Origin of the sequence: Salinivibrio sp. IB282, from assembly GCF_001995685.1 — a bacterium.
In the GTDB taxonomy this organism is placed as follows: Bacteria; Pseudomonadota; Gammaproteobacteria; order Enterobacterales; family Vibrionaceae; genus Salinivibrio; species Salinivibrio kushneri.
In genome coordinates this window covers 1-57,671 of the sequence record NZ_MUET01000006.1, presented here as the reverse complement: position 1 = coordinate 57,671, position 57,671 = coordinate 1, and the positions used below count along the sequence as shown (strand labels likewise).

The window sequence follows — 57,671 nt, the reverse complement described above, 5'->3', positions numbered from 1 at the left end:
GAATGCTGACTGCTACGCCAAGGCTCATCGGCAACATAAAGATCATGGTGGAAAAGTTGATCGCCACCTGATGAGCGGCCACGGTTATCGGCCCAAGTGGGGCGATTAAAATAGCAATCGCCGCAAACAAGGTCACCTCGAAGAACAGCGAGGCCGCCACGGGGAAGCCGAGTTTAAATAAGCGGATTTGCTCTTTGATAATCGGCGTGTAAAGGGTGGCGAATAGGTGCAGACCACTGAGCTTTTTGCTGATCATCACATACGCGGCCATCAGCGCTGCCATCAGCCAGTACACTAGCGCGGTGGCAACGCCACAGCCGACGCCACCAAGTTCCGGGGCTCCCAGCTTACCGTAGACGAACATCCAGTTAAGCGGCACGTTAGCGGCCAGGCCGATAAAGCCTATTACCATTGCTGGAACCGTGAGTGACATGCCTTCGCACAAGTTACGAATCGCTTGGAAAAGCAAAAAAGCCGGCACCGCCCAAATCACGGCATGCAAGTAACCAATGGTCTTAATCGTGAGCGCCGCTTCGACATCCATTACGCCATCAACAGGCCAATACCAAACAAAATAGCGGGCATCCACACACTGGATGCGACGGCGACGGCGGCCATATCGGTGGCGCTATAGCCACCTGCCATCACGGTATCGACAAACCCCATAGAGGTTTGCGCGATTTGCGCGATAAACACTGGAATACTGAGCCGAACAATGGCTCTTGCTTCATCATGGTATTGCTGCACGTTGGCCTCAACATGTTTAAGTGAAAAGGAGGGAGGAATCGATTGCGCGCAATTATACTTGCCCGAGGAAGAGAAAGGAAAGCGAAAGCACTATCAATTTCGCACCTGCGACGATGCAATGATTTTAAGGTAGCGAGTGGCGGTGGCCGCGAGCCTAACGACTAGAAAATTTGCTCATCGTCTGCATCAATAAACAGATTAATGGTTCGATGAGATTCATCAATCTGCATATCGTAATGAATGGCATTGCAACAGTTTGGGCAGTCTTCATAAAACTCCTGGTTGCCACCACTTAGATCCAATGTGATATCAAAGCGATGACCACAGTGCGGGCAATTTACGATCCGGTCAGTCATATCGTCCATGGTTACACACCTCTTTTCGGTTCTCTGTACTTAAGGTCAGTATAGATGAGGATGCTAAGGGGATAAACGTAGGGGATAATATGATCGATAAACTGGGCTATGCGTCGCGACAAATGGCATATCACCTGAATGCCGGTGAATGCCATTTATGCTGCTATCGTGATGTCGACAGCTAGAGCGATTCGAGATTATCTGCGCTAAATGCGCGAAGGCTCGCAAGCTTTTGGTCGGCAATCACGAAACGGGGATCTTCCCACTCGTGAGCGGCGGGCACAACAATGGTTTTCATTGAGGCCGCCTTGGCGGCAAGTAGGCCGGTAAATGAGTCTTCAAAGGCAACACAGTGCTCGGGATCCACATCCAAGGCGTTGGCGGCGTTAAGATAAACCTCTGGATGAGGCTTGCCGTGTTTAAGCGCGCCCGCCGACTCGACAATGGCAAATTGCTCACTGAGTCCTAACGCATCGAGGGTTGGATGAATAAGCGTAAGGGGCGATGACGAGGCTAAGCCCACTTTTAGTCCAGCTTGATGGCAAACCGCTAACGCTTCTTTAACGCCCGGCATCATCGGTTTTTCGTCTTTCACTAACGCCACCACACGGTCGACGATCCGCGCTTGTACGTCGGCATTGGAGGGGCCCTGCCAAGGCTGAGTGCGTGCGTAGTATTTGACTATCTCGTCAATTCGAACGCCTGTGGTATCACGTGTGTCTTGCAAACTGATGGAAACACCCAGCTCGCTCAATACGTCAATTTGTGCACGTTGCCAGAACGGCTCTGAGTCAACCAACAGGCCGTCCATATCAAATATTGCGGCAGATAACATTGCCAACCTCATTCTCAGTTTGTGTGCTCCGCATCCTACACCGTGAGTGTGAGTTTTGTCAGCAATTGTTCTGCTTGCGTGAGGTATGGGCCGCCGAATAAGTTGACGTGGTTAAGCACATGATAAAGGTTATAAATATCTTTTCGTTGTTGATAGCCCTCATCTAACGGCCACTCGGCTTGATAGCCGTTGTAAAAGCTTTGCGGGAAACCGCCAAAGAGCTCTGTCATGGCAATATCCGCCTCACGGTCGCCCCAATAACAAGCCGGGTCAAACACCACAGGGCCGTTGACCGACAGCCCCATGTTGCCCGACCAAAGATCCCCATGCAGTAACGAGGGCTTAGGCGTGTGGCCGACAAGTTGGGCTTTAACATTTTCGGTAATGGTATCGATGTCGCCAAAATGCAGCGAGCGCTCAGCCGCCAATTGCAATTGCCATCCAATACGATGTTCAGCAAAAAAACGACACCATTTGCGGTGCCAACAGTTTCTCTGCTCCGTGGTGCCAATGTAATTATCATCATCAAAGCCGTATTCTGCTTGCTCCCCCCACCGATGATGGCGTGCTAAGTGTTGTCCCAGCAAATACGCCTGCGTATCGTCTATCGGTTTGATGGGCAGATAGTTGAGCACCAAGACAGCGCTATCTTTCACGGGACCAACAAAATACACCTGAGGCACACGAATATGGCCGCTCATCGCGAGTTGACGTAACCCTTCTGCTTCGGCTTCAAAGGCGGGGAGTAGGGCACGCTCGTTCACCTTGACGAAAAAACGTTGATCGCCGCCATCGCTAACGCAATAGGCATCATGGATGTCGCCACCACTGAGAGCGTGTTTTTCGGTGATCTCAAAATCAATCCCGAGTTGATCGGATAGGTGTACAGACAGGGCATGCCACATAAGCGACTCCGTTACATCGAGGTAAAGGGGGAAGTAACAGTAACTGGTTATATAGTAGCCTAGGATGTCGCCTAATATCTGTGGCTATGGCGACAGTTTGAATAAAAAACGGCTCATGAGGAGCCGTTTAACTGTCAGGTTTGGTGCTTATTGCCGCGGTTAAGACACGGAAGATAAGCTCGGCAAGAGACCGTTTGGCATCAAACGGTTATAGGTGCCGGTTTTAAGCAGCGCATTGGCCTTTTCGATATCGGGAGCAAAGTAGCGGTCTTTGTCGTAAAACGGGACGACACCACGTAATTCCGCTTTGGCTTGCTCCAAGCGCTCAGCGCTTTTATGGGGGGCACGAAAGTCAATGCCTTGACTGGCTGAGAGCAGCTCAACGGCCAAAATACCGCGTGTGTTGCTGCTCATATCATGTAGGCGGCGAGCAGCAAAGGTCGCCATAGAGACATGATCCTCTTGGTTTGCTGAGGTAGGCAGGCTGTCAATCGATGCGGGGTGGGCCAGGGTTTTGTTTTCACTGGCCAATGCGGCAGCAGTGACCTGTGCGATCATAAATCCTGAGTTAACGCCACCGTTGTTCACCAAAAACGCAGGGAGTTTGCTGAGGTTAGTGTCGATGAGTAGTGCCATCCGACGTTCCGACAAGCTACCCATTTCTGCAATCGCTAATGCGAGGTTGTCTGCAGCCATGGCAACGGGCTCGGCGTGGAAGTTGCCCCCAGAAATGATGTCGCCATCTTCTGGGAACACCAGTGGGTTATCGGATACCGCATTAGCTTCCGTAATGAGCACGTCGGCGGCTTGGCGAATTTGCTGCAAGCAAGCGCCCATCACCTGTGGTTGGCAGCGCAGTGAGTAAGGGTCTTGAACCTTTTCGCAGTTTTGGTGGCTGTCGCCAATTTCACTGGACTCATTCAATAGGTGGCGATAGGCGGCAGCGGCATCCATTTGGGTTTGGTGGCCGCGTACGGCGTGAATGCGTGGATCGAAGGGGCGTCGGCTGCCGAGGGCTGCTTCCACTGATAATGCACCACAAACCGTGGCGGCGGCGTACAGATCTTCGGCCTCGAACAGACCTTCGAGGGCAAAGGCCGTAGACGCCTGAGTACCATTAAGTAGCGCCAGCCCTTCTTTTGGCCCCAGTGTAATAGGCGATAACCCGGCGATCTTTAACGCGGCTTCACCTGAAATCACTTCGCCTTTATAACGCGCTTGGCCTTCGCCGAGCAGTACTGTGCTCATATGCGCCAATGGTGCAAGATCGCCCGAGGCGCCGACTGAGCCTTTTTTGGGGATGCAGGGATACACCTCGCGGTTGACCAACTCTGCCAGTGCTTTGACGACCTCAAAGCGGATCCCGGAATAGCCACGCGCTAAGCTCGCAATTTTGAGCACCATCATCAGGCGCACGGTGGCATCGTCCATAAACTCACCAATGCCCGCTGCGTGAGACAGCACAATCGAGCGTTGGAGTGTTTCCAGATCGTCCAGCTCAATGCGGGTATTGGCCAATAAGCCAAAGCCCGTATTGATGCCGTAGACCACCCGTCCTTGCTCAAGGACGTTGGTGACAGTGTCGGTGCTGGTTTTCATAGTGGCTTCAATGCCGTCAGCAAACGCCAGTTGCACGGGCTCTCGGCTGACTTGTCGTAGTTGGTCTAGGGTGAGCTCACCAGGTTGTAGCGTTAATGTGTACATCTTGCTCTCCTTAGCGCAGCGGTTGGTTTGGTAAGTCCAACAGCGGCAGATCGAGTTGTTCTTCTTTGGCGCAATCAATGGCAATATCGTACCCGGCATCGGCGTGGCGCATGACGCCTGTCGCAGGATCGTTTCGCAACACCCGTGCCACACGTTGGTGTGCGTCGTCGGTGCCGTCACAGACAATCACCACGCCTGAGTGTTGTGAAAAGCCCATACCAACACCGCCACCATGGTGCAAAGATACCCAGGTGGCCCCTGATGCCGTGTTTAACATTGCGTTGAGCAATGGCCAATCAGACACCGCATCTGAGCCATCAAGCATACCTTCGGTTTCACGGTTCGGGCTCGCCACTGAGCCTGAGTCTAAGTGGTCACGGCCAATCACCACGGGCGCTTTGAGTTCGCCATTTTTCACCATTTCGTTAAAGGCAAGGGCGAGGCGGGCACGGTCTTTGACACCTACCCAACAAATACGTGCCGGTAAGCCTTGGAATTGAATGCGCTCTTTGGCCATATCAAGCCAGTTGTGCAGGTGTGGGTCGTCCGGGATCAGCTCTTTGACTTTTTGGTCGGTTTTATAGATATCTTCCGGATCGCCCGACAGGGCCGCCCAGCGGAACGGACCAATTCCTTGGCAGAATAACGGACGAATGTAGGCAGGGACAAATCCTGGGAAATCAAAGGCATTGTTAACCCCCACTTCGAGTGCCATTTGGCGAATGTTATTGCCGTAATCCAAGGTCGCCGCGCCGCGCGTTTGCAAATCAAGCATCGCTTTTACTTGTACGGCCATTGACGCTTTCGCCGCTTTCACGACCTCTGCTTCGCTTTCTTTGCGCTGAGCAGCGGCTTGTTCCATAGTCCAGCCCTGCGGTAGGTAACCGTTAAGGGGATCGTGGGCTGAGGTTTGGTCGGTGACCACATCGGGGGTGATATTGCGCTTCACCAGCTCTGGGAAAATATCAGCCGCATTGGCCAGTAACCCAATGGAAACGGGCTTACCAGCTTGATTAGCTTGCTCAATCATCTCCAGGGCTTCATCAAGCGAGGTGGCTTTACGATCGACATAGCCGGTGCGCAAGCGATAATCGATGCGGCTTTCATCACACTCAACCGCAATCATTGAAAAGCCAGCCATGGTGGCTGCTAGCGGCTGTGCGCCACCCATGCCACCCAGACCACCGGTCAAGATCCAACGCCCCTTGGCTTCACCATCGAAATGCTTCTTAGCGACGGCAACAAAGGTTTCGTAAGTGCCTTGAACAATGCCCTGTGAGCCGATATAAATCCAGCTCCCTGCGGTCATTTGGCCATACATCATTAACCCTTGCTTATCGAGCTCATTGAAATGTTCCCAGTTTGCCCAATGCGGCACCAAGTTTGAGTTGGCAAYAAGCACTCGGGGCGCATCTTTGTGGGTCGGGAATACGCCAACAGGCTTACCTGACTGAACCAGCAAGGTTTGATCGTCATCGAGACGTTTAAGTACGTCGACAATTTTATCGAAACATTGCCAGTTGCGTGCGGCCCGTCCAATTCCCCCGTAGACAACTAAGCCATTAGGGTGTTCGGCCACGTCTGGATGTAGGTTATTCATTAGCATGCGAAGGGGGGCTTCGGTTAGCCAGCTTTTTGTATTTAGCTCTGGTCCGGTTGGGGCTTTAACCGTGCGTGAATCAAAACGTGGATCCGTCATGGTTACTCTCCTTGTGAATCAATGTGGTGCGACGTCGCGTGTAGCATGGTCCAAGCCATGCGAGCCGCTAATCGACTGGTTTGCTGGTCGCGGTCGTAGTTGGGATTAACTTCAGTGATGTCGAACACGGGGACACGAGCACCTTGTCGGTCGGCTTCACCAAAAATAAACTGAATCAGTGGTTCAATGACCTGTACTGGCACGCCGATTGTCGCTGGCGCGCTCACACCCGGCGCGGCACTAGCGGGAAAAACATCCATATCGAGCGTGAGGTATAAGTAATCACATCCTTGGATGAATTCGCTTAATTTCGCTTTGAGTGCTGGTAGCGCAGCCACTTGCATGTCGGTATCTTCTTCTACCCAGCACCCAAGTTGTGTGGCTTTATCAAAGAGTGCCTGGGTGTTGCTGGTTCGGCTTACGCCTAGGCAGGCATAGTGAAATGGCCAGCCTTTTTGCTGACAAAGCTGGGCGATTTGGGCAAAGGGTGTCCCTGAGCTACCGGCTTCGCTGATCCCTTGTGGCGTACGCAAGTCAAAGTGTGCATCAAAATTAATGATGCCAATCTTGGGTGCCTGCTGGGATGAAACATGGCGTGACAAGTAGCCGGATAAACCTTGAAAGCTGGCCCACGCGGTTTCATGTCCGCCCCCCAACACCAGAACATTATGCTGTGATAGTGTTTGGTGGATGTGTTGACTTAGCCCTTGCTGTGCAAGAACGAGGTCGGTGTCATCACAGACGATATTGCCACCATCATAGAGGGCAGGGGCGTTATGCCAGGCAAAGTTCGCTAATGCCTGCCGAATCGTATCCGGTGCCAGTGCCGCACCCTGACGACCTTTGTTGCGAGCGACACCTTCATCGCAAGCAAAACCGTAGATCACTACGCCGCCTTGTTCACAAGAAGACGTGTACGAGGTCACCGTTTGGTGCAAGCGTCGTCCGCGCTCGCCGTCCTCTGAGTCAACACGCCCTTGCCACAGCGTCATATCAGCCGGTAAGTGTTTCATCAGCGGCTCCCCTGGTTGTCATACCATGTTCCGCCAACGATGCGCCCAGCCAGTGGCGCAGTGCCCACCATGTAACTAAGCTCAGCCGGGGATTGGCAATGCCAAACCGCAAAATCAGCATCAAATCCGACAGCGATTTGCCCTTTATTGTCTAGCCCCATGGCTTGTGCAGCATGGCGGGTGACACCGTAGAGGTTCTCTTTAGGCGTCAATTTAAAAAAGGTTGAGGCCATGTTCATCATCAGGGTTAACGAGGCAAAGGGTGACGTCCCTGGGTTAAAGTCCGTCGCGAGTGCCATGGGTACTTGGTTGTCACGCAATGCTTGAATCGGAGGATGTTGAGTTTCACGGAGAAAATAAAACGCACCAGGAAGCAAGGTCGCAACCGTGCCGCACTCTGCCAAAAGCTGAGCGTCGGCTTCTGATAAGTATTCAATATGATCCACCGACAAGGCGCCTGCTTTTGCGGCTGCCACACTGCCACCGAGATCGCTGAGCTGTTCGGTGTGCGCTTTAATCTTTAATCCATGTGCATTGGCTGCGGCATAGACTTTTTCTGCTTGGTCGACGCTAAAGGCTATTTTTTCACAAAAGACGTCTACCGCATCAGCGAGTTGCTGTTCTGCAGCGGCAGGGATTAGTGTATGACAAACAAAGTCAATGTAGTGATCGGCATCATGTTGATACTCAGGTGGCAGTGCATGCGCGGCTAATAAGGTGGTGGAGACATTAACCGGCACATGCTGCTCAATGGCGCGTGCGACGCGCAGCATTTTTAGCTCGTCCTCAAAAGTGAGGCCATACCCTGATTTTATTTCGAGGGTTGTTACACCGTCTCGCATGAGTGCTTCAGCACGTGGTAGTGCAAGCGCCAGTAACTCGTCCTCGCTGGCTGCGCGAGTGGCGTTAACCGTGGACAAGATCCCACCGCCTTGCTCAGCGATGGTTTGGTAAGGCACCCCGTTAAGGCGCTGCTCAAATTCACTGGCACGATTGCCGGCAAATACCAAGTGTGTGTGACTATCGATAAGCCCTGGTGTCACTAGGGCACCATTTAACGACTGCTTGGGCCAATCAAGCTGCTTGGCTTGCTCCCCTAGCGCAACGACTTTTCCATTCTCGACGGCGATCGCAGAGCCAGACTGGCATTGATAGCCTGACGCTTCACTCATCGTGCTCGCCATACTGATGACGTTTGCCTCGGTAAAGACCTTTTTCATGGTGAATACCTTGCTATTCCATAAATGTCTATACAAATGTATAGACAAATAAGAGAGCAAACACAAGAGAAAGTGTAAAGGTTTTGTGATCAACTCGATCGTTTTTCGGCGAGAAGCGAGAGGTTTAACGTAGAAGGGGAGGACGAGCCTTAATCATAAAGGCCCACTTTAAAGTCTGAACCCCGTTCATCATAGTGGCCGGATTGACGTAATTGTTGTAAACCTTGATTTAGCGCTGAGAGGTATTCATCCAACAAGCATCGCCTAACGAGAGCGCTAGGCTATCTGTCTGTGCGTGACGTGAGTTTATAACGTGAACCAGGGTGGTAGAGTAATGCGGCACTGACCAATGTTTGCTGGCTCCAGGTGCGGCGGTGAAGTAAAAGGCAGGGCTCATCAGACTTCATCGCCAATGCTTCTTTGACTACCGCTGATGGATTAATCGCTTCGACACTGTGTTCAATGGTGTTAACTGGGCACACTGAGGACAGGTACTCATTGGGGGTGGTCTGGTTGAAGTCTTGCTCGAGATAGGCAGGCGCAAGCGCCGGGTTCACCCAGCGCTGCTCGAGCTGCAGGGGGATACCGTCACCGTAATGGACAATTTCGCTGTAATAGACGTCGGTGCCCAACATCACACCCAAGCGCATTGCCACGTCAACAGGCGCAGAGAGGCGCTTCAAGGCATGAATGACGCTGTGATAGTGCTGACCGCGTGCGGTGACTTCATCGGCAATATTGCGAATGTCCATCAACGGGGATTCCGCTTTGGGTTCAGTGACAAAGGTGCCTAGCCGTGGCGTGCGTTCGAGTAACCCATCAGTCACCAAGTCACGAACCGCCTTATTGACCGTCATGCGGCTAACGTTGAATAGGTCGCACAGTTCGTACTCGGTGGGGATACGCGTACCAACCGGCCAAACCCGTGTCTCAATTTTTTCTTCAATATAGGCTTTGATTTGTTGATAACGGGGCGCATTGGCCATACGGTTTCCTTGTCAAAATTGTGTATACAAATCAGGGTTAATGAAGTTTCATGTAAAATCAAGTGAATGATAGAAAACTTGATTGTTTATCACGCTGATTCTCGCGTAGAAATTATTATTGGGATGACTTGCATCACAAATGCGGGATCTTCATAATCGTCATTCTACTCGCACTGTGCGGTTACTTACTAATCGCCAAAATACACTTCATGTGCCACTTGGTGTGTGGCACCACTGAGAAGGATTGTTATCAATGCCTCTAATTACTCTCCCTGACGGCAGTCAGCGTTCTTTTGACCACCCTGTTTCGACTTATGATGTTGCCAACGATATTGGCCCAGGTCTTGCCAAAGCCTGCATTGCCGGTCGTGTAAATGGTGAGCGTGTTGACGCGTGTGATCTTATCGAGCACGACGCGCAACTGGAAATCATTACCGCGAAAGATGAAGACGGGTTAGAAATCATTCGCCACTCTTGTGCGCACCTTTTAGGTCATGCGATTAAGCAGCTTTTCCCTGACACTAAGATGGCGATTGGTCCAACCATCGACAACGGTTTCTACTACGACATCGACATGGATCGCTCGCTCACCCAGGATGACCTGGACGCCATTGAAAAGCGTATGAAAGAGTTGGCGAAAACCAAATATCAGGTCGTGAAGAAAAACGTCAGCTGGCAAGAGGCGCGCGATACGTTTGAAGCGCGTGGTGAATCATACAAGATAGAAATCTTGGATGAGAATGTATCACGTGACGACTGTCCGGGCTTGTACCACCACGAAGAATACGTTGATATGTGTCGTGGCCCACACGTGCCAAACATGAGCTTTTGTCAGAACTTCAAAGTCCTGAATGTGGCTGGCGCTTACTGGCGTGGTAATAGTGACAACAAAATGCTGCAGCGTATTTACGGCACAGCATTTGCGGATAAAAAGCAACTTAAAGCGCATTTGGTACGCTTGGAAGAAGCTGCTAAACGTGACCATCGTAAACTAGGTAAGCAGCTTGATCTGTACCATATGCAGCAAGAAGCACCTGGGATGGTCTTCTGGCACCATAACGGTTGGACCATTTTCCGTGAACTTGAGCAGTTTATCCGCGACAAGCTGACTGAGTATGATTACCAGGAAGTCAAAGGGCCGCTGATCATGGATCGCGTGCTTTGGGAGCGCTCGGGCCACTGGGATAAGTATGCGGATTACATGTTCACGACGAATTCTGAGAACCGTGAATACGCCCTTAAGCCGATGAACTGTCCTGGTCATGTTCAGATCTTTAACCAAGGCCTGAAGTCTTACCGTGACCTACCGTTGCGTATGGCGGAATTTGGTAGCTGCCACCGTAATGAGCCCTCTGGTGCGCTGCATGGCTTGATGCGTGTTCGTGGCTTTACTCAAGACGATGCGCACATTTTCTGTACTCCAGAACAGGTACAAGAAGAAGTCAGCGCGTGTATCGAGATGGTCTATGAGACCTATCAGACTTTTGGCTTTAACAACATTGAAGTCAAGCTGTCGACACGTCCTGAAACACGTGTCGGCTCTGACGAAATGTGGGATAAAGCCGAGCAAGCCTTGAATGAAGCCCTAACAGCAATGGATATTCCATTTGAAATTCAAGAGGGTGAAGGTGCATTCTACGGACCTAAGATTGAGTTTACGCTACATGATTGTCTCGATCGCGCTTGGCAGTGTGGTACAGTACAACTTGATTTCGCGTTGCCCGAGCGCTTAAGCGCGACCTATGTAGGGGAAGACAACGAACGCCATACGCCGGTTATGATTCACCGCGCTATTCTGGGCTCGTTGGAACGTTTCATCGGGATTCTTATCGAAGAATACGCGGGACACTTCCCTGCGTGGTTATCACCACAACAAGCGGTTGTGATGAATATCACGGATAAACAAGCAGGTTACGCGCAAGAGATTGCGAAAAAACTGCAAAAAGCTGGATTTAGAGCCTCTGCGGACTTGAGAAACGAGAAGATTGGCTTTAAAATCCGCGAACACACTTTGAAGCGTGTTCCGTATATGTTGGTTTGTGGCGACCAGGAAATGGAAGCTGGCGAAGTCGCAATACGGACCCGTAAAGGTAAAGATTTGGGTAAAATTAAGATTGATGACTTCTTAGCGCAGTTGCAGCAAGAAGTGCAAGATCGAACACTCAATATTGTGGAGGAATAAGGTATTAAAGGCGCAAGAAAAGCCCCGGCAAAGAAAAACGCTCATCGTCTAAACAACGAAATTCGTGGTGTTAAGGAAGTCCGTCTGACTGACGCCGACGGTGAACAAGTGGGGATTGTCCCATTTGACGAAGCACTCGCCAAAGCAGAAGAGGCGACTCTTGACTTGGTAGAGATCAGTCCGAACGCTGAGCCGCCGGTTTGTCGTATCATGGATTACGGCAAATTCCTTTACGAGAAGAGTAAAGCTGCGAAAGAGCAGAAGAAAAAACAAAAGACTATTCAGGTTAAGGAAGTTAAATTCCGTCCTGGCACAGATGTAGGCGACTATCAGGTAAAACTACGCAWCCTGGTTCGCTTCATTGAAGAGGGCAACAAGGTCAAGGTCACTATCCGATTCCGCGGTCGCGAAATGGCGCACCAAAGCATCGGTGTTGACGTGCTGAACCGCTTGAAAGAAGACACTGCTGAAATTGCTTCAGTAGAAAGCTTCCCATCACGCATCGAAGGCCGTCAGATGATCATGGTTCTGGCCCCAAAGAAGAAGTAATTCTGGCTTCCAAGTAACAAGCGGCTGCGCCTGCTGGGTGCAGCCGCTTTGTTCGCCAAATTGCTATGTTATTAACACAATGCGGAGTTATTCATCATGTCTAAGATGAAATCCAACAAAGGTGCTGCTAAGCGTTTCAAAAAAACGGCTGGTGGCTTCAAGTACAAGCGTGCAACCAAGCGTCATATCTTGACTAAACGTACTACTAAGAACAAGCGTCAGCTTCGTCCAAATGCGGTTCTTCCTGCGTGTGAAAACGCGCAAGTTGCTCGCATGCTGCCATACGCATAAGTTTTTAGTTTTATTATTTAGTTTAGGAGAGAGACAATGGCTCGCGTAAAACGTGGTGTACAAGCTCGTGCACGTCACAAGAGTGTAATGAAGCAAGCGAAAGGTTACTATGGTGCGCGTTCACGCGTATACCGCGTAGCTTTTCAGGCGGTAACGAAAGCAGGTCAATATGCTTATCGTGACCGTCGCAACAAGAAACGCCAATTCCGTCAACTGTGGATCGCACGTATCAACGCTGCGGCTCGCCAAAACGGTATGTCATACAGCCGTCTGATTAACGGTCTTAAAAAGGCATCGATCGAAATCGATCGTAAGATCCTTGCCGATATCGCGGTATATGACAAAGCAGCATTCTCTGTGCTGGTAGAAAAAGCGAAAGCTTCACTGTAATTTTTACAGTAAAGAATTGCTGAGAAAGGAGAGCTTCGGCTCTCCTTTTTTGTTATTTGTTGGTGTCTAGATAATTGCACTTTGTGCATATAAAAGTGTGTTTTGGCACTTATTCTATAGTCCTATCATCATGATATAGTGCTCAAAAAGTGAAACAAAGGACACTCGATGAACCAATACGTCTTTTTTTGTCAGCCTAACAACTGTGACCAGTTTACTTACTTGATCAAGGAATCCCCCAACTACCTTGCCGAAAAAGAAGCATTGTTAGAGCAGGGGTTGATCATCGAAGGGGATGTGATTGTTGCTGATTGTGCGGAGACTGCGATTGAAAAATTCCGCCAGATTAATCTCAATGCAATCGAGGATTACATTCAGCACGATCCTACCGTTGGCTTTACGACTTTTATCGTGGAAATGTATCATTCGCTGCGTCGCCGGCTTGGAATGAAATCATGATTGTTGATATTTATCAGGTTGATGCCTTTAGCGCGTCATTGTTTCAAGGAAACCCGGCAGGGGTGTGTATCTCGACGTCCATGTTGGATGAAGCAATCATGTTATCCATCGCCGAGGAAATGGCTGTCTCTGAAACGTCATTTCTTGCCTTAGATACCATGTTCTTACGCTGGGCTACAAGGCCAAGTAGTGGCCGTATTCAGCGGAAAGCTGCTGGATTTTATCAAGATCTAGTAAAAATCAGTGCAACAAAAAAAGAGGCCAAACGGCCTCTTTTTCAGTGGTGAAGTGGCGTTACGCCACTTGTACTTGTTGTTGTTCGATGTCTTCACTGGGTGTGGCACCAGACTCAGCACCGTGCATCCAACGAATCAGCGTGCCGGATAGCGCGAGTAAGATCACACCGGAAATCGCAGCGGTTGCCGCGATACCACCGAAGATCGCCAAGGCGCCATAATCACCGACATGTGAGCCAATGATGCCCGCCACATAGTTGGCAATCGCGTTGAAACCGAACCAGGCGCCCATCATCAATGAGGCCAAGCGTAGCGGCGCGAGCTTAGTAACCAAGGATAAACCGATAGGCGAGAGGCAAAGTTCGCCTAACGTGTGGAAGAAGAACGCGCCCACTAGCCAAAACATCGACGTCTTCACTGCGGTATCACCGCCTTGCTCTAACACCGCGCCAATCATGCACACGAACCCAAGCGCCAACATAAATAAAGCCATCGCAAACTTCACAGGCGAACTGGGCTCTTTAGGGCCAAGGCGCACCCACAGCGAGGCTGCGATGGGTGCACAAATAATGATGAAAAAAGGATTAAGCGATTGGAACCACGCCGCCGGTATCTCAAACCCACCAACCATACGATCCGTATACTCTTGAGTATAAATATTCATCAAGCCACCAGCTTGTTCAAAGCCGGCCCAGAAAATAATCACGAATAAACCCATCAATAAGATGACTTTAAGGCGATCGATTTCTTGCTTAGTCAGTGGGGCATTGGTCTTGGAATGATTGGCGTCTCGCGCTTGCTGTGCGGCTGGGACTCGGCCTATTTCACCTAACCAAGAATTAGCCATGGTTAGCTGGATCAGCAAGCTGAACACCATACCAATACCGGCGGCAAAGAAGCCATATTGCCAGCCGTAAGCGCTGGTCACAGAGCCAGAGACGAAGCCTGCTAACAATGAGCCAATGTTGATGCCCATATAAAAGATGGTAAACGCACCATCACGACGATGATCGCCTTCATCATAAAGGTCACCGACCATCGTCGAAATGTTGGGTTTTAACAGGCCACAACCGGTGATGAGCAACGCGAGACCGGCGTATAGCGTATGAACAATGTCTAAACCGTATTGTTGAGCAGGGAAAGCTAAGGTGAATTGTCCAATTGCCATCAGTGCACCACCGACAACGACAGCGCGACGTTGGCCAATAAAGTTATCGGCAATCCAACCGCCGATGAGTGGTGTGATATAGACGAGGCCAGTGTAGTAGCCATAAAGTTCGAGTGCGTCTTTGGTTGACCAGCMTAAACCACCGTTAATGGTTTGATCGGTCAAGTAAAGGACGAGGATGGCACGCATGGCGTAGTAGGAGAATCGCTCCCAAAGCTCAGTGCCGAAAAGTAAGAACAGTCCCCGAGGGTGACCAAGTATTGTCTTTGGGTTTTCCATAACTGATTAATTATTCGTGAGTTTTGTTGGGTCTGCATTTATATCATCGGCGTGCAGTACATTGCCGAAACGTCTTTGGTAAAAAACCTCCCTATAATTTGTAACAAAATATGTAAAACTAGAGTAATGGTTTTTTAGCAAAATTAAAAACTATTATTCAAGCTAAAAATCCATCATTAATGATGAATTTTATCCATATGGTGAAATTTTGTTGCATTAGAAGAGCTGTCACCTATAGTGACGTGACAGCTGCTTGCGTCTTTGCGTGGGATCAAAGGAGAGGCGATTATGTGATAGAGGTCACTTTAGAGGTGTTCAGCGATCAGGCGATGGCTTGACGTAACCACAGGGCTATATCTTCGTACATAACTTGGTGACTTTGATCGGCATCAGCCCAGCTCATCACAAACTGGTAAAGTTTTTCTGGATGGTAGGCTTGTCCGATCAATTGATTGGCCAGTGTTTCTAGCGGTCCTGGCGTTAAACTGTCAGTGAATAACTGGCAATCGATGATTTCTCCATTTTTCACATCTAAATGCAGCTCAACCCCTCCCCATTCAAAACGCTCATCAAAGGTATGCATGAACTGCGGGCTGTTACCGAAATTCCATGCCCAACTGCACTGTTTTTCATAAATAGCGTCAAACCCTTCGACATCAGGCTTGGCGTCGGGGGAAATGTACTCAACCTCAGTGGTATGGCCGTAATGGCGGAAAAAGGCGGTTTTAATCGCGTCACACACGCGTTGGTGATCAACGTCTGGGACAAAGTCAGCGATATTGGCCACGCGCGCACGCACAGATGAAATCCCCTTAGCTTGGAGTTTTTTAGGATCAGGGTTGAGGTAATCACCCAGTCGCGACAAGTTGGCATTAATCAAGAGTGTACCGTGGTGAAAGCCGCGATCTTTGGCCTCTTTGTAGGCAGAGCCCGATACTTTTCTTGGGCCGTCGGGAGTGTCCATGGTGAGATCATTTCGGCCACTGGCTGAGGCTCTGATCCCGAGCGTTTTCAGCGCATTCAACACAATTTGTGTTGATACCGACTTGTCATAACCGGGCTTGCCGGCCATAAAGGTAAAATTGGTGTTGCCCAAATCATGAAACACCGCGCCCCCACCGCTTTGGCGTCTCGCCAACACCACAGCATCTTGTTCCATTTTGCGTGTATTACACTCGCGCCATGGGTTTTGACCGCGTCCAATAACCACCGTATTGTCATTACGCCATAGGAACAGGACGTTCTGCTGTGCCGACATGGTACGAAATATGGTGTCTTCCACGGCCAGATTGAACCAAGGGTGAGTGGACGTCGAAACAAACACACGTAAAGGGCGACTAGTGTCTTGCATACTGGCTCCAAGTATTCGGTAAACAAATTATTCGGGAAACGCGAGCGCGGACCAACTGGATTGTTGCCACGCAAGCTCGTTCGGCAATCAATATAGACGCTAGAATATCAAACAATACTTAGCGAGTTATTCAATCAGCGCTAACAGGCTCGATTTTTACCGCATTAACGCGCTGAATGACCAATCTGCCATCAAAATGACGCCACACGTGACCGGATGGCGAGGAAAAATAGCGTAAATGCTGTTTAGCGTTTGGCATTAGTCGTGGCATTAATTAGTATGTAAGGTCAATTTATTACCTGTTCTCTCAGTCAATTGGCATTGAGGCGTATTATTGAGACGACTCTGTCAGTTTGCTCAGACAATGGGTGAAACCATGATGTCAGCAGGTATTGTCACGCACCTACCTGATTTGGACTGCCCAACGGGTCGACGAGGAAACAATGCAACAATTAGAAGAAATTCTTGCGAATGCAACCAGTGCGGTGGCCGATGCCGCCTCTGTGGCTGCATTGGATGAAGTCCGGGTTAAATTCCTAGGAAAGAAAGGCGAGCTAACCGCACAATTACAGGCGTTGGGCAAACTGCCTCCGGAAGAGCGCCGCGAAGCGGGTCAAACGATTAACCAAGCCAAGCAAACCGTACAACAAGCGATTGCTGAGCGCAAAAATGCACTTGAGCGCGCCGAGTTGGAAGCGAAGCTTGCCGCAGAAACCATTGATGTAAGCTTGCCGGGCCGTCGTATTGAAAACGGTGGTATTCACCCCGTGACGCGCACCATTGAACGTATTGAGCAATTTTTCGGTGAGTTGGGTTTCTCTGTTGCGTCCGGGCCAGAGATTGAAGATGGTTTTCATAACTTTGATGCGCTGAATATCGCCCCAGATCATCCTGCGCGTACCGACCACGATACTTTCTTCTTTAACCCTGATTTGATGTTGCGTACGCACACCTCTGGCGTGCAGATCCGTACCATGGAAGCGGGTAAACCTCCATTCCGTATTATTGCCCCCGGTCGCGTTTATCGTAATGACTACGACCAAACGCATACCCCGATGTTCCACCAAGTGGAAGGGTTATTGGTCGATAAAGACATCACCTTTGCTGATCTCAAAGGGATCCTCAATGACTTCTTACGCAACTTTTTCGAGGAAGATCTAGAAGTGCGTTTCCGTCCCTCTTACTTCCCATTCACTGAGCCTTCTGCCGAAGTTGATGTGCGCCGCAAAGGCGGAAAATGGCTGGAGATCTTAGGCTGCGGCATGGTTCACCCGAATGTACTACGTGCGGTGAATATCGATCCAGAGGAATATCAAGGCTTTGCCTTTGGTATTGGCGTAGAGCGCCTGACTATGTTGCGTTATGGCGTGAATGATCTCCGTGCGTTCTTTGAGAACGATCTGCGCTTTTTGAAACAATTTAAGTAATCAGTGGGGCAAGGTAATAATGAAATTCAGTGAATCTTGGTTGAGAGAGTGGGTAAATCCAGCAAACGACACCGACGCGCTGGCCCATCAGATCACCATGGCCGGCCTTGAAGTCGATGAAATTGCACCCGTAGCTGGCGACTTTAGCGGCGTGGTTGTGGGTGAAGTGGTTGAGTGTGGCCAACACCCAGATGCAGACAAACTGCGTGTGACCAAAATCAATGTCGGCGACGATGAATTGCTTGATATCGTTTGTGGGGCACCTAACTGTCGTCAAGGCTTGAAAGTCGCGGTCGCGATGGTGGGCGCCGTATTACCCGGTGACTTCAAAATCAAAAAAGCGAAGCTGCGTGGTCAACCGTCCTTCGGTATGCTGTGCTCCTTTACCGAGCTGGGTATTGATGTGGAATCAGACGGCATTATCGAGCTGCCTACCGACGCGCCAATTGGTACCGACATTCGTGATTACCTCGCGCTAAACGATGTCACCATCGATGTTGATTTGACCCCGAACCGTGCTGATTGTTTAAGCCTGCGTGGTTTGGCACGTGAAGTCGGCGTATTGAACCGCGCTGATGTCACTGAACCGAGCATCACACCGGTTGAGGCCAGCATTGAAGACAAGGTATCGGTGCGCATTGATGCGCCGCAAGCGTGCCCACGTTATTTAGGGCGTGTGGTAAAAAACGTCGATCTTAATGCACAGACCCCGCTGTGGATGCAAGAGAAACTGCGCCGCAGTGGCATTCGCGCTATCGACCCTGTGGTGGATGTCACTAACTATGTGATGCTTGAGCAAGGTCAGCCGATGCACGCCTTTGATCTTAGCAAGCTTGAGGGTGGCATTGTGGTACGCATGGCAGAAGAGGGTGAAACCCTCACATTGCTGGATGGCAACGAAGCAACCCTTAACGCTCAGACATTGGTGATCGCGGATGAGAAAAAAGCCTTGGCGATGGCCGGGATTTTTGGCGGGCAAGACTCTGGCGTCACCACCGACACCCAAGATATCTTGCTCGAGTCGGCGTTTTTTGCCCCTGACGTGATCCGCGGCCGTGCGCGTAGCTATGGTTTGCACACCGATTCCTCCCACCGTTTTGAACGTGGCGTCGACCCAGCGTTACAAGCGGCGGCGATGGAACGGGCGACTGAACTGCTTTTAGCGATTTGTGGTGGTGAAGCGGGAGAGATTATAACCGCTGAGTCAGCAGAAACACTGCCAACTCGTGACACTGTCACCCTCCGTCGTGAGAAGTTAGATGGTCTGTTGGGTCATTCTATCGATAACAGTGATGTACAAGCTATTTTGTCCCGTCTAGGGTGTGCGGTAACAGAAACGGAGAAGGGCTGGCAAGCAACGGCACCTAGCTGGCGTTTTGATATTGCCATTGAGCAGGATTTGATTGAGGAAGTGGGTCGTATTTACGGCTACGACAACATTCCAACCCGTGCGCCTAAAGCGGCACTGGCTATGCGCGAATACAAAGAGGCCGCGATGCCACTGAAACGTGTCCGCGATTTATTGGTTGACCGTGGCTTCCACGAAGCGATTACCTACAGCTTTGTTGAACCTAAACAGCAAGCGCTGATTGTACCCGATGTTGAGCCACTGATCCTGCCAAGCCCAATCTCTGCGGACATGTCAGCCATGCGCCTGAGCTTGCTTCCTGGGCTTTTAAACACGGTGGCCTATAACCAAAAACGTCAGCAGCCTCGTGTGCGCTTGTTTGAATTTGGCTTACGCTTTACCCCGGAAGGTGACACCGGTGGGACCGTTCGTCAATCGAGCATTTGCCAAGAGAGCATGCTTGCGGGTGTGATTGCAGGCCCTGGCAGTGAAGAGCATTGGGATCTGGCAAGCGCAACCGTCGACTTTTTTGATTTGAAAGGCGACCTAGAAGCGGTACTGGAACTCACCGGTAAGTTGAAAGACTTCCGTTTCGTGTCAGCATCCCATCCTGCCATGCACCCAGGTCAAACTGCCGCGATCGAGTTTGACGGCAAAGTAGTGGGTCATATTGGTACCTTGCATCCTGAGCTTGAGCGTGAGTTTGGCTTAAATGGCCGAACGGTGGTGTTTGAGCTGGAGTGGCAAGCCATTGACGAACGCTTTATTCCCGAAGCGGCAGGGCTATCGAAATTCCCTGCCAACCGCCGTGATATTGCGGTGATTGCCGATCAATCGCTTGCGTCGGGCGATGTGGTGGACGCGTGTTTGCAAAGCGGCAACCCATTGCTTAAGGACGCACAGCTTTTCGACCTTTACACTGGCAAAGGTGTGGAAGAGGGCAAGAAGAGCTTGGCAATCGCACTGACCTTGCAATCTGATGCGCGCACGCTTGAGGAAGCCGATATCAATGATGCCGTGTCTGGTGTTGTTAGCCATTTATCAGAGAAATTAGGCGTTACCTTGCGTGATTAAGCTAACGTCATCCCAAAAAGCAGCGGAAACGCTGCTTTTTTTATGCCTAAATGGCCTAACATCTATCCATTTGAAAAACTAAATAAATTCACTATATTTGATGAGTAAGTGTTCAAATATTGATAAAAAAGCCTAATATTAAGCAGCTTAGTAGTCTATGACCTATGCTGGTTAAGAAAACGCTTGTAACACCTTGGTTTAAAAGGTCAATTTTTTGGACATTGCTCGTGATTTTTTAATGTAAAAAAGTTGGCGCAAATCAGCCAGTTGGCATACACTTGTTTTGAGCTGGCCTGCAAATATCCCTAAAATACAAGGGCTAAAGACGTATGGGTCAAGTGTAGAATGGTGGTGTCGATACTGCGGTATTGCATATGTGTTCAACAATTCTTGAGGGAAAAACCTATGGCGCTCACTAAGGCCGATTTGGCTGAGAACCTGTTTGAAAATATCGGGATTAGCAAACGGGACGCCAAGGAGACAGTCGAGGTGTTTTTCGAAGAAGTTCGGAAAGCGCTCGAAAGTGGCGAACAGGTCAAGTTATCAGGGTTTGGTAACTTCGACTTACGAGACAAGAATGAACGTCCCGGTCGAAATCCCAAAACAGGGGAAGATATTCCGATCACTGCGCGCCGCGTCGTGACATTTCGACCTGGCCAGAAACTCAAAGCGCGAGTTGAAAATGCAGACGTTGAACAATAACGCTGCGTGACCCCGACAGTGGTGACGATACCACACTAGAAAGCCGTGTGCAGATGTGCCACGGCTTTTTAATTTGTCTATACATGATCACATTGTGAGGGGAAAACACTGGGTTTATTGGTTATCTCGCTGTAACGTTTTGTTGTCTAGTTGTAATAAAAGGAAGCATTATGCTGACAGCACGCCCAGGTGCCTTTATTGATGCCGCACTCACCGCACCTCACGCTTTTACCCCAGACTCATGGCGAGTGGGCTCGCTCACCGTCAATCACAGTGCCCCCGGTATTATTTCGATACAGCCCGATGTCGCCAAGGTTTCGCGTTGCGTCGTATTGTCATCAGGCATTCATGGTGACGAAACCGCGCCCATCGAGCTTATTGACCAGCTACTCGCCGATATCTTGTCAGAGCAATTTATCCCCAATGTGCCGCTATTACTGATTATTGGTCATGCCGAAGCGATTAAAGCGCACACTCGCTTTATTGAAGATAACCTTAATCGTCTATTTGGTGGCTGGAATGAAGAAAAGAATGAAGAGCACTATCTTGCTAACCAATTGCAAACAGCCGTGAGCGACTTCTTTGCCGCCCAGCCAGACGACATGACTCGTTGGCACCTCGACTTACACAGTGCGATTCGCGAGTCCTATCATTATATGTTTGGTGTGATCCCCACCACGCCGACCGCGAGAGATGTACGTCCACTGGCCGCATTACTCAATGACGCCAAAATGGATGCCACTGTCCTTTCCCAATCGCCATCACCCACCTTTAGTTGGTATAGCGCCAACCACCACGGTGCGCTGGCTGCTACCTTAGAAATGGGCCGGGTCGCGCCATTGTTTGAAAATGATATGCGTGAGTACGATCCGCTTGATCGCACCTTACGAGGCTTACTCAAAGCCGCCACATTACCGACTGAATTAGCGCCGATGCGCTTTTACCGTGTGACGCGAACCTTGACCAAGCACACCGATCAGTTCGCGCTCACTTTTCCCTCATCGGCTAAAAACTTTACACCGTTCGAGCAGGGGGCATTATTGGCCACCGACAAGGGACAAGAAATCTATGCCGAGCATGAGGGAGAAGTGGTGATCTTTCCCAATGCCAATGTCCACGTTGGTCATCGGGCTGGGTTACTCGCCACCCCCTTTGAGCCCACTGTCAATCAACCGATCTATGTGCACGCACCACAAAAAGCCTCCGCGTAGCGCTTTTCAAGCGGGCAGTCAGTCGGTAAAGTGCGTCGCAGTATTGGTTTAATGGATGACGCATGCGAGTGTCAGAACTTACCGCCCGCCAACAGAGCCGTTGGCGGCGCGCGTTACTTACTTTCTCGGCTTTGCTTTTGTTGGTGTGTGGGCTTGCACTGAGTGTGGGCGAAATATGGATCAATCCTTTTGCGCCCGGCTCAACATTAGAGCAGCAATTACTCCTACAACTTCGCCTCCCTCGTGTGCTAGTCAGTGTGATGATAGGCGCCTCACTGGCGATGGCTGGGGCAAGTTTACAAGTGCTATTGGGTAACCCACTGGCGGAGCCAGGTGTCTTAGGCATTTCCGGCGGCGCAAGCATCGCCGTGGTCTTACTGTTGTTGCTCGCGCCGGCTTGGGCGTCGAGTGGCAGTATGGCCGTCGCTGCCATGTTGGGCGCGAGCTTGTTTACCTTTATATTAGTGATATTAGCCCGTCGCGCTCTAGCGACGGCTCGCATTTTATTGGTCGGTGTTGCGCTTAGCATTTTGGCGGGGGCAGGCGTCACCTTGGCGTTTTACTTCAGCACTGACTTTAATTTGCGCCAATTAATGGTTTGGTTAATGGGATCGCTGTCCGGCATGCGATTGGAGCATGTGGGTATACTGACAATGACCTTACCTTGTATTGCATTATTGTGGCGATACGGGCATAAGCTTGACCAGCTTATGCTCGGTGAGTCTCAGGCGCAGCAATTAGGGCTAGACACACATCAACTACGTTGGCAATTGATCGCCTTAATTAGCGTTTTAGTCGGGGTATCTGTGGCTGTGGCGGGTGTTATTGGCTTTATTGGCTTAATTGTTCCGCACTACTTACGTCTTTGGCTCGGTAGCCGTAATCGTACCTTATTACCCATGTCTGCGTTGGCAGGGGCGCTACTATTGGTCAGCGCCGATACCGTTGGCCGACTTATTCTTCCCTCAGCGGAACTGCCGGTGGGGGTAGTGACCAGTGTGCTTGGTGCGCCATTATTTATTTGGATGTTGGTGAGGGCGGGATGATCGTTGACGCTAAAGACTTAAGCTTAGCACCACGTCTGCTGCCGATATCTTTATCGGTTGAGGCCGGGCAAGTGGTACACCTTATCGGCCCCAACGGAAGTGGTAAAAGCACTTTACTGGAACTCTTGTCGGGCTTGGAAGTGCCGCAATCGGGGAGTGTCTGGCTGCAAGGGCAACCTGTATCAGGACAAACCCGATACGATTTGGCGCAAGTGCGGGGATACCTGATGCAACAACAGCGCCCCGCGTTTGTCATGGCGGTATTTGAATACCTCAACCTAGTGCTCGATAGTGTGCAATTGGCAACCGGTGAGATTCGCGACAAGGCCGTCGCTGACGTGGTGTCTCGCTTGGCCATCAGCGACAAGCTCCACCGAAGAATAGACAGCTTATCGGGCGGTGAGTGGCAGCGGGTGCGTTTGGCGGGCGTTTTATTGCAAGTCTCCAAAGCGTTAAATCCACATGCGTGTTTACTGTTGCTAGATGAGCCGTCAACTGGGCTCGATGTCGCGCAACAGGCGGTGATTTATCAAGAAATAACCGCCTTGGCGCGAGAGCAGGAGATTGCGATTATCATGGCCAATCACGACTTAAACCGTACCCTTGAGCACGCGGATACGGTGGTGGTGCTTCAACAAGGGCGTATTGTGTCGCTTGGCCCACCGAAGGCAGTGTTGACCGATCGGCTGCTTTCAGATGTTTTTGCCACGCCGCTAGAGCAAGTATCGACCGCCAATGGCCCGGTGATCATGCGCGCGTCCTCGTCATGAGTTTGCACATCTTAAACTAGCTTTCGTCGTCGTTTTCAATCACATTAAGCTTGGCGCGAATAAACTCGGCATGATCCACATAAAGTAGCTCGGCGGTTTTACGGATCACCGCTTCCTCGAGCGGATCAATGTTCTCGTCAGCATATGCCACCGACCACATCGCCTCGATTAGGGCTATCCGCGCTTGTGGGTCAAGATCGCGCAGTTTATCCGTATATTCATACAGCGAGGTCGCATGCTCACTGTGTTGCCTTGCATCCTCCAACAATTGCTCAGCTTGTGCGGTGTCCAGGGAAAGGAGCTGGCATATTCGATCACGTTTCGTGGCCTTCTCGCGCTCGTCGATATCGTGATCGGCCATCGCCACTTCACTTAATAGCCCCGCCATCGCTTGGTGGAGGGATAGCCCCGCTTGCTGACCCGATTGTCCTATATCAGCGTTCAGCGCCGACTCTAACTTATTCAGTAGTTGTTTAAGCATGGTCACTCTCCTCACTGCGGAGCGAAATTGTGATGGGTTTATTCAGACACTGTCGCGGTTTGGCCATTTGCTAGACAATACGTCGCAAATGCGCTCAGCGTTTACTTATTACCGGCATGGTATAGAGGGTGGGTCACTCAATGACACGCAGCCTCACCCATCCCGCTTTGATTCTTTTTACTTTGTGATAGGATGCGACACCAATCAACCTTATTTATCGGCTGTGACACTGATAAACGCCTTAAAAGATTAAGCAGTAAGCAGGAATCGCCTTGAGTTCACGTCATCACAACACGCCAGAGACACTGTTTGCAGCGCTAAACGATTGTATGCTGCAAGACTGTTTTCGTTTTAAAAAGCGCATCCACGGCGCGCAAAAAATCAAAAAAGACGACGCCAAACAGGCGGTGTACGACCAAATCGCCGCCGAGATGGCGCAGAGTATGCAGCGTTTGTTGTCGCGACAAGCCAGTACGCCAACCGTTCGCTATCCAGAAGAACTGCCTGTTAGTCAGAAGAAAGATGACATTGCCGAGGCAATCGCGAACAACCAAGTGGTGATCATTGCGGGGGAAACGGGCTCAGGTAAAACCACTCAGCTGCCCAAAATCTGTATAGAGCTTGGGCTAGGTGTCGCCGGTACCATAGGTCACACTCAGCCACGTCGCTTGGCCGCGCGCTCGGTCGCCTCACGGATTGCTGAAGAACTCGACGTCGAGTTAGGCAGCAGCGTGGGCTATAAAGTGCGCTTCAACGACAAAGTCTCAGAGTCGACGCAAGTCAAACTGATGACGGACGGGATCTTGCTGGCCGAAATCCAGCACGATCGGTATCTGAATCAGTACGATTGCATCATTATCGATGAAGCCCACGAGCGCAGCCTAAATATCGACTTTATTCTCGGCTATTTGCGCGAGTTATTGCCCAAGCGTCCCGATCTCAAAGTCATCATTACCTCGGCAACCATCGATCCTGAGCGCTTTTCCAAGCACTTCAATAATGCGCCTATGATAGAGGTGTCTGGCCGAACGTATCCGGTGGAAGTGCGCTACCGTCCATTAGTGGAAGAGGACGATAGCGATCGTGACCAGCTGGAAGCGATCAGCGATGCGGTCGATGAACTGTGTCAGGAAGGGCCGGGTGATATCCTGATTTTTATGAACGGTGAGCGTGAAATTCGCGACACCGCTGAGCACCTTCAGCGCCGTCAACTGCGCGATACCGAGATTTTACCCTTATACGCGCGACTGTCTGCTGGCGAGCAAAACCGTGTATTCCAATCTCACTCGGGACGCCGGATTGTACTGGCCACCAACGTCGCTGAGACCTCACTAACCGTACCGGGCATTAAGTATGTGATTGATCCCGGCACGGCGCGGATTTCTCGCTATAGCTACCGGACCAAGGTGCAGCGACTGCCGATTGAGCCGATTTCACAGGCCAGTGCTAATCAGCGTAAAGGACGCTGTGGCCGTGTATCGGAAGGCATTTGTGTGCGCCTGTATAGCGAAGAGGACTTTTTAGGCCGTCCGGAATTTACCGATCCAGAAATTCTGCGGACGAATCTAGCCTCTGTTATCTTGCAAATGACGGCACTAGGGCTCGGTGATATTCAAGCCTTTCCGTTCGTTCAGCCGCCTGACAGCCGTCACATCAAAGATGGTGTCCGTTTGCTCGAAGAGCTGGGGGCGATCAAGCCCGGCCAAGCCACTGATAAACGTAAGCTGACCGCGATTGGTAAAACCTTGGCCAAACTGCCGATTGACCCGCGTTTGGCACGCATGGTGATTGAGGCACCTAAGCATGGTGCCTTACATGAGGTGATGGTGATTGCCGCGGCCTTAGCAATCCAAGACCCGCGTGAGCGTCCAGCGGATAAGCAGCAACAAGCGGATGAAAAGCACCGTCGTTTTGCCGATAAAGAATCGGACTTTTTGGCCTATGTAAACCTTTGGGATTACGTCAAAGAGCAGCAAAAAGCGTTATCGAACAACCAGTTCCGTAAGCAGTGCAAAAAAGACTACCTCAATTACTTGCGCGTGCGAGAGTGGCAAGACGTCCACTATCAAATCACCCAGGTGATGAAAGAGCAAAAGGTGCAATTTAACCAAGAGCCCGCCAGTTATCAGGCCATTCATATGGCACTGCTCGCCGGGCTATTAAGCCACATTGGCCTGAAAGACCAAGAAAAGAATGAATACCAAGGCGCGCGGAATGCACGGTTCCATATTTTCCCCGGCTCTGGGCTTTTCAAAAAGCAGCCTAAATGGGTGATGGTGGCCGAGCTGGTTGAAACCTCGAAACTTTGGGGGCGAATTGTCGCGCGTATCCAACCCGAATGGGTGGAGCCACTGGCGCAGCATTTGATTAAGCGCAGCTACAGTGAACCACATTGGTCACGCAAGCAAGCGGCGGTGATGGCCAGTGAGAAGGTCACGCTATACGGGATCCCGATTGTGGCGAGCCGTAAAGTCAATTATGGCGCCATCGATCCGGTGCTCAGCCGTGAGCTGTTTATTCGTTCGGCATTGGTTGAGGGGGATTGGCAAACCAAGCATGCTTTTTTCCACCAAAACCAAAAGCTGCTGGAGGAAGTGGAAGAGCTCGAGCTCAAATCTCGCCGGCGCGATATTTTGGCAGACGACGATACCTTGTTCGACTTTTACGATCAGCGCCTCGATCATAGCGTGGTCAGCGGGCGTCACTTCGATACCTGGTGGAAAAAGGCACGTCAAGACAACCCCGATCTGCTCAACTTTGAAAAAGCCATGCTATTGCAAGGCGACGCCAGCCATGTCACGGAGCTGGATTACCCCAACTTTTGGTATCAAGGCAACTTGAAACTCAAACTGAGCTACCAATTTGAACCCGGCCAAGACCACGATGGGGTGACGGTGCATATCCCGTTGCCGATCCTCAATCAGGTATCAGAAGAAGGGTTTGACTGGCACGTCCCCGGGCTACGTCACGAGCTAATTGTCGCGCTGATTAAATCGCTACCCAAACCGTTACGACGTAACTTTGTTCCAGCGCCGAACTATGCCGATGCGATCTTACAGCGCGTGACGCCCATGGAGGCGCCCTTGCTCGATAGCATGGAGAAAGCCTTAAAGCAGATGTCAGGTGTCACCATTGACCGTGACAGTTGGAACTTTAGCCAGCTCCCCGAGCATTTGCGCATCCAGTTCCGCGTTGTGGATGATAAAAACCGCACCTTGTCTGAAAGCGAAGACTTAAACACACTCAAAGTCTCGCTAAAAGACAAAGTACAAGCGACCTTATCGGATGTCGCGGACGATGATATTGAGCAGCAAGGGATCACCCAATGGAGCTTTGGGGCATTACCTCAGCGTTATCAGCAGAAAAAGCATGGCTTTGAAGTCAAAGCCTATCCGGCCTTGGTGGATGAAAAAGACAGTGTGGCGATTCGTCTGTTCGAAACCGAATACCAGCAACAAAAAGCCATGCAAGCGGGTCAACGTCGGCTGATCTTGCTCAATGTGCCATCGCCAATTAAATATCTACATGCGCATTTGCCCAACAAGTCGAAACTCGGTCTGTATTTTAATCCATATGGCCGCGTGTTGGATTTGATCGATGATTGCATCGCCTGTGGCGTGGATAAGCTCATTGCGCAACACGGCGGCTTAACCTGGGAGGCGCAAGCATTTGAGGCGCTTAAAGAGACGGTGCGTGCGGAGCTAGGCGATACCGTGGTGGACATCGCGCAACAGGTCGAACAAATATTGACGCACGCGTTCAATATCAACAAAAAGCTCAAAGGCAAAGTGGATCTCTCGATGGCGTTTGCGATGTCGGATATCAAAGCCCAACTAGAAGGGCTGATTTACAAGGGCTTTGCCACCGAATCAGGTTGGCAGCGGCTTCCCGATATTCTGCGCTATATGAAAGCGATCGAACGTCGATTAGAAAAGCTCCCCGTGGATCCTACCCGCGATCGCAATCACATGCTCAAGATAGAGTCTGTGATGAACGAGTATAAAGCATTGCTAAATAAGATCCCTAAAGGCAAGCCCATACCTGATGAAGTAAAAGCGATTCGTTGGATGATTGAAGAGCTGCGCGTGAGCTATTTCGCGCAACAACTCGGCACGCCTTACCCCGTCTCGGATAAGCGGATTAAAAACGCCATTGCGGCGATATAACCCGGCAAGCTTATGCCGCTGCGGATTAGATGAAGACGGGCAAAGCGTCGACGTGAAATAATTTATATAAATATCAATAAGTAATCAAAACCGTGTCATATGGCACGGTTTTTGTTTTTGTCAATACGAACGACAGACCGCTCGGTAGTTCGTGATGCCGTGGCAAGAAAGGAGCAAAAAATGAAACAAGCAGGTGTGGCCCCTTGGTWTCGGATCGTTTTGTATGTATTGGCGATCAGCATGCCAACCTCGGTTTGGGCCAGTTTTAAAGATGAGGTCAGTGGGTTGTACCAATCTCTCAATCTCGCTGGGGAGGTGTCATACCAGGCCTTCGCAGATGCGTATCGCCACTTTGCCCATAACCGTAGCCGCAAACCTGTAATGACGCTAATTGACTATGGCAAACCTTCGTCAGAAAAGCGATTTTGGGTGATCAATGTGAAAAAGCGTCAAGTGTTATTTCGTTCCTACGTGTCACACGGCAAAAACAGTGGCTCCCTTTACGCAAAGCGTTTTTCGAATCAGATTAATTCCTTGCAAACATCATTGGGGGTCTATCGTGCGGCGGAAACCTATCATGGTAAGCACGGCTACTCACTGCGTTTAGATGGCCTTTCCAAGGGATTAAACGATAATGCGCGCGCAAGGGCGATTGTGATACACGGTGCCGATTATGCGCACCCTAAGGTGATTAAACAAAGCGGCCAATTAGGCCGAAGCTGGGGCTGCCCGGCGTTACCTAGCTATTTATCGGCCCGCGTGATTGATGCGATCAAAAACGGCACCTTTATCTATGCGTTTGCCAGCTAAGCGTGAGGATACGAAGACGTCGTACTAGACGAGGTTTCACGAGTTATTTCACGGTGGATGATGTAACACCTGCGCATTGTTCACCGTGAACGCTAATTCTCTACCACGAAAAAATAAAGGCATGTTGATACGCCTTTTATCGCGCTAGTCTATGCTCCTTACCACTAAGGAGGAATGCCATGGCACGCCTAAATCCTTTTACTTTGTGCTTACTCTCCGCATTTACCCTGTTTCCCACCAGTGATGTTGATGCTGCACCGTCTGCACCAGCGCTGATGCATGGTATTGACGGACAGATTGCCGAACACGACTATCGTGGCTATTGGGTCAGTGAAAAACTGGATGGGATCCGCGCCTATTGGACCGGCACGCAACTCTTAACGCGACAAGGAAATCTCATTCACGCACCGGATAGATTGATTCAATCGCTGCCAACCACGCCTTTAGATGGTGAGCTATGGGCCGGAAGAGGTGGGTTTCAAACTGTGTTGCGTACCGTGTTGGACGATAAACCGGATCCTGACGCGTGGCAGAGCGTTCGTTTTTATGCGTTTGATTTACCGGATCAACCCGGTCCGTTTTCTGCTCGCTATGCAGCACTGAAAAAGATAGTCACAAATAGCGCATCGCCGTTCTTAGCCTTGGTAAAGCAAACGCCGGTGACTGACAATGATGAACTCGAGGCACAGCTTTCTGCTATTGATGAATCGGGCGGTGAAGGCTTGATGCTGCATCATCCTGATAGTGTATATGTGGGGCAGCGCGTAGACAGCGTCGTTAAGTTGAAAACCTACCAAGAAAAAGAAGTGACTGTGGTAGGAGTGAATCCGGGAAAAGGGCGGTTACAAGGCTTGATGGGCTCTCTGGTAGTACGCCTGGCTGACGGCACCGAGTTTAGCGTGGGATCGGGCTTTAGTGATGCGCAACGGGCTGATCCACCACAGATTGGTAGTACTATCTTGGTACGCCACAACGGTGTCACTCAAAAAGGCATCCCACGCTTTGCGCGTTTTATTCACGAGAAACCAACGCGTTAAAAAAGAACCCGCCAAACGGTTGGCGGGGTTGTGGGTCGGTTTAGTGCTCGTGCGTGGCGGGTGACGAGTCCTGACTTGCGCGAGGGCGCAGTTGGTGGTCTAAGCACTGGCAATCAACACTGTATTTTTTCTTACCGGTCTTTCCAATCCCAGGGTTAAAACTGTTGGTAGGATCTAACTGGTGATAGAAATTAGCCAAATCCGGCTCCGCGGCATAAAGGTGTCCCACATTATGCTCGGCTGGGTATTTGGCGCCTCGCTCATTTAGCAAAGCTAGCATTTTCGCCTTAATTGCCGACACGTCCGCACCTTTTCTCACCACATAGTCTTGGTGGAAGACGTGGCAGAAAAAGTGCCCGTAATAAAGTTTGGCCACCATCTCTTGTTCTATCTCGACGGGCAAGTGTTCTTCCCACTCGGTCTCGTTGCGCTTAAGGGCTATATCTAACGCGAGAATGTCTTCCACATCGCGACTGTGCATCGTGTGGTAGCGAATCGCCGCCCCGGCTGCGGCAAAGCGGTGAAGCATGGCTTTTTTCGCTTCATCCTCACTACAGGCAAAGTAATCACTGTCTGCGTGTTCGGCAAAAAAACGGCTTAAAAACGCCGAAGCTTCCTCGATTCCTTCCTCTGAGGCTTTGAATATTAGGTGGTGCTCAAATCTATCGCGAAACGCGAGCATACGTTTGGGTAAGTGCTGCGGAAAAAGCTGACTGGCGTATTGCATCACTTTATCGGGTAATGCGTTAGGCAGTAACGGCACCTTATCTAACCAATTTGTTATTTTTGCTTTCAAGGCAAACATTTTCGGGATTGAATCCGTGCCCAGTCGACCAATCGCTAAAAACACATCTTTTCCGTAACGCTCAGCGATATCAAAGGCGTCACGGTGCATATATTCCGCCACTTCAGGCAAGTGTGAAAGCTCGGTAAGTACACGGCGACGCAATGTATTGAGCACATCTGGGTTGTTAGTGCCAATGTAAAAGACTTGCTCACGTTCAGGGATCGGGTAGGTATCAAGGCGCACGGCAAAGACAGCCAGTTTCCCTGCACAGCCGCTCACTTCATGTAAGCGGTGTTTGTCGGCGTTATAGCGCGCGGGGCTGTCAGCATCGACATCACGCAAGATTTGCTCGTAGTCATCTGCAGACGCCTTACGCGCGTCATAGGTGATATCACGGGGTGTGTAATCACCACGCTCAACGCGCGAAAGAATGGTTTCTGGGTCATCACCCAGGGCAATGCCTAAATGATTCACCAGCGTTAGCTCACCATCCTCATTTAACTGTGCAAATAATGAATATTCGGTATAAGCCGGGCCGCGTTTAACCAATGCACCGCCGGAATTATTGGCCACACCACCAACAATCGATGCGCCAATGCACGACGAACCGATGACCGAATGCGGCGCGCGCTTAAGAGGCCTGAGCGTCTGCTCTAGCTGATGCAATGTTGTGCCGGGAAAACTCAGTACCTGCTTACCGTTATCGATAAGCTGTAATCCGTCTAAGCGTGTGGTGTTGATTATTACCRCATCACGATCGTAGTCGCTGCCTTTGGGGGTTGAGCCTTCGGTTAAGCCCGTATTCGCGGCTTGCATGATCATCACCACATCCGCGTCGACACAGGCTTGGAGCACCCGCCATTGCATCACTAAAGAGGTGGGAAAAATAACGGCGAGCGCAGGACCACCTCCCGAGCGAAAGCCAGTCCGATAATGCTGGGTCTGGTTTGTCTCAGTGAGTAAGTTATTCTTGCCTACGATGTCGGTTAAGGTGGAAATAAATGCTTGTTGCTGTGATGACGACAAACGTGATGGGGTGTTCATAAGCGTTCCKTTCCTTTACGTTACGACAAAGGCTGGGGTCAGCCTAGCTGGCCCGCTTGTGGAGAGAAAGGCCGAGAGGTGGCTCGGCCAATAACATGTAAGATTACGCCCCGGAGAGGACATCGGCAAACTGCAACACATTGACCAAGACAATGCCGATGACAGCGGCGGCAATCAGGTAATAAAGCGTGGGTAAGACGGTTTTACGCAGGGTCACGCCCTCACGGCCGAGTAAGCCGACCGTCGCGGATGCGGCGACCACGTTATGGATAGCGATCATATTGCCGGCTGCCGCACCGACGGCTTGCAGGGCAATCACCACTACGGTCGATGATCCTAAGGTTTGTGCCACTTCAAACTGAAACTGGCTAAACATCATATTGGACACCGTATTGGAGCCTGCAATAAAAGCGCCCAATGCGCCAATGGTGGCGCTCAACGCTGGGAAGCCATCTCCCACTAAATCGGCCGCAAAGCGTGCGGTCATGACCGGCATACTCACCAAATCGGCACCATTCACGCCTGAGTTAATAAAAATACGTACCATAGGGATGGWAAACACCAACACAAACCCGGCACCAATCAATGTTTTACTCGATTCACGCGCCGCGGTTAACAGCGGCGACAATTGACGCGCCTGAAGCAACACGGCTAACAAAGCCACGAACGCAAGGATGCCGCCTGGCAGATAAAGTGGTTGAATGGCAGCGTTGACCCCAGTTTCACCAAACAACGCGGAGAAACCAAGGCTGACATCGGTCAGTGCCGTTTTGACCGTCGGGCTGACGCGGCTGATCACCAAGAAAACCGCCAACAACACATAGGGCGTCCAGGCCATGGCCATGCTCATCGGCTTTTCTTGAACCTTGAGATCCATTTTCAGCGAGCCTAACCAATGGCTCGGCCAGGTCGACTCATCATCAAAGTCCCACTGATTTTTCGGGACTAAAAAGCCTTTACGTGCGGCAGTTGTGACCAACACGATCCCTGCCAGACCACCGAGTAATGAAGGGAATTCAGGTCCTAACAACCAGCCGGTGAGGGCATAAGGAACGGTGAAGGCTAACCCGGCGAAAATCGCAAACGGTGCCACCTCTAAGCCTTCTTTCCAGCTCTTATTCTTGCCGAAAAAGCGGGTCAACATCATTGCCATTAGCAAAGGCATTAGTGTGCCAATCACCGCGTGAATAAAGGATACTTGCGTGGTAATAGATTGCAGGTAGGTCGCCCAATCACTGCCATTAGCGGTGAGCGTTTGCCCAATCGCATGGCTGTCTAACCCTTTGTTGACGCCCACAATAATAGGCGTGCCGACCGCACCAAAGGAGACCGGCGTCGATTGGATCATCATACCGACGACAACTGCGGCGAGAGCAGGGAAGCCGATGGCGACCAACAACGGCGCGGCAATGGCGGCGGGCGTACCGAAACCTGATGCGCCCTCGATGAAAGATCCAAAGCACCATGCAATGATGATGGCCTGAATGCGTCTGTCATCGGAGATGGTGGTAAAGCCATTACGTATTACGGTAATCGCGCCGGTGTGTTTTAAAGTGTTGAGCAAAAGGATGGCACCAAACACGATCCAAAGGACGGCTGCCGTAATGATCAAGCCTTGTGCGATGGAGGCCGACACACGTGCAGCACTCATCTGCCACTGGAAGAGTGCGATTAAGACTGTCATGATAAAGGCAACGGGCATCGCCTTTTTAGCTGGCCAATTTAAGCCGACCAGTAAGATCGCCGCGACCACGATGGGTGAAAACGCGATGAGGGCGTATAGGGTATCTGTCATAGGTGTTCCTTATTAGGTGTCTCTTCCGTTGAATCACGTTGAATAAACAAGTCACCGATGTGTTGTTATTTTGCTGACAGCTCGGTGACTCGATGTTAACCGTATGTGACATTACGCGTTTGCATTTTTCTGATATATGGAAATAATGAAAATAATTACTTCCATAATTGACATAATATGCCGAAAACAGATGATCTCGTCCTCTTTGCTCAAGTCGCCGAATGTGGCTCTTTTAGCAAGGTAGCAGAAATAAATTCGCTGACAAATTCCGTAGTTAGCAAGCGGATTAAAAAGCTCGAAGAAGGCTTAGGTGTGCAGCTTTTGTATCGCACCACGCGCAAACTGACACTGACCGATGCCGGGCGTACCTTGTATCAAGGTGCAAAAAATGTGAAGCAGGCCGCTGATGAGGCCTTTGATGCGGTCGCAGGGCTCGGGGAATCAATAACCGGCCAGATTAAAATTTCAGTGCCGACCATTTCTGGCGAGCTATTACTCGCTGAAGCGGTGGCAGCGTTTTGTGGGCAATATCCGGGCCTTAACATTGATATGTCGCTGGACAATCGCTTTGTCGATTTAATTGATGAAGGCTTTGATTTGGTTATCCGCACCGGCTACCTCGAGGACTCTAGCTTAATTGCACGCCATATTATCGACTCACAATGGGTAGTGTGTGCGGCACCCAGCTATATTGCGCGTCATGGCCGGCCGCAACATCCGATTGAGTTAAAACAACATAATTGCTTGCAATATGCCTACCAAACCACGGGGGCCAGTGACTGGGAGTTTAAAGGCGAGCACAAAAACCAAGTCATTAAAGTGGCCGGTAATTTTTCGACCGACAACCCCATCGCCTTGCGACAAGGCGCGCTAAGTGGTCATGGCATCGCGTATGTACCGCGGTGTTTAGTCTATGACGACTTGATGCAGGGCGTATTGGTTGATCTTTTTCCTGACCAAGTAGGCAAAAAGCTCGGGATTTATGCGGTATATCCATTCACTCGCCAGCCGCCTAAAAAAGTGCGTTTGCTGATAGAGCACATCCGCAATAAATACCTTGCCATTCAGCATTGCTTTTAGGAAGCAGCGCGCCATGGGCTCATATGTTGAGCCCATGCGATAGCTGTTAGAGGCGCTATTTAAGCATTTTGGCCATTTCACGCCCTGAGCCAATGACATCGTCGATATTCGCGACCACGGTTTTAGGCAAACCGAGAATGTTGTACTCGAGCTGCTGTTCGAGCCAATCTAGCTTGGAGTCGGTGGTAACAAACTCCCCCCAAGCGACGTCGATTTTATTGGCTAAGCGAAGTATGCCCGCCAATGGCGAAAACTGCTCATTGTGTACGGGAGAAAACTGATAACGAATCGCATCGCTTAGCCCTTGAGGAAAATTCCAAGTTTGTGCAAGCTCGCCACCTAACTCGGCGCTGGTGATCCCCAAAATAAGCTGCTGTGCCTCTTGCTTGGGCTTACCCGCTTCCATATGGAGATTAATGCGGTCTAACTTGTCGTAAGCGGTGGTCATGATCAGCAACTCACCGAGATTATGGAGCATCCCTGCAGTGAATGCCTCGTTACCGTCCATTCTTAATGCATGTGCCAGGGCTTTACTCAAGGTTGCAATTTCGAACGTGTGTTGCCAAAAGGCATCCATATCCACTTCGTCATCGACGTCAAAAGCACTCATCAGTGCGCTAGACACCACCAGGGTTCTAACAGGGCCCAAACCAAGCCGGATAACCGCCTCGTTGACAGAGCCCACGTTTCGGGCGCGACCAAAATAGGCTGAATTAGACAAGCGAAGCACACGCGCGGAGATGACCTGGTCGTAGGCGATTTTTTCGGCGATTTGATTAAGCTCAGCGTCATGGCTGTTGACCAACTCAATCAACTCTTGCACGACTTTGGGAATCTTGGGGAGACGAGCGATAAGCTCGACTAAGCGACTGGATTCCATAACAACTTCCTTCAGCGTTGGCTCTGATTTAACTATAGATCAGAGCCAAAGGCTTTAGGGAAAAATTACTCTGTGGCGGGGATGGCGCAGTAAGCCTGTTTTCTGGCATTAAATCGGTCTACCAGGTTTTGAATGGCCTCTTCGCAGTAGGGGCGCAAACCACTGGCCACCATGGTTTTGCATCCATTTCCCACACGCTGCCCATCGACAATAAAATCAAAGGCAAGATCGACTTTTCCGCGTTTGCCGCTCACGTGCATCACCGAATCTGATAAAGCGACATCGGCAGAGTTGATTGCGAGATCATCAAACGCCAAGCTCATTTTCTCGTACATGACTAAAGGACGTTCAGTGTTGATCATCATTTGTTGCTCCCGCATCAGTGGCACCATGATATGCGGGAAGTTCTTACCGGAAAACTGCACGTAGTGCTCGGCGATCTCTGTTGCTAGTGCTTTATCGTGACGTGTCTGACCATGGCGTGTCATGGTCAGATAAAGCTTTTGGTTATCATCGATGACGGTAACGCTATTGCCTGTATCGACAATTGATAAGGGCGTGTTGGCACTGATCATGCCATTGAATTGAATCTCGATTTGCTCGCTGATCCCTGTTTTAGCCAATAAGATAGAAAGCAGCAAATCTCCAGGCACACAGAAGCGTGACGCGTCCGTGTCATGAATCGGGTTAAAGTCGCCGGCGATACGTTTAGCAAAGTCACTTGCTTGCTGGCGAGTAAAAATCAGTTTGCCATCTTGCTCGTTGTAATAATCTTCTAGTTTCATAATGGTTAACAGATGCGAGAAATAGGCAGACATTGTAACTCAAGCGACGCGCGGCATTGGTCTAGCCAGTCATTGCATTGTCCTTTTGTGATTAGAGTCAACGACTAAGGTCTAAAGCCTTACTACTTCAATGGTAAGCATGAGCGTGTTATAAACTCAATAAACAGGTCACGGCATAGGAACGACGTATGGCATTCCCTTATCGACACATCGTAGTTTTGACAGGTGCGGGCATATCTGCAGAGTCAGGGATTAGAACCTTCCGAGATCAAGATGGCCTTTGGGAAGAGCATCATATTGAAGACGTTGCAACGCCTGAGGGTTTTGAGAGAAACCCGACCCTTGTTCAGCAGTTTTATAATGATCGTCGGCGCCAGTTACAAGGAGAAATCACCCCCAACCCGGCCCACGAGGCTCTGGCACGCCTAGAGCAGGAAACCGAGGCCACTGTGCTTGTTGTGACCCAAAACATTGATAATCTTCACGAGCGCGCGGGCACACACAATATCATTCATATGCACGGTGAGCTGTTAAAGGCGCGTTGTAGCCACTCGCAGCAAACCATCGATTGGACCGGCGATATTCAGGTGTCCGATCACTGCCATTGTTGCCAGATGCCCGCTCCGCTGAGACCACACGTGGTGTGGTTCGGAGAGATGCCCCTGGGAATGGGGAAAATTCATGATGCCCTTAATCAAGCGGATTTGTTTATTTCTATTGGCACCTCTGGGGCGGTGTATCCCGCGGCAGGGTTTGTGCACGAAGCGGCAATGCATGGTGCGCACACTATTGAAATAAACTTGGAGCCCAGCGCCGTGGAAAGTGAATTTAATGAGCGGCGTTACGGGAAGGCGAGCACACTCGTGCCTGAGCTGGTGGACGAAATTCTGGCACTGGAGCAGTAACGCAAGAGGATACAGATAGAAAAGGGCTGCTGGTGGAATAGCAGCCCTAGCGCACGGGTTACTTTAACCTGTCTTTCGCGAGCCACTGCGAGCACATAACCAACACCAATGAGACCAACAGCATGATGGTGGCAAGCGCATTCACTTCTGGTGACACGCCCACTTTTACCATCGAATAGATCTTTAATGGCAAAATTTCATAGCTTGGCCCTGTCACAAACGAGCTAACGATGACGTCGTCCAGCGAAAGGGTAAAACTTAGTAGCCAACCGGCACCAACCGCCGGTGCCGCCAGTGGCAAAATAATCTTGCTAAGGATCACCCATTCGCTCGCGCCTAAATCACGCGCCGCTTCAAGCATTTTAACGTCAAAGCCATTTAAGCGGCTATAAACAGTGACCACTACGAATGGTAAGCAGAAGGTGATATGAGAGAGCAGTAGGGTCAAAAAGCCCAGTTGTGCGCCCATCAACACAAATAGCGCCAATAACGAAATAGCCATCACAATGTCCGGGGACATCATCACCACAAAGAGCATGCCATTGACAAATTGTTTGCCACGAAAGCGGTAGCGAAAGAGGGCGACGGCAGTCAAGCTACCAATAATGGCGGCAGCACTAGCAGAAAAGACCGCAATGGTTAATGAGTTACCCGCCGCTTGCATCAGGCTATGATTATTGATCAGCTGCCCATACCACTCCCAGGTAAAGCCTTTCCAACTCATGCCAAATTTGCTGGCATTGAACGAGTTAACGATCAGAACCAGGATAGGGATGTAGAGAAAGGCGTAAACCAAGGAGAGAAAACTGTTTCTAAGCCACCGGATCATAATGCCTCCTTGCGATTCATCCACTTACCCACACGCCAATACGCAAACAGCAACAGCCCCATTAACACTGTCAGAGAAATACTGGCCGCTGAGCCAAACGGCCAATCGCGAACGTTCAAAATCTGACTTTTAATCACGTTACCAATCAGTAGGTTTTTTGCGCCTCCGAGCAAATCCGAGACGTAGAACATGCCTAGCGCAGGGAGAATCACGAGCAAGCTGCCGGCAATAATGCCGGGTGTGGTCAGTGGCAGGATCACCCGCAAAAAGCATTGGAGTTTATTGGCACCTAAATCACGCGCCGCCTCCAAATAGCTACGATCGAGTTTCTCGATGCTCGAATACAAGGGCAGGATCATAAATGGCAGCAAAATATAGACAAGGCCCACCATCACCGCATATTCGGTATACATGATGCGAACGGGGCGTTCTATTAAGCCAAGCCACATCATACTTTCATTGAGCAGCCCTCGAGTGCCAAGAAAGATTTTTAGCCCGTACGTGCGGATCAAAGAGTTGGTCCAAAACGGGACAATCACTAAAAACAGCATCAAAGGTCGTGTGCTTTTCGGCATTTTGGCAATAATAAACGCGAATGGATAGCCAATCAGTAGGCAAATCAGGGTCGCCAAGGCCGCCATGTAGAATGAGTGCCAGACCACTTTGGCATAAAGCGGATCGAGCAGTTTTGCATAATTGCTTAGCGTAAAGGTCATCTCGATGAGATCAGCGTCATCGCGAGTTAAAAAGCTGGTCGCGATAATCATTAGGTTGGGTAAAAAAACAAAGACCAGCAACCAACCCACGACCAAGCCTACGATGGCGGTTTGCAGATTAAGCTTTTTCATCGGCCAATACCACCTCCCAGCTTTCTACCCAGGTCAGAGCGACTTTCTGATCGATGGAGTGATCAACGTCAGGATCGTCTTCATTAAAGAACTCGCTCACCATCACGGTTTGCCCTGATGGCAACTCGAGTACCGAGTCGAGGGTCATGCCCTTGTAATTTCGCTCGCGTACGTAGCCCACAATACCATTAGGCTCGGCATTGCCATGAATCTCTTCTAAGCGGATGTCTTCAGGGCGAAGCAATACCTTGATCGCGTCACCCGGATGCACATCGAGCTTGCAATAAACCTCACACTCACGAGATTCAACCCGGGCCCAAATACGCTTGTCATCAATGTGTTTGATGACAGTGGCATCAAACACATTGATTTCGCCAATAAAGCGTGCCACGAATAAATTCTTAGGCTCTTCATAAATCTCACGCGGTGAGCCGTCTTGCTCGATTTCGCCATCACGCATAACGATAATACGATCTGACATCGAGAGGGCTTCTTCTTGGTCGTGGGTAACGAAGATAAAGGTAATCCCAAGCTTGCGCTGCAGCTGTTTCAGCTCCATCTGCATTTGTTTGCGCAGTTTGTAATCGAGTGCAGAAAGGGATTCATCCAGCAAGAGCACGCTCGGTTTATTCACCACGGCACGTGCGATTGCGATACGTTGCTGCTGTCCGCCAGACAATTGATGAGGTTTACGAGAGGCATAATGGTCAAGTTGTACCATTCGCAGCGCTTCCATCACTCGAGGTTCAATCTGGTGATGATCCACGCCCTGCATGCGTAGGCCAAAAGCGACGTTTTCAAACACTGTCATGTGTGGGAAAAGGGCATAGCTTTGAAAGACAGTGTTTACATTGCGTTTTTCTGCTGGCAGGTTAGTGACATCTTTACCATCGATAACGACAGCGCCACTGTCGGCATCTTCCAGCCCCGCAATCAAACGGAGCACTGTTGTTTTGCCACAGCCTGAAGGGCCAAGGATAGTTAGGAATTCTCCGTTATTGACCGTTAGGTTGAAACGGGAGATGATTTCTTTGCCGTCGAAACTTTTGGTTAGTGACGCGAGCTCGACAACCGGTTTGTGAGATACATTTGCGTGCTTCAATGGTTCGTTCTCTCTCTACCTGGCAAATTGTCTTGTACATTCGTACCCATAAAACAGACGGCGCATAATAGACGCGTGGCAATCGAAGTTAAAGCAGTTTTTCGCGCGTGTTGGCACTTGTGTCTCTGTTGTCCATTAAGGTATCCAGCCTAAACCAGACCATTATCTACGCAAAGCCAATCTGGTTATTTTTCCTTATTTGTCAGAATGGTTTTTGGCTATGGGTTACAGTCAGATATACTGGGTGCATTAGTCATGATAGATAACGATTATGAGTCAACAAGAATACAATAATGCTTTACATATCGGTGGGTCGGTAGAAACGGCGCTAAACGGTCGCTACCGGCTCGATCCATTTGAGATAATCAAAGAAGCCTTCTCTCAGACCTTCAAGCACTTCTGGTCGTTTTTGCCCGCCACCTTGTGCCTATTCGCGGCTCAAATAGGTATTTTAATGCTGATGCTGACGTTGTTGTTGGGGGCACCGTCGCATTTATTTGAGGCATTGGTCGGTCAACGTGAGCTGACCACAGATATGATTTCATCTGTGTGGTTGGCGAATTTTACTTCTGAGGTTCTGATTGCGCCATTATATGCGGGGGCGAGCTTAATGGGCTTGAGTCACGCTATAGGGTTTCGTTCTAAACCACGCCATTTGCTAAAAGGGTTGGTATTTGCGTTGCCCGTGACGGTGGTGATCTGCCTGTCAGCGACACTGCAAAGTGTGGCGAGTATGATTTTTCCATTGCTGAGCCTGTATGTTGCGATGGCATTTTCCATGTCGCCGTTATTGATTTGTGAAAAGCGTCTCACGCCAGTTAAAGCACTTACCGTATCCTTTCGAGCGGTAAACAAGAAATTGTTCCAAATGGCAACCATCTATGCGGTTGTAGGCGTGCTATTTCTCATTTCTTTTGCCACTGCTGGCTTTGCCTTGGTTTGGGCGTTACCCTTTCTCTTCAACGTTAAAGGTGTGATTTACCGAGAAATGTTTGGCGTTGGCGTTGAAGTGACAGTGTCACAAAATGAGAATAAAGAAGGGGCATCACATAGTACGACTAACCCGTCGTCATCTGACCAAGACACCTTTGACGCCTAATTCCGCTTTAAGCCTGCAACTGGAGTTCCGATGAAAAAACTAGCCAGTGTACTGGTTATGCTGGGAATGGTGAGTGTCCCGGCCAGTGCCGATACATACCGCTTTAGCTACAGCAAGCTATTTACTCAGCTTAAACATAACGTAGAGGAAGGGCACCCTGATATTGGCGTGGCGTACTTTATGGTCTCGGCCGAGTCGGGAGAGGTTTGTCCGATTTCTCGCGCATGGATGAGCAAGGAAGAACATTATGAAGCGTTTGATATCCCAGCCTCTCAAGCGTTACCGCTTCCTCTTGATAACCAGCTCCGCAAAGTGAATCCGGATGTTTTTGTTGAAACGCCTGCCGATCGAAACTGTGATATCTCGTTCCAAGTGTTGGTTGATAAGCCCGTAGGAAAGCAATTAACTAGCCAGCAGATCCAGGGCTGGTTGCCTCAGATGGACACCATGATGGAAAACTTAGGCGGGATGTTTGCTTCTTGGTTTATGCCTAAGGCGCAGGGCGTGGTTCTACATTTTGCGCCCTCGGTGACCGGCGCGGTGACCAGCAGTGAGGGGAATAAATACCCCATCGATGCTCACCAAGCCATTATCGATGTTAATCGTCTTGGCGATAGCACCACGTTAACGCTGCCAGATGCCCCCATCAAAGTGTCGCCTTGGTTGCCTAAAAACGGATAAACGGGTAGAGGCTTCAAGTCTGTACTGAGCTTCAAAGACATAATGCGCGCTATGATGTAGAAGATTGAAACGACAAAAAACGCCCACTGTCTAAAGTGGGCGTTTTTATTAGCAGGCCATTTAGCGCCAACTATGATTCTGTCATGCTTCAAACACTATGTGCCGACATTGACCACGTCGAGTGATAAATTGGGGTCAACTTCCACAGGGCTTTCTGAAACGGGCGCCGGATCGGTAAAGTTTTCTTTATCGAATGCAGTATCGCCGTCTCCCTCAAACGTCATCCCCGCTGCGACGGATTTAAAATCAAACAGCTCGATATCGGCCATATGGGAAGGGACGATATTTTGCATGGCTCGGAACATCGTCTCAATACGGCCTGGATACCGCTTGTCCCAATCTCGGAGCATATCTTTGATCACTTGGCGTTGTAGGTTGGGCTGTGAGCCACAAAGGTTACACGGAATGATCGGGAAAGCCTTTTGCTCTGAGTAACGCTCAATGTCTTTTTCTCGGCAATAGGCCAGTGGACGGATCACCACATGTTCGCCGTTATCAGAGACGAGCTTCGGTGGCATGCCTTTCATCTTGCCGCCGTAGAACATGTTTAAGAGCAAGGTCTCTAATATGTCGTCTCGATGGTGACCCAATGCAATTTTGGTCGCCCCCAGCTCTTTCGCTGTGCGATATAAGATACCGCGGCGAAGTCGCGAGCATAGGGAACAGGTTGTCTTGCCCTCAGGCACTTTCTCTTTGACGATAGAGTAAGTGTCTTCTTCAACAATTTTGTACTCGACGCCCAAGCCCTCTAGATACGCTGGCAAAATGTGCTCAGGAAACCCAGGTTGCTTTTGATCTAAATTGACCGCAATGAGTTGGAATGAAACTGGCGCGCTCTTTTGCAGGCTTTGCAGCATATCAAGCAAGGTATAGCTGTCTTTGCCGCCTGATAAACAAACCATGATGCGATCGCCGTCTTCAATCATATTAAAGTCGGCAATCGCTTGTCCGGTGTTGCGACGAATGCGCTTTTGCAGTTTATTAAATCCGTATTTTTGTGCTTTGCTCAGCTCTTCGGTGCTCATAAGTACTATCGCGTTGTCAGGCAAGGTAAACGCATTACACTGCCAGTGTGCATGAATGGCGGGTATGATACGGATTTTGACCACAAATGCCAGTAACCCGCAGGCAGTGAATGCCACTGCCTGCTAGATAAGGGAATGAGAAAGGTTAATCGTTAGCGCGAGGATCGAGTGGGCTAATGTAGCCATCAGGTTTAATGGCAAGTAAGTCACAGTCGAGTTGATCAATCATGTGCTCTGCGGTATTGCCAATGAACACCGCGGATAAACCAGTGCGTCCTGTGGTACCGAGAATAACAAGCTCGGCATCCAACTCTCGGGCAATGTTGGGGATAACATCTTCCGGCAACCCTTCTTGGACATGCGTGCGTGTTTCTTCGATATGATGGCGCTGACGCAAGGCTTTCATGGCGGTGAGATGATGACCTCTCACCGCATCGGTATAGGATGTCGGATCAAAGTCAGGCAGCTCGATAGTAATATTCACCGGGGTGGCGGGGTAGGCATTAGCCAGGTGCAACTCAGCCCCTAGCATAGCACTCATGATATTCCCCTCATCGACTAATTTGTCGTTGAGCTCAGCGTGGGTCTCGGTTTCAGATGCCACATGCACAGAGGCAACGATCTTGCCTTTATCTGGCCAACCATGGTCTTTAACTAATAATACTGAACTTGGGCATTTGCGTAACAAGTGCCAATCGGTGGGTGTAAAGATGACCGAGCCTAGAGTGTCGTGCTGGTGTGTCGCTTTAACCACCAAATCGTGGTGGTGGCTCAGCACGCGTTCAACGATCGCCTCGTAAGGACGATTATGCCATACCACGACTTTTTCGATTTCACACTCTTGAGCTTGATGCGTTTGAATAATCTCATTCATCCACTCTTCACGTTGGTGCATCACACCTTGGCGCATCGCTTGCCGCTCATCCGATGAGAGCATGGATGTCATTTCGTAAGAGAAATCATAAATAGCAAGAAAGAGGGTAAGCTTAACCTTTGCATCACTTCGCTGGCTAAGCGTGACCGCACGCGAAAGTGCAGGCTGTTGTTCTTGGGAAGGATCAATGACGACGAGCAGGTTCGTGTACCTAGACATATCTGCCTCCTTTGCACAGATGCATCAGTTAATTTCACTTTAACCTACTTCGCCCGTTCACGCGAAAGAAATTGCTTACCATAGAGCAAAAAAGAGAAATGGCGCATAAAGCGCCATTTATTAACAACTTATTTACTTCTGTCTGCTAAACAACGCATTCTTCATCCGCAAGACGAGCAAGCTCTTCTAAGTCTAGAACCGTGATATATTTCCCTTTGACCGCCAAGATTTCTGACTTTTGGAAGCGGCCTAATAAGCGACTAATCGTTTCAACGGTTAGGCCAAGGTAGTTACCAATGTCACCTCGTGTCATGGTAAGACGGAACTCACGCGGAGAGAACCCACGCTGAGAAAAGCGCTTCGAGAGGCTATAAARGAAAGCGGCCAAGCGTTCTTCAGCCGTTTTCTTCGATAAAAGCAAAATCATATCCTGATCGCCTTTTATCTCATTGCTCATTAGTCGCATGATTTGCTGGCGAAGCTTAGGCACCTTCCCAGAGAGGTCATCAAGCGTGTCGTAGGGGATCTCACAAATCATTGACGTTTCTAGCGCTTGAGCAAAGCTGGGGTGCTCACTATCGTTAATAGCATCAAAGCCTACCAAATCGCCGGCAAGGTGGAAGGCAGTTATCTGCTCATCCCCTTGTTCTGTGATTGTGTAGGTCTTAACCGTACCTGAACGAATCGCATACAGCGCTCGTAGACTATCACCGGCTTTGAACAACTCTTGGCCTTTCTGAATAGGTTTTTTTCGCTCAATGATGCTATCCAGTTGATCCAACTCTTGCTCATTTAACGTAAAGGGAATGCACAGTTGGCTAATACTGCAATCTTGACAATGAATTGCGCAGCCGCCTGACTGAACCCGCCGAGTGATGATCTTATTAGACACCATACACCTGCCTGAAATTGATTAACGTCAATATACATATTACACCATGATTATGTGCTAGGTCGACCTTATATCAGGAGTTTGAGTGCTGAATAGGCCGTGTAAAAGCCATAAAGCGCCAACATTGTGGCACATATCAAACGCAGTAAGTGGTTGTTAAGAATGGGCTTCACCCGCTCTGCAAGGGCGCCAACAGTTAACATCGCCGGTAACGTTCCGAGGCCAAACCCCAGCATTACAAGGCCGCCGCCTGAGGCACTGCCAGCGACGGCAGCCCAACTGAGCGCTGAGTAAACCAGCCCGCAGGGCAGCCAGCCCCAAACAAGGCCAAAGGGATAGGCATATAACGGCGAACGCAGTGGCATTAGCTTGGATGTTAGCGGAGAGATAATTCGCCAGAGTTTGCTACCCAGTCGCTCAATATAGCTAAGGCCATTCCATACTTGGGCCATATAGGCTGCCAATAGTAACATCATGATGGCCGCAAACAGTCGCAATACCGCAAGATGCTGCGTTAAATCGGACAAAGCAAGCAACGAGGCCACAGCGCCACCAATCATCGCGCCAGCAAGCGTATATGAGCTGATACGCCCCAAGTTATACAAGAGAAGGTATGGCCATTTGGCCTTTTGCGAAGGAATGCCAAGCGACATAGCCGCAGCGACCCCGCCACACATCCCCAAGCAGTGACCTGCCCCGAGCAGACCAATGATGAGGGCACCTATAAAATCAACGTTTGTCATCTTGGGTCGACGCGTCAGGAGCGGTGGGTTGGCTTGATTGTGATCCTGTGTCTTTCTCCGGCTCTTCTTCATCAAAAAGGATCGAAGAGCCTTGCCGTTCTAGATCCTCGAATTGATCAGATTTGACCGCCCAGATAAAGACAACGGCCGCCACGCAAACCAACATGATGGCGATAGGGATCAAAATGTACAAACTAGCCATAACGCTAATCCTCTTTTTTGTTCAGTAGGCGCAGCGAGTTAGATACCACAATGATCGAGCTTGCTGACATGCCTACCACCGCCACGTATGGGGCAACATAGCCCATAACCGCCAACGGCAGAATGGTAACGTTGTAGCCTAAGGCCCAAATTAAGTTTTCGCGGATAATACGGCGCGTTTGCTGGGCAAGCTGCCTGGCGGTCAGCAGTTTTTCTAAATCGTCACTCAACAACACCATATCGGCGGAAGATTTAGCAATATCAGTGCCTCCGCCCATCGCAACCGACAAGTGGGCACCGGCTAAAACCGGCGCATCATTGACGCCATCACCGACCATCAGGGTCACGGTGTCATCGTCAAGGCTTTGAAGGTACGCCAGTTTTCCTTGCGGCGATACCCCTGAAATCACAGAATCTATGCCAAGGGTGTCCGCGACTTGTTCCACATTGCGTGACTGATCACCGGTTAGCATGGTGGTTTGGATGCCAGATTGTCTCAATGCGGCGATTAATCGTGCGCTGCTTGGCCGAATCGGATCGGTCAGTGAAAACGCAGCCACTACTTGCCCGTTGCAACTAAGCACGACGGGATAGGCATCATACTCAGTTTTAGGCGAGGATAGAGCAAATGCAGCCTTACCAATACGCCACTGTTGGCCATTGATCTCGCCGCTTACCCCTTGACCAATATGGTTGTCCGCCGCTTTGACTGTCAGAGACTCAGTCGCTTTTGCTTGGAACGCGTTGGCGATGGGGTGATTGGCAAACCCTTCTAAGCTGGCTGCAATGTTCAAGGCCGCTTGTTCGCTAATGTCAGCGGCAAATACGCGGACGGAATCAATTTTTACCTCACCCTCGGTCAGTGTGCCTGTTTTATCAACCACCAATCGATTCACCTTGGTTAAGGTTTCTAAGACGTGGCCTCGGCGTAACATGATGCCGAGCTGGCCAAAGGTCGATGTTGAGCAAGTAAGGGCCGTAGGGGTGGCGAGCGATAATGCGCAAGGGCAGGTCGCAACAAGCACGGATAACATGATCCAAAAGGCATCGCCAGGTTGCACAACATGCCAATAGAGCCAAGTCGACGCGGAAATGATTAAGATGGCGGCGACAAAGTAACGCGCGATATGGTCTGCCAGCACCGCTACTTTGGGCTTTGCCATTTGAGCTTCATCTTGCAAACGCACAATATGAGCCACGAGAGACTCTTTGTGATTACTCGTGACACATATATCGACATTCCCTTCCACATTCATGGTGCCGGCATAAACGGCATCACCGAGTTGCTTAGTTTGTGGCAGCGATTCCCCTGTCAGCATGGCTTCATCGACAGAGGTCGTGCCAGACAGTATTTTTCCATCGGCAGGGAAGGGCTCACCGGGCAACACACGAATTTGATCGTTTTCTTTAAGACTGTTAGCGGGCACGGCTTCACCGTTAAGACGACGCGCCATTTTGGGGACCAGTTTTAACAAGTTAGCGCTGGCCGCCGCCGCGGTACGGCGTGCGCGCATTTCCAGAAAACGCCCGAGCAATAAGAAGAAGGTGAACATCGCCACCGATTCGAAAAACACTTCTCCTTTTCCGGTAACGGTCGCATACAAGCTAGAAAAATAGGCGAATAACAAAGCAATAGAAACGGGGACATCCATGCCCAGTGTGCGTGCCTTAAGGTTGCGCCACGCATTGATATAAAAAGGTAACGCGGAATAAAGCAAGACAGGCGTCGCGAAGATTAAACTTATCCACCGGAAGTAATTGCGAAAGGTTTCGTCCATATCGCCAAACACTTCGAAGTACATCGCCACCGCTAACATCATGACCTGCATGGTGGCTAAGCCAGCAATACCCAATCGGTATAAGTACTGCTTCATGTTGCGATGRTATTGTTGTTCTTGCTTGTCGGCCTCAAAAGGTGCCGCTTTATAACCTAGATGATGAATGTGTGTGAGTACCGTACTCAGGGAGGTTTCATTCTCATCCCAACGCACCTGGGCGCGGTTCGTGGTAGTGTTGACCTGAATATGTGTGACACCCGTGGTACGCTGCAGTTGCTTTTCAATCAGCCACGCACAAGCGGCGCAGGAGACACCATCAAGTGACAACGTCACCTCTTTTTGGTCTGCCACATCGCGGACAAACTCTTGTTGTACATCTTGATTATCGTATAGGGTCAGTGCTTTGAGCTCTTCGGGGACCAAGTCGGCCTTATCGGCGTTCTCTGTCCGATATTGATAATAAGAACTCAAACCACTGTCTACGATCGTGGTTGCCACGGCTTGGCAGCCAGGGCAACACATAAGGCGGGGTTTATCGAAGATCACTACTTGGTAGGTGTCTCCTGTCAGTACAGGATCACCACAGTGATAACRGGATGTGGTCATGGTTACTGCTTACCGCTTAACGTCAGGGGAGTTGAGACAGGGAAATCGACACGACCGTGAACTTTCCATTGCTTATCGAATGAAGTGATTTCGATAAACCAGGGCCCAGATATTGGCTCAGCCAGATCGATATGATAAACCCCTGCTTGGTTTGGGTTTACCATCACATTCACATCTTTTCGCTCGAGTGTTCGGTGCTGAATATGCACCTTAAGCGCAGGAAATGACGCGAGATCACCTTTATCTAGTGTTATCGCGATTGCTTGGTTGCTTGACGACAGTTGCGCTGAAACACCTAGCTGTGCCGCGACTTTCAGCTTGGAGAGATCAACATTGATCGCTTTGCCTTTCTTATAGTAATCCTCTGCCACGAGAGACACAGAGTTCATTGAAAAGACGGTCACAGTTAACAAACTCGCGACGACAACAGAAGCGGGAAGGGCAATCAGGAACCAAGGCCAAAACTGCTTGTACCAGGGTGTTACCATCAGAAGCTCCTCGGTTTGAGCATTTACATTTAACAAGCCCCTGCAAGCAGGGGCTGTGTATCACACCTAAGTGCTTATTCTACTTCAGGATTACTCAAACGCCATACATAGGCAGAGAGTATCTGAATTTTTTCTTCGCCAAGGTGAGCTTCCCACGCGGGCATCACGCCTTGACGACCACCACGAATGGTTTGTTCAACCGCGCGGCGAGAGCCACCATATAGCCAGATATTGTCAGTTAAATCCGGCGCACCAAAGGCAGGATTACCTTTGCCGTCCGTGCCGTGACATGCGGCACATACAACAAAGCGAGATTTACCCTTAGCAGCCATTTGCGGATCCACTTTACGGCCTGACAAGCTCAGCGCATAAGCCGCAACTTCTTTCACGCCGTCTTCACCCATGGTATCTAACCAAGCTGGCATGTTGCCTTTTCGGCCATGGAGAAGCGTGGCTTTAATGGTTTCAGGCTCGCCACCATACAACCACGCATCGTCGGTAAGGTTCGGGAAACCAGCCTGACCGCGCGCATCCGATCCATGACAGGCCGCGCAGTTTTGGCTAAACAAACGTTGACCAACCTTTAAAGCTTCTTCATTACGTGCGATTTGAGTAATCGGGCGCAATGATTTGCCATCTTCTTGGTACGCCAGTTTGCGGAATGCTTCACCAAATACCTTGTCAGCCGCCTCGAGCTCCATCGCATATTGGTTAATGTGCTGCGCTTCTTGCGCTTTTGCCATTAACTCACGCGACTCCTCGACACTGCTTACGTCTTGGTACGAACTTTTCCACCCTAACACGCCGGCAAAGTTACCCAGCCCCGGATAGAGGATAAGATACCCTAAGCCGAACACCAGGGTTGCCCAAAACATATACGACCACCACTTAGGCAGTGGGTTATTGAGTTCACGAATACCATCATACTCGTGACCCATGTCATCGCCTTCTGCGACGCCCATTTTATCTTTGGTTGTCCAAATGATAAGAGCAGCACAGCCAGCAATCGTGCCGAGTACGATGACTGTTACGAAGATACTCCAAAACGTACTCATTAGCGATTATCTCCTGTCTTGTGATTGGACTTATCCTGATTGTTCTCCTCATCGTCGAAAATCAGGTTAGCCGCTTCATCAAAGTGCTTTTTGCGACGTTTGCTATAAGCCCAAACAACGATCCCAATGAAGCTCACAAATAGGACAACTGTCCAGATACTATGAAAGGTGCCGATATCCATAGGCCCTCCTTATTACTTCATTGCGTGACCTAGTGACTGAAGATAAGCAATCAACGCTTCTATCTCCGTTTTACCTTCAACCGCTGCCTTAGCATTCTCGATGTCCTCATCGGTGTATGGCACACCAAATTGGTCACGGAATAACTTCAGCTTCGCGGCCGTTGTTTCCCCATCTAGCTTGTTCTCTGCTAACCAAGGGAAGCCAGGCATGTTCGATTCAGGTACTACGTCACGTGGATTAATTAAGTGAACGCGGTGCCATTCGTCAGAGTAACGATCCCCAACTCGGGCAAGGTCAGGACCAGTACGCTTAGAGCCCCATAAGAAAGGGTGCTCCCAAACACTTTCTCCTGCGACGGCATAGTGACCGTAACGCTCGGTTTCAGCACGAAATGGACGAACCATTTGACTGTGACAAACGTTGCACCCTTCACGGATGTAGATGTCACGTCCTTCCATTTCTAACGCTGTGTACGGACGAAGGTTATCTACCGGTTCAGTGGTTTGCTTTTGGTAAATCAATGGCGTTATCTCCACCAATGCACCAAAGCTGATTGCAACGATGATCAAAATCGCTAGCAAACCTGTGTTTTTTTCTACTATCTCGTGGCGATTTGAACTCATTTAATCGTCCTCCTTACACCGCAGGCTCAAGCGATTTCAAGCTAGCTTCAGGCGCACGAATTGTTTTATATGCGTTGTAAGCCATCAAGAACATGCCTGATAGGAAAATCGCACCGCCGATAAAGCGGACGAAGTAGAACGGGTAGGAGGCTTCCAATGACTCCACAAAGCTGTATGTCAACGTACCGTCAGTGTTGACAGCGCGCCACATCAGACCTTGCATCACACCAGAAATCCACATGGCAACGATGTAGAGTACGGTACCAATCGTGGCAAGCCAGAAGTGTACGTTCACCAAAGACACCGAGTACATACGCTCTTGACCAAACAGTTTTGGAATCAAGTGGTAGATGGAGCCGATAGAGACCATCGCAACCCAACCAAGTGCACCGGAATGAACGTGACCGATTGTCCAATCGGTGTAATGCGACAAGGCGTTAACTGTCTTGATCGACATCATTGGGCCTTCAAACGTGGACATGCCATAGAATGACAAAGACACAATAAGGAAGCGCAAGATGGGATCATAGCGGAGTTTATGCCACGCACCTGATAACGTCATAATACCGTTAATCATCCCGCCCCACGAAGGTGCAAACAAGATTAACGACATCACCATCCCCAGTGACTGCGTCCAGTCGGGTAGTGCCGTGTAATGAAGGTGGTGAGGACCCGCCCAGATATAGAGAGAAATCAATGCCCAGAAGTGGACGATGGAGAGTCGATAAGAGTAAACAGGGCGTCCCGCTTGCTTGGGAACGAAGTAGTACATCATACCCAGAAAGCCTGCTGTTAGCAGGAAACCAACCGCGTTATGTCCGTACCACCACTGTACCATCGCATCGACTGCGCCAGCATAGATAGAGTAAGACTTCATCGGTGAAACAGGGATTGCCATGCTGTTAACGATGTGCAACACCGCGATGGTCAGAATAAAGGCACCGAAGAACCAGTTGGCCACATAAATATGTGACGTCYTACGCTTGATAAGCGTGCCAAAGAACACGATAGCGTATGCGACCCATACCACCGCGATGGCGATATCAATTGGCCACTCTAGTTCCGCGTACTCTTTAGAGGTGGTGTATCCCATTGGCAGCGAGATGGCTGCAGAAAGGATAATGGCTTGCCAACCCCAGAAGGTGAACTCTGCTAACTTCCCTCCGAACAACCGTGTTTGACAAGTTCGCTGCGCAACATAATAAGAGGTTGCAAACAACGCACTGGTACCGAATGCGAAGATCACTGCGTTAGTATGCAGTGGACGCAAACGGCTATACGTCAAATACGGAATATCAAAGTTCAGTGCAGGCCACACTAATTGAGCGGCAATAAGTACACCTACAGCCATGCCCACAATACCCCACAAAATGGTTGTTAGAGTAAATAAGCGGACAACGCGGTAGTTGTAGTCTTGTTCAAGCTGCTTAACTTGGCTCATATTGCATGCTTCCACTTTTAGTTAACTACACTCACGTTTGATACGGACGAAGCCTCCGCTTCGCCTGTTAACATACCATTTTTAAGAAAACGCCCCGTTGCGTATGGTTTTTAACCACTTTGCACACTCCGTTGCTATTTCTTTGTAAAAATGGCATTTTCGACCAGAATCATACTGTAGATACTGGTTAAAAAACAGGGTCTAACCCACACACTTAGTGCGGCTTACCTACCTTTCTTATAAAACTTTGACCTCTGTAACACGGAGAAAGCTACCCATGGCAGCAGAAAAACTCACTCGAGGACGACTCGCGCAAATTATCGTTATGCTTACACTTTTAGTGGTTGCTTTCTTCTGGAGGACGCTGGTCTATACACCCGGATTGACCATTATAGACTGTGAAGGGGAGCGTGGATTTTGTGGCACGTCACAATCTCAGCAAGCGATAGCATTCTCATGGAGAAAAGAGCATGATAGTGTAATATTTTCAGCCACTTCAGACCAAAAGCCACACTTGGCTTATTGGGGAGAGGAAGGGAATAAGCAGATCGAAATTAGCGATCAGCAGGACCGAGATGGGGAGAAGATCACGCTGACTTGGCAATGGAAAACACAAGATTTACCTCGCGACGCCATGAGCTTTAACCTTGTCTTTGATCAATATCAATTTAAATTTAATTACCCTAAAAGCGAGTGAAAAACTGCGGTTTAAAGATTATTTTTTTTCGTTTATGACGATTATAAAAGGAAATGCTTATTTATGAGTGTTTCCTTTTTTATCTTGTTACAGCTTAATCTTAAACTCTTGATCGTTAATGCTATTTGACTCATCACTCAAAAGAAAGCATACCAAAGGAGATAAAACTTCGCTCTTTTTACGCGACGGTAATGTTTCCACATCAGTGTTAATATTGTGATCCGACCAGAAACTTATACTGTTAATCCGTTGCAGGCGATTTGTAGCCGGCTTGTCATTGAGAGACACGCTACCCAGGTGCCTGTTTGTAGCAATAACGACACAACGAGCCTCCACCTGACAAAACGTATCTAACCCATCAATCCCCAGCGATTGTATATAGGCATGCCCGAGCTCAGAGACGATAACGGCACCGATAAAAGGGGAGAGTTGCGCAGTACACTGATCAAGCGTGACTTGGAGCGTATCTTGCGTGAGCGCAGGGGCTTCTTTAAACCTGACTCGGGGATCATGAGCGACAATGTCGAGCGCTGTCGTTTGATTATGATCGATAATAACAGGGGTATAGCCTTTCGCGGCTAATTGATAGGCGATAGTGGCACCTAAGGTGCAGGCCCCACCGAATAACGCAACGGGTCGACAATCCATGTTGAGCGCTCTAGCGATATAAATGAAGTGATAGAATACGTGATTTCAAGCGCGATTTCAGTGGGTAGCGCAATGATTTGATTGCCTGATACAAGTATCATTAAAATCGTGATAAATAGCGAAAACAATAACGAACGTTAAGATGAAAATAGCCACAGCATGCACACAACAACCAGACGCAGTGGACGCCGCGCAAACACTGGCGCGCACGTTATTGAGCCGCTTAAGCGCACCGAGGCTTTTAATGGTCTACTGCACGGAGCAATACGATGTTGATGCACTTCAGCGAGCAATGGTTGCACTCTTTCCTAGCGTGCCATTGATAGGTTGTACGACCTGCGGTGGTGTCATGACGCAAGCCGGTTACATCGAAGGGCCAACAGCCGCAGTGTGGGCTTGCAATGATGAAAAGGGGAGTTACGGTACATCCCTTGTGCCACATCAAGCCCATCGCCCAATACGCGATTCAGCACGTATTGCGCTTAATCAAGCCATAGAAGAGAGCGGCCGTTGTGGTGAACTTCCCAAACTCATCGCTTTACACAGTACACCAGGGGATGAGGAGACGACGTTAGCTGCTATTCGCGAAGAGTTGGGCGTATCGGTTCCGGTGATAGGTGGGTCAGCGGCGGCCGACACCGTCGGCGGACGATGGGCCATTTTCGATAACAAGCAAACCGCGCAGTCTGGCATCGCAATCAGTGTTTTTTATCCAACCGCACGGGTGAGCTATTCATTCCACTCCGGTTATGCCGCCACAACGAAGAAGGCCATCGTTACAGAGGTACGTGGTCGCACCTTAGTGAGTTTGGATCACAAACCCGCATCGGTGGTTTATAGAGACTGGTACGAAGAAGAAACAGGGCAGACGCTAGACTTAGATGATTCGTTATTTGCGCGATCAACCTTGTATCCGCTCGGGACACAAACGGGCAAGATACACGGCTTACCCTATTACACCTTGTCACACCCCATGTTTGTGAACCAAGACGGACACATGGAGCTCTTCTCGCAAATCGCCGTTGGGCAAACCGCACACTTTATGACAGGCACCAGTGAAGGGTTAATCGCCCGTGCAAGTCGAGTCGTGGAATCGGCAAACGATCATGCATTGCGGACACCTCAACCTCTTGGTGGGCTAGCGATTTATTGTGCAGGGTGTATGCTTCACGTCAAAGATCGCCTGGATCAAGTCGCCGACAATATCAACACGGCCTTATACACTGCGCCGTTTGTATGCCCGTTTACCTTTGGTGAACAAGGCCTGTTTAAGGGTGGGGAATTGTCCCACGGTAATTTAATGATCTCGGCTGTGTTATTTCATAAGGATTAATCATGACGTCGAAACGCGTATCGACCTTTGAACGTTCAGACTCTGAATCTTTACAAGAAACCTTATTTGAACTCAGTCGTGTTGAAGCAAGAGAAAAGCGTTTAAGGGAAGAAAACGACGCAATTTTATCGGCGATCTCAGCCATGACGGAAGCGACGTCAAAAACCGATATTTTTGCTTCCTTACTTGATGTGATCCGCCGGTATGTCAGCTTTGATAGCGCCGTGGCGCTAAGCCGTAACCGAGAAACAGAAGATGCGTTTCGCTGTTTAGTCTCGACTGAACGCTTGCTCGAAACCGTCACTTGGCAAACAGGGGATGTGTTTCGCCGCTGTGTGAGTGGCGAAACGGTTGCTATCTATAAACCTGGCATGGTGAAAGAGCTGCATTGCTTAACGCATCAATATGCCAGTTATTTACAAGGCACTGCGCTGATTAGCGGGCTGACGGTCAATGACAGTGAAGTCATGCTTATTTTACTGTCACACCGCCGTGATGCATTTAATAACGAAGCTCAGCAAGTTATCGACCGGTTTCGCCCCTTGATTGAGCGGACCATTATGGATATCGACTACCGCCATCGCCTCCATGCATTAGTGGGGAGTCGCACCCAGGAACTGAATGCTAGCCGCCAGCGCTTTCAAGACTTTGCCCAAACAGCCAGTGATTGGTTTTGGGAGCTCGATAACCAATTTCAACTGACTTACCTGTCGTCACCCAATACTGATACCGACATTGATGCTGAAGCCTTGCTGGCAAAGCTCAAAWCAGATGCCGAATTAAAAACGACGTTAGAAGCGTACATATATACAGAAAAAGCCTTTAGCGATATTGAGTGGCATATAGCGTCTCGTCACCATGATTATTGGGTCAGTCTATCAGGCCGTCCTTGCTACAATAAACGCGGTGAACTTGCAGGTTATCGGGGGACGGCTAAAGATATCACCGCGACCAAACGTCGCGTCGTTGAATTGCAGCAGGCGCGTCAGCAAGCTGAGTTGGCGAATAATGCCAAGTCGCAATTCCTTGCGGTCATGAGCCACGAGATCCGCACACCACTCAATGCTGTTTTGGGATTGATCGATGCGTTGCAACACTCTTCATTGACGCAAGAGCAAACGCAGTGGGTAGGGCAAATGGATAAATCTGCTCAGTTATTGCTGACATTGATCAGCGATGTGCTAGATTTGTCTAAAATTGAGTCTAACCGCTTTTCACTTTCTCCCTCATTGATGAAGCCCAGCGATAGTGTGTCGAATGTCTATCAACAGTTGATTGAGCGGGCTGATAAAAAGCGCATTAACCTCTCTGTCAGTGTCTCTCCTTCTGTACCTAACACCTTGTTTATGGACGAGAACCGCTTTACGCAAATACTGCTTAACTTGGTGGCCAATGCTTTAAAATTCACGGACCGTGGCGGGGTGACAGTGTCACTTGACGCTCATGGTGAGCGCCTTGAGCTATGGGTGAGAGATTCAGGAATCGGTATCGACGAAAAGCAGATTGATCGAATCTTTGAGCCTTTTACTCAAGCGGATGGCAGCATTACTCGCCGCTTTGGTGGTACCGGCCTCGGATTATCCATTTGCAAAAAACTGGTAGAGATGATGGGGGGCAGTATTCACGTAGAAAGTGAGCCTTATCAGGGAACTGACTTCTGCGTTCGCTTGCCGATTGTCGAAACACCTCAAGATGCAGAAAAGTACCAAGCACCGCCCAATGTCCCGGCTGATGCCGTGCAGCCTATGTCGATATTGGTCGCCGAAGATAGCCGCGCTAATCAAATGGTGGTGAGGTTAATGCTTGAAAAACAAGGCCATACCGTGACGCTCGCATCCAATGGCGAAGAGGCTCTGGCACGGGTTGAACAAACAGAATTCGATCTTGTGCTCATGGACATGTCGATGCCCGTAATGGATGGCATCGCAGCCACCAAAGCACTGCGCGCGTCTGGATTTAAACGTCCAATTGTTGCGTTAACGGCTAATGCGATGGATGAAGACAAACAACGGTGTGTCCGTGCCGGCATGGACGACTTTGTGACTAAACCTATTAGAGCCGCGAGCCTTACCGCCGTACTGCATGTCCATCAGCCATTAGATCTGTCCACTAATTACCGCTGACTTGAATCGATTTAGGCCAATTCATTTGGAATAATCAAGATTAAAGGAAGTAGTAATTAGCTATTTTATGGTAAATAGCTAATTACGTTTAATGGCAGCGCAAGCGAATAGTGCTGGGCGAGCAAAAACAGTGTCCAACGTCAGACCTCAAACCATTATTTAACATAATATATATAATGCGCACTTTAAGGTGTGCGTTAAGACAGGAGCGATATGGCGTTTCTCGCTTATCACATCGCTCCTTGTCCAGCACGGCGTGTAATCTGATGCTATTTGAATGACTGATGTGGAAATACGTTTTTGATACGTTGTTGAATGCGGTTATCAACGCTGCGCGACATCACCACCTTCGCGGGTTTAAAGCGATTGCTATACACTTTCACTGTGCCCGTAAACGGATGGCGC

General features: G+C 49.8%; 52 protein-coding genes and 2 pseudogenes (1 of these 54 running past the window's edge). 22 read left to right on the top strand and 32 right to left on the bottom strand.

What is annotated here, in order from left to right:
* The 9 genes and pseudogenes from BZG14_RS02645 to hutC all read right to left on the bottom strand — a co-directional run.
* Positions 1-747, bottom strand: a pseudogene (locus tag BZG14_RS02645) (MATE family efflux transporter); it reaches 482 nt to the left of the window's first position.
* A 161-nt stretch (positions 748-908) separates the two neighbouring features.
* Positions 909-1,112: a CPXCG motif-containing cysteine-rich protein gene (locus tag BZG14_RS02640; RefSeq protein WP_069362368.1), complete on the bottom strand. Its 204-nt coding sequence runs from the start codon at positions 1,110-1,112 to the stop codon at positions 909-911.
* Positions 1,113-1,284: 172 nt separating this feature from the next.
* A complete protein-coding gene (gene hxpB, locus BZG14_RS02635) occupies positions 1,285-1,938 on the bottom strand; it encodes a hexitol phosphatase HxpB (protein WP_077607903.1) in 654 nt (217 codons plus the stop codon).
* 35 nt (positions 1,939-1,973) lie between these two features.
* Positions 1,974-2,843: a fructosamine kinase family protein gene (locus tag BZG14_RS02630; protein ID WP_077607902.1), complete on the bottom strand. Its 870-nt coding sequence runs from the start codon at positions 2,841-2,843 to the stop codon at positions 1,974-1,976.
* 159 nt (positions 2,844-3,002) lie between these two features.
* The gene (hutH, locus tag BZG14_RS02625) at positions 3,003-4,547 is read right to left on the bottom strand and encodes a histidine ammonia-lyase (RefSeq protein ID WP_077607901.1); all 1,545 of its coding nucleotides are present in this window, start codon (positions 4,545-4,547) and stop codon (positions 3,003-3,005) included.
* A 10-nt stretch (positions 4,548-4,557) separates the two neighbouring features.
* A complete protein-coding gene (gene hutU, locus BZG14_RS02620; RefSeq protein WP_077607900.1) occupies positions 4,558-6,246 on the bottom strand; it encodes a urocanate hydratase in 1,689 nt (562 codons plus the stop codon).
* A gap of 2 nt (positions 6,247-6,248) precedes the next feature.
* Positions 6,249-7,259, bottom strand: coding sequence for a formimidoylglutamase (hutG, locus tag BZG14_RS02615; protein WP_077607899.1), 1,011 nt, complete (start codon positions 7,257-7,259; stop codon positions 6,249-6,251).
* Positions 7,259-8,479, bottom strand: a complete 1,221-nt coding sequence (gene hutI, locus BZG14_RS02610) for an imidazolonepropionase (RefSeq protein ID WP_077607898.1) — start codon at positions 8,477-8,479, stop codon at positions 7,259-7,261. Before hutI ends, hutG begins: the two co-directional genes overlap by 1 nt.
* 281 nt (positions 8,480-8,760) lie before the next feature.
* Complete coding sequence (gene hutC, locus BZG14_RS02605) at positions 8,761-9,465, bottom strand: histidine utilization repressor (protein ID WP_077607897.1); 705 nt, start codon at positions 9,463-9,465, stop codon at positions 8,761-8,763.
* Between the two features lie 253 nt (positions 9,466-9,718).
* On the opposite strand from hutC, the gene thrS reads away from it, so the two are divergent.
* From thrS to BZG14_RS15830, 6 genes and pseudogenes are all read left to right on the top strand, one after another.
* Positions 9,719-11,647, top strand: a complete 1,929-nt coding sequence (thrS, locus tag BZG14_RS02600; protein WP_077607896.1) for a threonine--tRNA ligase — start codon at positions 9,719-9,721, stop codon at positions 11,645-11,647.
* A gap of 3 nt (positions 11,648-11,650) precedes the next feature.
* On the top strand, positions 11,651-12,196 hold the full coding sequence (gene infC / locus BZG14_RS02595; RefSeq protein WP_077607895.1) for a translation initiation factor IF-3: 546 nt from the start codon (positions 11,651-11,653) through the stop codon (positions 12,194-12,196).
* 96 nt (positions 12,197-12,292) lie between these two features.
* Positions 12,293-12,487: a 50S ribosomal protein L35 gene (rpmI, locus tag BZG14_RS02590; protein ID WP_025673304.1), complete on the top strand. Its 195-nt coding sequence runs from the start codon at positions 12,293-12,295 to the stop codon at positions 12,485-12,487.
* A 36-nt stretch (positions 12,488-12,523) separates the two neighbouring features.
* Positions 12,524-12,877 (top strand): 50S ribosomal protein L20, encoded by a 354-nt coding sequence (gene rplT / locus BZG14_RS02585; protein WP_025673305.1) that lies wholly within the window; start codon positions 12,524-12,526, stop codon positions 12,875-12,877.
* 168 nt (positions 12,878-13,045) lie between these two features.
* The gene (locus BZG14_RS02580) at positions 13,046-13,336 is read left to right on the top strand and encodes a hypothetical protein (RefSeq protein ID WP_077459485.1); all 291 of its coding nucleotides are present in this window, start codon (positions 13,046-13,048) and stop codon (positions 13,334-13,336) included.
* Positions 13,333-13,515, top strand: a pseudogene (locus tag BZG14_RS15830) (PhzF family phenazine biosynthesis protein); the annotation flags it as partial. The gene BZG14_RS02580 and the pseudogene BZG14_RS15830, both read left to right, overlap by 4 nt.
* Before the next feature lie 115 nt (positions 13,516-13,630).
* Here the strand turns inward: BZG14_RS15830 and BZG14_RS02570 are convergent.
* Entirely contained in the window at positions 13,631-15,019 is a 1,389-nt protein-coding gene (locus tag BZG14_RS02570; RefSeq protein ID WP_077607893.1) for a peptide MFS transporter, read from the bottom strand.
* A 322-nt stretch (positions 15,020-15,341) separates the two neighbouring features.
* The gene (locus BZG14_RS02565; RefSeq protein WP_077607892.1) at positions 15,342-16,370 is read right to left on the bottom strand and encodes a lipoate--protein ligase; all 1,029 of its coding nucleotides are present in this window, start codon (positions 16,368-16,370) and stop codon (positions 15,342-15,344) included.
* Between the two features lie 443 nt (positions 16,371-16,813).
* On the opposite strand from BZG14_RS02565, the gene pheS reads away from it, so the two are divergent.
* The 6 genes from pheS (at position 16,814) to btuD (ending at position 23,948) form a co-directional block, all read left to right on the top strand.
* A complete protein-coding gene (pheS, locus tag BZG14_RS02560; protein WP_069362382.1) occupies positions 16,814-17,797 on the top strand; it encodes a phenylalanine--tRNA ligase subunit alpha in 984 nt (327 codons plus the stop codon).
* 19 nt (positions 17,798-17,816) lie between these two features.
* Complete coding sequence (gene pheT / locus BZG14_RS02555; RefSeq protein ID WP_077607891.1) at positions 17,817-20,219, top strand: phenylalanine--tRNA ligase subunit beta; 2,403 nt, start codon at positions 17,817-17,819, stop codon at positions 20,217-20,219.
* A 405-nt stretch (positions 20,220-20,624) separates the two neighbouring features.
* Positions 20,625-20,921 (top strand): integration host factor subunit alpha, encoded by a 297-nt coding sequence (gene ihfA / locus BZG14_RS02550; protein WP_069362384.1) that lies wholly within the window; start codon positions 20,625-20,627, stop codon positions 20,919-20,921.
* A gap of 170 nt (positions 20,922-21,091) precedes the next feature.
* Positions 21,092-22,132, top strand: a complete 1,041-nt coding sequence (locus tag BZG14_RS02545) for a succinylglutamate desuccinylase (RefSeq protein ID WP_077486244.1) — start codon at positions 21,092-21,094, stop codon at positions 22,130-22,132.
* Between the two features lie 62 nt (positions 22,133-22,194).
* Positions 22,195-23,178, top strand: coding sequence for a vitamin B12 ABC transporter permease BtuC (btuC, locus tag BZG14_RS02540; RefSeq protein ID WP_077459491.1), 984 nt, complete (start codon positions 22,195-22,197; stop codon positions 23,176-23,178).
* Complete coding sequence (gene btuD / locus BZG14_RS02535) at positions 23,175-23,948, top strand: vitamin B12 ABC transporter ATP-binding protein BtuD (RefSeq protein ID WP_106406614.1); 774 nt, start codon at positions 23,175-23,177, stop codon at positions 23,946-23,948. Before btuC ends, btuD begins: the two co-directional genes overlap by 4 nt.
* Before the next feature lie 16 nt (positions 23,949-23,964).
* Here the strand turns inward: btuD and BZG14_RS02530 are convergent, their stop codons facing one another.
* Entirely contained in the window at positions 23,965-24,429 is a 465-nt protein-coding gene (locus tag BZG14_RS02530) for a tellurite resistance TerB family protein (protein WP_077486245.1), read from the bottom strand.
* Between the two features lie 329 nt (positions 24,430-24,758).
* On the opposite strand from BZG14_RS02530, the gene hrpA reads away from it, so the two are divergent.
* The 3 genes from hrpA to BZG14_RS02515 all read left to right on the top strand — a co-directional run bounded on the left by hrpA (position 24,759) and on the right by BZG14_RS02515 (position 30,442).
* Entirely contained in the window at positions 24,759-28,595 is a 3,837-nt protein-coding gene (gene hrpA / locus BZG14_RS02525) for an ATP-dependent RNA helicase HrpA (protein WP_241824609.1), read from the top strand.
* A gap of 180 nt (positions 28,596-28,775) precedes the next feature.
* Complete coding sequence (locus BZG14_RS02520; protein ID WP_077607889.1) at positions 28,776-29,405, top strand: murein L,D-transpeptidase catalytic domain family protein; 630 nt, start codon at positions 28,776-28,778, stop codon at positions 29,403-29,405.
* Positions 29,406-29,584: 179 nt separating this feature from the next.
* Positions 29,585-30,442, top strand: a complete 858-nt coding sequence (locus BZG14_RS02515) for a DNA ligase (RefSeq protein WP_077459082.1) — start codon at positions 29,585-29,587, stop codon at positions 30,440-30,442.
* 40 nt (positions 30,443-30,482) lie between these two features.
* On the opposite strand, the gene dld is transcribed toward BZG14_RS02515, so the two are convergent.
* Positions 30,483-32,273 (bottom strand): D-lactate dehydrogenase, encoded by a 1,791-nt coding sequence (dld, locus tag BZG14_RS02510; protein WP_077607888.1) that lies wholly within the window; start codon positions 32,271-32,273, stop codon positions 30,483-30,485.
* 103 nt (positions 32,274-32,376) lie between these two features.
* Positions 32,377-34,068: an L-lactate permease gene (locus tag BZG14_RS02505; protein ID WP_077607887.1), complete on the bottom strand. Its 1,692-nt coding sequence runs from the start codon at positions 34,066-34,068 to the stop codon at positions 32,377-32,379.
* Positions 34,069-34,245: 177 nt separating this feature from the next.
* Between BZG14_RS02505 and BZG14_RS02500 the strand changes: the two genes are divergently transcribed.
* Positions 34,246-35,148: a LysR family transcriptional regulator gene (locus BZG14_RS02500; protein WP_069362393.1), complete on the top strand. Its 903-nt coding sequence runs from the start codon at positions 34,246-34,248 to the stop codon at positions 35,146-35,148.
* Positions 35,149-35,203: 55 nt separating this feature from the next.
* On the opposite strand, the gene BZG14_RS02495 is transcribed toward BZG14_RS02500, so the two are convergent.
* Together BZG14_RS02495 and BZG14_RS02490 are read right to left on the bottom strand one after the other, a co-directional pair.
* On the bottom strand, positions 35,204-36,028 hold the full coding sequence (locus BZG14_RS02495; RefSeq protein WP_077607886.1) for an HDOD domain-containing protein: 825 nt from the start codon (positions 36,026-36,028) through the stop codon (positions 35,204-35,206).
* Between the two features lie 65 nt (positions 36,029-36,093).
* A complete protein-coding gene (locus BZG14_RS02490) occupies positions 36,094-36,813 on the bottom strand; it encodes a DUF3581 family protein (protein WP_077607915.1) in 720 nt (239 codons plus the stop codon).
* Positions 36,814-37,001: 188 nt separating this feature from the next.
* Between BZG14_RS02490 and cobB the strand changes: the two genes are divergently transcribed.
* Positions 37,002-37,718, top strand: coding sequence for a Sir2 family NAD+-dependent deacetylase (gene cobB, locus BZG14_RS02485; protein WP_077607885.1), 717 nt, complete (start codon positions 37,002-37,004; stop codon positions 37,716-37,718).
* 58 nt (positions 37,719-37,776) lie between these two features.
* Here the strand turns inward: cobB and potC are convergent, their stop codons facing one another.
* Genes potC through potA form a run of 3 tightly spaced genes read right to left on the bottom strand, consistent with a single transcriptional unit; the run spans position 37,777 to position 40,497 of the window.
* A complete protein-coding gene (gene potC, locus BZG14_RS02480) occupies positions 37,777-38,547 on the bottom strand; it encodes a spermidine/putrescine ABC transporter permease PotC (RefSeq protein WP_077459077.1) in 771 nt (256 codons plus the stop codon).
* On the bottom strand, positions 38,544-39,395 hold the full coding sequence (gene potB / locus BZG14_RS02475) for a spermidine/putrescine ABC transporter permease PotB (protein WP_069362397.1): 852 nt from the start codon (positions 39,393-39,395) through the stop codon (positions 38,544-38,546). Before potB ends, potC begins: the two co-directional genes overlap by 4 nt.
* A complete protein-coding gene (potA, locus tag BZG14_RS02470; RefSeq protein ID WP_069362398.1) occupies positions 39,382-40,497 on the bottom strand; it encodes a spermidine/putrescine ABC transporter ATP-binding protein PotA in 1,116 nt (371 codons plus the stop codon). The genes potB and potA overlap by 14 nt, the downstream gene beginning before the upstream one ends.
* A 271-nt stretch (positions 40,498-40,768) precedes the next feature.
* On the opposite strand from potA, the gene BZG14_RS02465 reads away from it, so the two are divergent.
* Together BZG14_RS02465 and BZG14_RS02460 are read left to right on the top strand one after the other, a co-directional pair.
* Positions 40,769-41,596 carry a hypothetical protein gene (locus tag BZG14_RS02465; RefSeq protein WP_077607884.1) on the top strand — a complete coding sequence of 276 codons (828 nt, stop codon included), beginning with the start codon at positions 40,769-40,771 and terminating at the stop codon, positions 41,594-41,596.
* Between the two features lie 30 nt (positions 41,597-41,626).
* Positions 41,627-42,277, top strand: a complete 651-nt coding sequence (locus BZG14_RS02460; protein ID WP_069362400.1) for a DUF2987 domain-containing protein — start codon at positions 41,627-41,629, stop codon at positions 42,275-42,277.
* Between the two features lie 155 nt (positions 42,278-42,432).
* Here BZG14_RS02460 and ttcA read toward each other — a convergent pair whose 3' ends face one another.
* From ttcA to ccoN, 11 genes are all read right to left on the bottom strand, one after another.
* Positions 42,433-43,362, bottom strand: a complete 930-nt coding sequence (ttcA, locus tag BZG14_RS02455) for a tRNA 2-thiocytidine(32) synthetase TtcA (RefSeq protein WP_077607914.1) — start codon at positions 43,360-43,362, stop codon at positions 42,433-42,435.
* 145 nt (positions 43,363-43,507) lie between these two features.
* Positions 43,508-44,455, bottom strand: a complete 948-nt coding sequence (gene uspE, locus BZG14_RS02450; RefSeq protein ID WP_069362402.1) for a universal stress protein UspE — start codon at positions 44,453-44,455, stop codon at positions 43,508-43,510.
* Positions 44,456-44,600: 145 nt separating this feature from the next.
* Positions 44,601-45,350 (bottom strand): FNR family transcription factor, encoded by a 750-nt coding sequence (locus tag BZG14_RS02445; protein WP_077607883.1) that lies wholly within the window; start codon positions 45,348-45,350, stop codon positions 44,601-44,603.
* Positions 45,351-45,415: 65 nt separating this feature from the next.
* Positions 45,416-46,090 (bottom strand): sulfite exporter TauE/SafE family protein, encoded by a 675-nt coding sequence (locus tag BZG14_RS02440; protein ID WP_077486255.1) that lies wholly within the window; start codon positions 46,088-46,090, stop codon positions 45,416-45,418.
* On the bottom strand, positions 46,077-46,292 hold the full coding sequence (gene ccoS, locus BZG14_RS02435; protein WP_077459072.1) for a cbb3-type cytochrome oxidase assembly protein CcoS: 216 nt from the start codon (positions 46,290-46,292) through the stop codon (positions 46,077-46,079). Before ccoS ends, BZG14_RS02440 begins: the two co-directional genes overlap by 14 nt.
* A 4-nt stretch (positions 46,293-46,296) precedes the next feature.
* Entirely contained in the window at positions 46,297-48,675 is a 2,379-nt protein-coding gene (locus BZG14_RS02430) for a heavy metal translocating P-type ATPase (RefSeq protein WP_077607882.1), read from the bottom strand.
* A 2-nt stretch (positions 48,676-48,677) separates the two neighbouring features.
* On the bottom strand, positions 48,678-49,163 hold the full coding sequence (locus BZG14_RS02425; protein ID WP_077459070.1) for a FixH family protein: 486 nt from the start codon (positions 49,161-49,163) through the stop codon (positions 48,678-48,680).
* Between the two features lie 74 nt (positions 49,164-49,237).
* Positions 49,238-50,218, bottom strand: coding sequence for a cytochrome-c oxidase, cbb3-type subunit III (gene ccoP / locus BZG14_RS02420; RefSeq protein WP_077486257.1), 981 nt, complete (start codon positions 50,216-50,218; stop codon positions 49,238-49,240).
* A complete protein-coding gene (locus tag BZG14_RS02415; protein ID WP_077459068.1) occupies positions 50,218-50,400 on the bottom strand; it encodes a cbb3-type cytochrome oxidase subunit 3 in 183 nt (60 codons plus the stop codon). The genes ccoP and BZG14_RS02415 overlap by 1 nt, the downstream gene beginning before the upstream one ends.
* Before the next feature lie 12 nt (positions 50,401-50,412).
* Positions 50,413-51,024 (bottom strand): cytochrome-c oxidase, cbb3-type subunit II, encoded by a 612-nt coding sequence (gene ccoO / locus BZG14_RS02410; RefSeq protein WP_077459067.1) that lies wholly within the window; start codon positions 51,022-51,024, stop codon positions 50,413-50,415.
* A gap of 13 nt (positions 51,025-51,037) precedes the next feature.
* Positions 51,038-52,465: a cytochrome-c oxidase, cbb3-type subunit I gene (gene ccoN, locus BZG14_RS02405; RefSeq protein ID WP_077607881.1), complete on the bottom strand. Its 1,428-nt coding sequence runs from the start codon at positions 52,463-52,465 to the stop codon at positions 51,038-51,040.
* Positions 52,466-52,742: 277 nt separating this feature from the next.
* Between ccoN and BZG14_RS02400 the strand changes: the two genes are divergently transcribed.
* Positions 52,743-53,162: a hypothetical protein gene (locus BZG14_RS02400; protein ID WP_077486258.1), complete on the top strand. Its 420-nt coding sequence runs from the start codon at positions 52,743-52,745 to the stop codon at positions 53,160-53,162.
* A gap of 87 nt (positions 53,163-53,249) precedes the next feature.
* Here BZG14_RS02400 and BZG14_RS02395 read toward each other — a convergent pair whose 3' ends face one another.
* The gene (locus BZG14_RS02395; RefSeq protein ID WP_077486259.1) at positions 53,250-53,810 is read right to left on the bottom strand and encodes a hypothetical protein; all 561 of its coding nucleotides are present in this window, start codon (positions 53,808-53,810) and stop codon (positions 53,250-53,252) included.
* A gap of 142 nt (positions 53,811-53,952) precedes the next feature.
* Between BZG14_RS02395 and BZG14_RS02390 the strand changes: the two genes are divergently transcribed.
* Positions 53,953-55,143, top strand: a complete 1,191-nt coding sequence (locus tag BZG14_RS02390; protein WP_069362410.1) for an FIST signal transduction protein — start codon at positions 53,953-53,955, stop codon at positions 55,141-55,143.
* Between the two features lie 2 nt (positions 55,144-55,145).
* Positions 55,146-57,266: an ATP-binding protein gene (locus BZG14_RS02385; protein WP_077607880.1), complete on the top strand. Its 2,121-nt coding sequence runs from the start codon at positions 55,146-55,148 to the stop codon at positions 57,264-57,266.
* A 269-nt stretch (positions 57,267-57,535) separates the two neighbouring features.
* Here BZG14_RS02385 and BZG14_RS15980 read toward each other — a convergent pair.
* Positions 57,536-57,671 (bottom strand): DUF3634 family protein (locus BZG14_RS15980; protein ID WP_131825161.1); only part of this gene is annotated, 136 nt, incomplete at its 5' end.

Coding starts and splice junctions, on each gene's coding strand:
- BZG14_RS02640 (WP_069362368.1), bottom strand. CDS start 1,112: ATGGACGATATGACTGACCGGATCGTAAATTGCCCGCACTGTGGTCAT.
- hxpB (WP_077607903.1), bottom strand. CDS start 1,938: ATGTTATCTGCCGCAATATTTGATATGGACGGCCTGTTGGTTGACTCA.
- BZG14_RS02630 (WP_077607902.1), bottom strand. CDS start 2,843: ATGTGGCATGCCCTGTCTGTACACCTATCCGATCAACTCGGGATTGAT.
- hutH (WP_077607901.1), bottom strand. CDS start 4,547: ATGTACACATTAACGCTACAACCTGGTGAGCTCACCCTAGACCAACTA.
- hutG (WP_077607899.1), bottom strand. CDS start 7,259: ATGAAACACTTACCGGCTGATATGACGCTGTGGCAAGGGCGTGTTGAC.
- hutI (WP_077607898.1), bottom strand. CDS start 8,479: ATGAAAAAGGTCTTTACCGAGGCAAACGTCATCAGTATGGCGAGCACG.
- hutC (WP_077607897.1), bottom strand. CDS start 9,465: ATGGCCAATGCGCCCCGTTATCAACAAATCAAAGCCTATATTGAAGAA.
- thrS (WP_077607896.1), top strand. CDS start 9,719: ATGCCTCTAATTACTCTCCCTGACGGCAGTCAGCGTTCTTTTGACCAC.
- rpmI (WP_025673304.1), top strand. CDS start 12,293: ATGTCTAAGATGAAATCCAACAAAGGTGCTGCTAAGCGTTTCAAAAAA.
- rplT (WP_025673305.1), top strand. CDS start 12,524: ATGGCTCGCGTAAAACGTGGTGTACAAGCTCGTGCACGTCACAAGAGT.
- BZG14_RS02580 (WP_077459485.1), top strand. CDS start 13,046: ATGAACCAATACGTCTTTTTTTGTCAGCCTAACAACTGTGACCAGTTT.
- BZG14_RS02565 (WP_077607892.1), bottom strand. CDS start 16,370: ATGCAAGACACTAGTCGCCCTTTACGTGTGTTTGTTTCGACGTCCACT.
- pheS (WP_069362382.1), top strand. CDS start 16,814: ATGCAACAATTAGAAGAAATTCTTGCGAATGCAACCAGTGCGGTGGCC.
- pheT (WP_077607891.1), top strand. CDS start 17,817: ATGAAATTCAGTGAATCTTGGTTGAGAGAGTGGGTAAATCCAGCAAAC.
- ihfA (WP_069362384.1), top strand. CDS start 20,625: ATGGCGCTCACTAAGGCCGATTTGGCTGAGAACCTGTTTGAAAATATC.
- BZG14_RS02545 (WP_077486244.1), top strand. CDS start 21,092: ATGCTGACAGCACGCCCAGGTGCCTTTATTGATGCCGCACTCACCGCA.
- btuC (WP_077459491.1), top strand. CDS start 22,195: ATGCGAGTGTCAGAACTTACCGCCCGCCAACAGAGCCGTTGGCGGCGC.
- btuD (WP_106406614.1), top strand. CDS start 23,175: ATGATCGTTGACGCTAAAGACTTAAGCTTAGCACCACGTCTGCTGCCG.
- BZG14_RS02530 (WP_077486245.1), bottom strand. CDS start 24,429: ATGCTTAAACAACTACTGAATAAGTTAGAGTCGGCGCTGAACGCTGAT.
- hrpA (WP_241824609.1), top strand. CDS start 24,759: ATGCTGCAAGACTGTTTTCGTTTTAAAAAGCGCATCCACGGCGCGCAA.
- BZG14_RS02515 (WP_077459082.1), top strand. CDS start 29,585: ATGGCACGCCTAAATCCTTTTACTTTGTGCTTACTCTCCGCATTTACC.
- BZG14_RS02500 (WP_069362393.1), top strand. CDS start 34,246: ATGCCGAAAACAGATGATCTCGTCCTCTTTGCTCAAGTCGCCGAATGT.
- BZG14_RS02495 (WP_077607886.1), bottom strand. CDS start 36,028: ATGGAATCCAGTCGCTTAGTCGAGCTTATCGCTCGTCTCCCCAAGATT.
- BZG14_RS02490 (WP_077607915.1), bottom strand. CDS start 36,813: ATGAAACTAGAAGATTATTACAACGAGCAAGATGGCAAACTGATTTTT.
- cobB (WP_077607885.1), top strand. CDS start 37,002: ATGGCATTCCCTTATCGACACATCGTAGTTTTGACAGGTGCGGGCATA.
- potC (WP_077459077.1), bottom strand. CDS start 38,547: ATGATCCGGTGGCTTAGAAACAGTTTTCTCTCCTTGGTTTACGCCTTT.
- potB (WP_069362397.1), bottom strand. CDS start 39,395: ATGAAAAAGCTTAATCTGCAAACCGCCATCGTAGGCTTGGTCGTGGGT.
- BZG14_RS02465 (WP_077607884.1), top strand. CDS start 40,769: ATGAGTCAACAAGAATACAATAATGCTTTACATATCGGTGGGTCGGTA.
- BZG14_RS02460 (WP_069362400.1), top strand. CDS start 41,627: ATGAAAAAACTAGCCAGTGTACTGGTTATGCTGGGAATGGTGAGTGTC.
- ttcA (WP_077607914.1), bottom strand. CDS start 43,362: ATGAGCACCGAAGAGCTGAGCAAAGCACAAAAATACGGATTTAATAAA.
- uspE (WP_069362402.1), bottom strand. CDS start 44,455: ATGTCTAGGTACACGAACCTGCTCGTCGTCATTGATCCTTCCCAAGAA.
- BZG14_RS02440 (WP_077486255.1), bottom strand. CDS start 46,090: ATGACAAACGTTGATTTTATAGGTGCCCTCATCATTGGTCTGCTCGGG.
- ccoS (WP_077459072.1), bottom strand. CDS start 46,292: ATGGCTAGTTTGTACATTTTGATCCCTATCGCCATCATGTTGGTTTGC.
- BZG14_RS02425 (WP_077459070.1), bottom strand. CDS start 49,163: ATGGTAACACCCTGGTACAAGCAGTTTTGGCCTTGGTTCCTGATTGCC.
- ccoP (WP_077486257.1), bottom strand. CDS start 50,218: ATGAGTACGTTTTGGAGTATCTTCGTAACAGTCATCGTACTCGGCACG.
- BZG14_RS02415 (WP_077459068.1), bottom strand. CDS start 50,400: ATGGATATCGGCACCTTTCATAGTATCTGGACAGTTGTCCTATTTGTG.
- ccoO (WP_077459067.1), bottom strand. CDS start 51,024: ATGAGTTCAAATCGCCACGAGATAGTAGAAAAAAACACAGGTTTGCTA.
- BZG14_RS02400 (WP_077486258.1), top strand. CDS start 52,743: ATGGCAGCAGAAAAACTCACTCGAGGACGACTCGCGCAAATTATCGTT.
- BZG14_RS02395 (WP_077486259.1), bottom strand. CDS start 53,810: ATGGATTGTCGACCCGTTGCGTTATTCGGTGGGGCCTGCACCTTAGGT.
- BZG14_RS02390 (WP_069362410.1), top strand. CDS start 53,953: ATGAAAATAGCCACAGCATGCACACAACAACCAGACGCAGTGGACGCC.